The 45,207-nt window shown below is 59.6% G+C and carries 49 protein-coding genes, 1 tRNA gene and 1 riboswitch; of the genes, 15 read left to right on the plus strand and 35 right to left on the minus strand.

From position 1 onward, the window contains the following. Positions 1 to 530 precede the first annotated feature (530 nt). The 9 genes from cobS to B3H86_RS04465 all read right to left on the minus strand — a co-directional run bounded on the left by cobS (position 531) and on the right by B3H86_RS04465 (position 10,311). Positions 531 to 1,295 (minus strand): adenosylcobinamide-GDP ribazoletransferase, encoded by a 765-nt coding sequence (gene cobS / locus B3H86_RS04425; protein ID WP_292051409.1) that lies wholly within the window; start codon positions 1,293 to 1,295, stop codon positions 531 to 533. Further along, complete coding sequence (cobT, locus tag B3H86_RS04430; RefSeq protein ID WP_292051410.1) at positions 1,295 to 2,332, minus strand: nicotinate-nucleotide--dimethylbenzimidazole phosphoribosyltransferase; 1,038 nt, start codon at positions 2,330 to 2,332, stop codon at positions 1,295 to 1,297. Before cobT ends, cobS begins: the two co-directional genes overlap by 1 nt. Continuing rightward, a complete protein-coding gene (locus B3H86_RS04435) occupies positions 2,329 to 3,804 on the minus strand; it encodes a cobyric acid synthase (RefSeq protein WP_292051411.1) in 1,476 nt (491 codons plus the stop codon). Before B3H86_RS04435 ends, cobT begins: the two co-directional genes overlap by 4 nt. Then, complete coding sequence (gene cbiB / locus B3H86_RS04440) at positions 3,792 to 4,751, minus strand: adenosylcobinamide-phosphate synthase CbiB (protein ID WP_292051412.1); 960 nt, start codon at positions 4,749 to 4,751, stop codon at positions 3,792 to 3,794. The genes B3H86_RS04435 and cbiB overlap by 13 nt, the downstream gene beginning before the upstream one ends. Then, the gene (locus B3H86_RS04445; protein WP_292051413.1) at positions 4,744 to 5,517 is read right to left on the minus strand and encodes an ABC transporter ATP-binding protein; all 774 of its coding nucleotides are present in this window, start codon (positions 5,515 to 5,517) and stop codon (positions 4,744 to 4,746) included. The genes cbiB and B3H86_RS04445 overlap by 8 nt, the downstream gene beginning before the upstream one ends. Further along, a complete protein-coding gene (locus tag B3H86_RS04450; protein WP_292051414.1) occupies positions 5,514 to 6,506 on the minus strand; it encodes a FecCD family ABC transporter permease in 993 nt (330 codons plus the stop codon). Before B3H86_RS04450 ends, B3H86_RS04445 begins: the two co-directional genes overlap by 4 nt. Next, positions 6,503 to 7,354: an ABC transporter substrate-binding protein gene (locus tag B3H86_RS04455; RefSeq protein WP_292051416.1), complete on the minus strand. Its 852-nt coding sequence runs from the start codon at positions 7,352 to 7,354 to the stop codon at positions 6,503 to 6,505. Before B3H86_RS04455 ends, B3H86_RS04450 begins: the two co-directional genes overlap by 4 nt. Further along, positions 7,351 to 8,214: an aminotransferase class I/II-fold pyridoxal phosphate-dependent enzyme gene (locus B3H86_RS04460; RefSeq protein ID WP_292051417.1), complete on the minus strand. Its 864-nt coding sequence runs from the start codon at positions 8,212 to 8,214 to the stop codon at positions 7,351 to 7,353. Before B3H86_RS04460 ends, B3H86_RS04455 begins: the two co-directional genes overlap by 4 nt. Before the next feature lie 153 nt (positions 8,215 to 8,367). Then, entirely contained in the window at positions 8,368 to 10,311 is a 1,944-nt protein-coding gene (locus tag B3H86_RS04465; RefSeq protein WP_292051418.1) for a TonB-dependent receptor plug domain-containing protein, read from the minus strand. Positions 10,312 to 10,450: 139 nt separating this feature from the next. Beyond that, a riboswitch (cobalamin riboswitch) is annotated at positions 10,451 to 10,658 on the minus strand. A 9-nt stretch (positions 10,659 to 10,667) separates the two neighbouring features. Here B3H86_RS04465 and cobU point away from each other — a divergent pair. Continuing rightward, positions 10,668 to 11,216, plus strand: a complete 549-nt coding sequence (gene cobU / locus B3H86_RS04470; protein WP_292051419.1) for a bifunctional adenosylcobinamide kinase/adenosylcobinamide-phosphate guanylyltransferase — start codon at positions 10,668 to 10,670, stop codon at positions 11,214 to 11,216. 3 nt (positions 11,217 to 11,219) lie between these two features. Here the strand turns inward: cobU and B3H86_RS04475 are convergent, their stop codons facing one another. Further along, positions 11,220 to 11,633 carry a DUF1636 domain-containing protein gene (locus B3H86_RS04475; protein ID WP_292051420.1) on the minus strand — a complete coding sequence of 138 codons (414 nt, stop codon included), beginning with the start codon at positions 11,631 to 11,633 and terminating at the stop codon, positions 11,220 to 11,222. Positions 11,634 to 11,723: 90 nt separating this feature from the next. Between B3H86_RS04475 and cobO the strand changes: the two genes are divergently transcribed. Beyond that, positions 11,724 to 12,338 (plus strand): cob(I)yrinic acid a,c-diamide adenosyltransferase, encoded by a 615-nt coding sequence (gene cobO / locus B3H86_RS04480; RefSeq protein ID WP_292051421.1) that lies wholly within the window; start codon positions 11,724 to 11,726, stop codon positions 12,336 to 12,338. 38 nt (positions 12,339 to 12,376) lie between these two features. Continuing rightward, positions 12,377 to 12,817, plus strand: coding sequence for a hypothetical protein (locus tag B3H86_RS04485; RefSeq protein WP_292051423.1), 441 nt, complete (start codon positions 12,377 to 12,379; stop codon positions 12,815 to 12,817). Here the strand turns inward: B3H86_RS04485 and B3H86_RS13925 are convergent. After that, positions 12,814 to 13,125, minus strand: a complete 312-nt coding sequence (locus B3H86_RS13925; protein WP_409450242.1) for a HigA family addiction module antitoxin — start codon at positions 13,123 to 13,125, stop codon at positions 12,814 to 12,816. The two genes, B3H86_RS04485 and B3H86_RS13925, sit on opposite strands and share 4 nt — an antisense overlap. Then, positions 13,122 to 13,802, minus strand: coding sequence for a hypothetical protein (locus B3H86_RS04490; protein ID WP_292051425.1), 681 nt, complete (start codon positions 13,800 to 13,802; stop codon positions 13,122 to 13,124). The genes B3H86_RS13925 and B3H86_RS04490 overlap by 4 nt, the downstream gene beginning before the upstream one ends. An 84-nt stretch (positions 13,803 to 13,886) precedes the next feature. Between B3H86_RS04490 and B3H86_RS04495 the strand changes: the two genes are divergently transcribed. Further along, positions 13,887 to 14,111: a helix-turn-helix domain-containing protein gene (locus B3H86_RS04495; protein ID WP_292051427.1), complete on the plus strand. Its 225-nt coding sequence runs from the start codon at positions 13,887 to 13,889 to the stop codon at positions 14,109 to 14,111. On the opposite strand, the gene B3H86_RS04500 is transcribed toward B3H86_RS04495, so the two are convergent. From B3H86_RS04500 to B3H86_RS04520, 5 genes are all read right to left on the minus strand, one after another. Next, positions 14,108 to 14,563 carry a hypothetical protein gene (locus tag B3H86_RS04500; RefSeq protein WP_292051429.1) on the minus strand — a complete coding sequence of 152 codons (456 nt, stop codon included), beginning with the start codon at positions 14,561 to 14,563 and terminating at the stop codon, positions 14,108 to 14,110. The two genes, B3H86_RS04495 and B3H86_RS04500, sit on opposite strands and share 4 nt — an antisense overlap. Further along, positions 14,556 to 15,767 (minus strand): hypothetical protein, encoded by a 1,212-nt coding sequence (locus B3H86_RS04505; RefSeq protein ID WP_292051431.1) that lies wholly within the window; start codon positions 15,765 to 15,767, stop codon positions 14,556 to 14,558. The genes B3H86_RS04500 and B3H86_RS04505 overlap by 8 nt, the downstream gene beginning before the upstream one ends. Before the next feature lie 423 nt (positions 15,768 to 16,190). After that, a complete protein-coding gene (locus tag B3H86_RS04510) occupies positions 16,191 to 16,883 on the minus strand; it encodes a hypothetical protein (RefSeq protein ID WP_292051433.1) in 693 nt (230 codons plus the stop codon). Continuing rightward, positions 16,864 to 18,369, minus strand: a complete 1,506-nt coding sequence (locus tag B3H86_RS04515; protein WP_292051434.1) for a site-specific integrase — start codon at positions 18,367 to 18,369, stop codon at positions 16,864 to 16,866. Before B3H86_RS04515 ends, B3H86_RS04510 begins: the two co-directional genes overlap by 20 nt. After that, entirely contained in the window at positions 18,369 to 19,487 is a 1,119-nt protein-coding gene (locus B3H86_RS04520; RefSeq protein WP_292051435.1) for a site-specific integrase, read from the minus strand. Before B3H86_RS04520 ends, B3H86_RS04515 begins: the two co-directional genes overlap by 1 nt. Positions 19,488 to 19,788: 301 nt before the next feature. Between B3H86_RS04520 and B3H86_RS04525 the strand changes: the two genes are divergently transcribed. Then, positions 19,789 to 20,205: a hypothetical protein gene (locus B3H86_RS04525; protein WP_292051436.1), complete on the plus strand. Its 417-nt coding sequence runs from the start codon at positions 19,789 to 19,791 to the stop codon at positions 20,203 to 20,205. 45 nt (positions 20,206 to 20,250) lie between these two features. On the opposite strand, the gene B3H86_RS04530 is transcribed toward B3H86_RS04525, so the two are convergent. The 4 genes from B3H86_RS04530 to B3H86_RS04545 form a co-directional block, all read right to left on the minus strand. Further along, positions 20,251 to 20,327 (minus strand) — tRNA-Arg (locus B3H86_RS04530). Positions 20,328 to 20,452: 125 nt separating this feature from the next. Next, complete coding sequence (locus B3H86_RS04535; RefSeq protein WP_292051439.1) at positions 20,453 to 20,758, minus strand: ETC complex I subunit; 306 nt, start codon at positions 20,756 to 20,758, stop codon at positions 20,453 to 20,455. An 86-nt stretch (positions 20,759 to 20,844) separates the two neighbouring features. After that, positions 20,845 to 21,147 (minus strand): sel1 repeat family protein, encoded by a 303-nt coding sequence (locus B3H86_RS04540; protein ID WP_292051440.1) that lies wholly within the window; start codon positions 21,145 to 21,147, stop codon positions 20,845 to 20,847. 77 nt (positions 21,148 to 21,224) lie between these two features. After that, positions 21,225 to 21,944: a glutathione S-transferase N-terminal domain-containing protein gene (locus B3H86_RS04545; RefSeq protein WP_292051442.1), complete on the minus strand. Its 720-nt coding sequence runs from the start codon at positions 21,942 to 21,944 to the stop codon at positions 21,225 to 21,227. Between the two features lie 151 nt (positions 21,945 to 22,095). Here B3H86_RS04545 and B3H86_RS04550 point away from each other — a divergent pair, with 151 nt between their 5' ends. Together B3H86_RS04550 and B3H86_RS04555 are read left to right on the plus strand one after the other, a co-directional pair. After that, a complete protein-coding gene (locus B3H86_RS04550) occupies positions 22,096 to 22,635 on the plus strand; it encodes an RcnB family protein (protein WP_292051445.1) in 540 nt (179 codons plus the stop codon). A gap of 156 nt (positions 22,636 to 22,791) precedes the next feature. Further along, the gene (locus tag B3H86_RS04555) at positions 22,792 to 23,652 is read left to right on the plus strand and encodes an RcnB family protein (RefSeq protein WP_292051447.1); all 861 of its coding nucleotides are present in this window, start codon (positions 22,792 to 22,794) and stop codon (positions 23,650 to 23,652) included. 155 nt (positions 23,653 to 23,807) lie between these two features. On the opposite strand, the gene gatB is transcribed toward B3H86_RS04555, so the two are convergent. From gatB to gatC, 3 genes are read right to left on the minus strand one after another with little or no spacing between them, the layout of a single operon-like run. Beyond that, positions 23,808 to 25,301, minus strand: coding sequence for an Asp-tRNA(Asn)/Glu-tRNA(Gln) amidotransferase subunit GatB (gatB, locus tag B3H86_RS04560; protein ID WP_292051450.1), 1,494 nt, complete (start codon positions 25,299 to 25,301; stop codon positions 23,808 to 23,810). A gap of 2 nt (positions 25,302 to 25,303) precedes the next feature. Continuing rightward, the gene (gene gatA / locus B3H86_RS04565) at positions 25,304 to 26,782 is read right to left on the minus strand and encodes an Asp-tRNA(Asn)/Glu-tRNA(Gln) amidotransferase subunit GatA (RefSeq protein ID WP_292051452.1); all 1,479 of its coding nucleotides are present in this window, start codon (positions 26,780 to 26,782) and stop codon (positions 25,304 to 25,306) included. Positions 26,783 to 26,786: 4 nt separating this feature from the next. After that, positions 26,787 to 27,074, minus strand: coding sequence for an Asp-tRNA(Asn)/Glu-tRNA(Gln) amidotransferase subunit GatC (gatC, locus tag B3H86_RS04570; RefSeq protein ID WP_292051454.1), 288 nt, complete (start codon positions 27,072 to 27,074; stop codon positions 26,787 to 26,789). Positions 27,075 to 27,194: 120 nt separating this feature from the next. Between gatC and ruvX the strand changes: the two genes are divergently transcribed. The 5 genes from ruvX (at position 27,195) to dprA (ending at position 31,798) form a co-directional block, all read left to right on the plus strand. Beyond that, on the plus strand, positions 27,195 to 27,674 hold the full coding sequence (ruvX, locus tag B3H86_RS04575; protein WP_292051455.1) for a Holliday junction resolvase RuvX: 480 nt from the start codon (positions 27,195 to 27,197) through the stop codon (positions 27,672 to 27,674). A gap of 91 nt (positions 27,675 to 27,765) precedes the next feature. Continuing rightward, positions 27,766 to 28,746 carry an aspartate carbamoyltransferase catalytic subunit gene (locus B3H86_RS04580; RefSeq protein WP_292051456.1) on the plus strand — a complete coding sequence of 327 codons (981 nt, stop codon included), beginning with the start codon at positions 27,766 to 27,768 and terminating at the stop codon, positions 28,744 to 28,746. Continuing rightward, complete coding sequence (gene pyrC, locus B3H86_RS04585) at positions 28,746 to 30,050, plus strand: dihydroorotase (RefSeq protein ID WP_292051458.1); 1,305 nt, start codon at positions 28,746 to 28,748, stop codon at positions 30,048 to 30,050. The genes B3H86_RS04580 and pyrC overlap by 1 nt, the downstream gene beginning before the upstream one ends. Positions 30,051 to 30,062: 12 nt before the next feature. Further along, positions 30,063 to 30,713 carry a glycerol-3-phosphate 1-O-acyltransferase PlsY gene (plsY, locus tag B3H86_RS04590; RefSeq protein ID WP_292051460.1) on the plus strand — a complete coding sequence of 217 codons (651 nt, stop codon included), beginning with the start codon at positions 30,063 to 30,065 and terminating at the stop codon, positions 30,711 to 30,713. After that, on the plus strand, positions 30,710 to 31,798 hold the full coding sequence (gene dprA / locus B3H86_RS04595) for a DNA-processing protein DprA (protein ID WP_292051461.1): 1,089 nt from the start codon (positions 30,710 to 30,712) through the stop codon (positions 31,796 to 31,798). The genes plsY and dprA overlap by 4 nt, the downstream gene beginning before the upstream one ends. 3 nt (positions 31,799 to 31,801) lie before the next feature. Here dprA and B3H86_RS04600 read toward each other — a convergent pair whose 3' ends face one another. After that, positions 31,802 to 32,014 carry a hypothetical protein gene (locus B3H86_RS04600; protein WP_292051462.1) on the minus strand — a complete coding sequence of 71 codons (213 nt, stop codon included), beginning with the start codon at positions 32,012 to 32,014 and terminating at the stop codon, positions 31,802 to 31,804. 154 nt (positions 32,015 to 32,168) lie between these two features. Between B3H86_RS04600 and topA the strand changes: the two genes are divergently transcribed. Then, positions 32,169 to 34,808 (plus strand): type I DNA topoisomerase, encoded by a 2,640-nt coding sequence (gene topA, locus B3H86_RS04605; protein WP_292051463.1) that lies wholly within the window; start codon positions 32,169 to 32,171, stop codon positions 34,806 to 34,808. A 21-nt stretch (positions 34,809 to 34,829) separates the two neighbouring features. Here topA and B3H86_RS04610 read toward each other — a convergent pair whose 3' ends face one another. Then, the gene (locus tag B3H86_RS04610; protein WP_292051464.1) at positions 34,830 to 35,366 is read right to left on the minus strand and encodes a hypothetical protein; all 537 of its coding nucleotides are present in this window, start codon (positions 35,364 to 35,366) and stop codon (positions 34,830 to 34,832) included. Between the two features lie 61 nt (positions 35,367 to 35,427). Between B3H86_RS04610 and B3H86_RS04615 the strand changes: the two genes are divergently transcribed. Then, positions 35,428 to 36,978, plus strand: coding sequence for a DEAD/DEAH box helicase (locus B3H86_RS04615; RefSeq protein ID WP_292051466.1), 1,551 nt, complete (start codon positions 35,428 to 35,430; stop codon positions 36,976 to 36,978). Positions 36,979 to 37,058: 80 nt separating this feature from the next. Beyond that, complete coding sequence (locus tag B3H86_RS04620; protein WP_292051468.1) at positions 37,059 to 38,120, plus strand: GGDEF domain-containing protein; 1,062 nt, start codon at positions 37,059 to 37,061, stop codon at positions 38,118 to 38,120. A gap of 38 nt (positions 38,121 to 38,158) precedes the next feature. Here B3H86_RS04620 and B3H86_RS04625 read toward each other — a convergent pair whose 3' ends face one another. The 9 genes from B3H86_RS04625 to B3H86_RS04665 form a co-directional block, all read right to left on the minus strand. Next, positions 38,159 to 38,992, minus strand: a complete 834-nt coding sequence (locus B3H86_RS04625) for a MetQ/NlpA family ABC transporter substrate-binding protein (RefSeq protein ID WP_292051469.1) — start codon at positions 38,990 to 38,992, stop codon at positions 38,159 to 38,161. Between the two features lie 19 nt (positions 38,993 to 39,011). Further along, on the minus strand, positions 39,012 to 39,668 hold the full coding sequence (locus B3H86_RS04630; protein ID WP_292051471.1) for a methionine ABC transporter permease: 657 nt from the start codon (positions 39,666 to 39,668) through the stop codon (positions 39,012 to 39,014). Then, complete coding sequence (locus B3H86_RS04635; RefSeq protein ID WP_292051473.1) at positions 39,668 to 40,666, minus strand: methionine ABC transporter ATP-binding protein; 999 nt, start codon at positions 40,664 to 40,666, stop codon at positions 39,668 to 39,670. Before B3H86_RS04635 ends, B3H86_RS04630 begins: the two co-directional genes overlap by 1 nt. Next, complete coding sequence (locus B3H86_RS04640; protein ID WP_292051476.1) at positions 40,663 to 41,061, minus strand: HesB/IscA family protein; 399 nt, start codon at positions 41,059 to 41,061, stop codon at positions 40,663 to 40,665. The genes B3H86_RS04635 and B3H86_RS04640 overlap by 4 nt, the downstream gene beginning before the upstream one ends. Before the next feature lie 5 nt (positions 41,062 to 41,066). Next, on the minus strand, positions 41,067 to 41,465 hold the full coding sequence (locus B3H86_RS04645) for an SUF system Fe-S cluster assembly protein (protein WP_292051478.1): 399 nt from the start codon (positions 41,463 to 41,465) through the stop codon (positions 41,067 to 41,069). Positions 41,466 to 41,470: 5 nt separating this feature from the next. After that, complete coding sequence (locus B3H86_RS04650) at positions 41,471 to 42,709, minus strand: aminotransferase class V-fold PLP-dependent enzyme (protein WP_292051479.1); 1,239 nt, start codon at positions 42,707 to 42,709, stop codon at positions 41,471 to 41,473. Then, on the minus strand, positions 42,688 to 43,707 hold the full coding sequence (gene sufD / locus B3H86_RS04655; protein WP_292051480.1) for a Fe-S cluster assembly protein SufD: 1,020 nt from the start codon (positions 43,705 to 43,707) through the stop codon (positions 42,688 to 42,690). The genes B3H86_RS04650 and sufD overlap by 22 nt, the downstream gene beginning before the upstream one ends. After that, on the minus strand, positions 43,704 to 44,453 hold the full coding sequence (gene sufC / locus B3H86_RS04660; RefSeq protein ID WP_292051481.1) for a Fe-S cluster assembly ATPase SufC: 750 nt from the start codon (positions 44,451 to 44,453) through the stop codon (positions 43,704 to 43,706). The genes sufD and sufC overlap by 4 nt, the downstream gene beginning before the upstream one ends. A gap of 13 nt (positions 44,454 to 44,466) precedes the next feature. Next, positions 44,467 to 45,207: SufD family Fe-S cluster assembly protein (locus tag B3H86_RS04665; protein ID WP_292051483.1), on the minus strand; the 741-nt coding region annotated here is incomplete at its 5' end.

Here is a 45,207-nt window from a genome sequence, read left to right on the forward strand (position 1 = left end):
TTCAATGGGTCCTGAGCCTAGGCAGACATTACTCTAGCTTACTGATATCGAAGGCGGAGCCCCAGTAGGTTTCTTTCCCCCTTCCAATCTCTGTTATCGCTCTGGAGAGGTCGCCATGCGCGCCTAGTGCCTCGTCCGCGAGGGCGATCATTCTTGGGTTTGGCGTGCAATAGGGCGCTACGATCGCAGGCGTGCGGCCAGTTGTGCCGGCGAAGGTCTGGCTCGATCAAAGGCGATGATAAAGGCGGCGGCTGGGGAGCGGCTGACGCCTGCCCAACAGTGGATGAGCAGGGGGCCTTGTGCCCGAGAACTTCGGCCAAACTCTATGATGGATTTGATGTTGTCTGGTGAGGGTTCAATCAGACCCTGGCGGGGTTCGGCTATGTCGTTGAAGCGCAGTTCCAGATGATACGGGGCTAGGCGCTGAAACCCCGTGGACTCGGCCGACGGAGAGATCAGGCTGAGAATATGGCTAGGGCGGCGGGCGCGAGCGATCGCCTCTACGTCATGTAGGGGGCAGACGATTATGCTCATGACAGAATGGCAGCCATCGCCAATAGGAACCCGATCTCGAAGGCTTGCTCGATGGCACCCAGGACGTCACCGGTACGGCCGCCTAACAGACGCCAAGCGACACAAGCTGGAATAGCGGCCACGGCGATGCCCACGGCCACGCCTATTGCCGCCTGAAAAGGCGAGAAGGGGAGCAAAGCGAACGCTCCAATAGATATAGCGATGGCCACATTCCATGCCGTCGTCCTGTCAGGCTTGCCCTCCTTGGCCATGCCCGGATCGCCGCCGTAAGGCATAGCGGCCATGGCCAAAACTGCGATCGAGCGCCCCATGGCGTTAGCCGCCAACAGGCAGAACAATCCGAGCAGCGGGCTGATCGTAGCGAGCATCCCAACGCAAAGGATACGCAATGCGAGGTTCATGAAGAGAACGGACGCGCCATAGGTGCCGAGGCGACTGTCCTTCATGATTTCGAGGCGGCGGCTTCGTGTCTGTCCACCGCCGATACCGTCGGCGGTATCGGCCAATCCATCCTCATGGAAACAGCCTGTCAACGCCATGCCCGCAGCCACAGCCAGCACGGCAGCAATCCACTGGCTCCAAAGCAGGCTGGCCAGCCACAACACCCCACCTGAAAAGCCGCCGACCAGAAGCCCCACAGCAGGATAATAGCGAGCACTCTGCTGTAACCACTCGGGTTGAAAATCGTCCAGCTGGGAAGTCGGTACGCGGGTCAAAAACTGGACCGCGCAGATGAACAGCTTGATCTCTTTAGCGACCATCAGACGGCACCCAACACTTCGGCAAGGGTGGCGACGTCGGTTGTGATGGCGCACGCGCTCTTGATGATCGGTACAGCGAGCAGGGCACCTGTGCCTTCACCAAGGCGCATATCTAGATCCAGTAATGGCCGTACGCTGAGCGCGTCAGTGATAGCCTTGTAGCCAGGCTCCGCAGAGGTGTGGGTGAAGATGCAGAAGTCCTGCGCTTGAGGTGCCAATCGGATCGCTAGAAGAGCCGCTGACGAACAGATGAAGCCATCAATAAGTACCGGCACTCGGCGCTTGGCGCATTCAAGAATAGCGCCCGCCATCTGGCCAATCTCGAAACCGCCGTATTCGACTAGAACGTCTATTGGGGCCGATGCATTACTGCGATCGGCTGCCTTTGCGAGTACGGCTCGCTTGGTGGCTAAGCCTTCGGATGTATGACCAGCGCCCGGGCCGATGCATCGGTCTAGCTCTTCGCACGTCAGGCGATGAACGAGCAGCGCTGCCGAGGAACTGTTGCCGATGCCCATCTCGCCCAAGGCGATGATGTCGGCTCCTTTTTCAATGTACTCGCCAGCGACTTGAGCGCCATAATTCAGTGCCAGCTGCGCCTGTTGGAGCGACATGGCGGGATCCAATGATGCGTCATGGGTGCCTAAACCCACCTTGCGATGTATCAGGCCTTCACGGTCTGTCAGGTCAGCTGCGACACCTGCATCGACCACATGGACGCTAGCGCCCACCACCTTGGCAATGGCGTTGGCGGAAGCTCGTCCTGCCAGAAGGCCGTCCACCATTGAGACCGTCACACTGGCGGGAAATGCGGCCACTCCCGAACGGGTGAGGCCGTGGTCGCCTGCGAAGACGATGAGTGCTGGATCGTTGATTTTGGGTCGGCTGCATTGCTGCATCAGCCCGATGCGCACCGCTAGCTCTTCCAGCCGTCCTAGAGACTTCGGTGGCTTGGCCTTTCCATCAAGGCAGGCATCGATCTCTGGCCTGATTGACTGAGAGAGGGCAGGGAAGTCGAGTAGGTGTGAGATCGTCATTTACGGCAAGCCAGTTGGTACAGATGATCGAGGTCGAGGTGTTGTTCGAGCGTGGCGGCTATGGCGTCGAGTGCGGCATCAACCACGGCGGTATGGTCAGGAGCGGGGGGTATTGTCCGAGTTAGGCCCAGTATGCCTGCGCGGGCTTTGGAGCTATCGAACACGCCGTGAATGTAGAGCCCGTGGACAAGGCCGTTAAGCGATGTTGCACCGTGAGGTTTGCCATCAATCAGGGCGACGGGCCTCTCTGTGTCGGCACCGAACGTCTGGCCTACGTGGATTTCATAGCCCGTGAAGTCTGAGCCACAGGCGGTGATCTGGCCTTTGACCTGTTTCAGCGTTTTCGAGGGATGCAGTGTGGTCTCGACGTCGAGCAAGCCCAAGCCGCGACACGAGCCAATTTCGCCTTCTAAGCCGTGCCGATCATGGATGTGACGGCCCAGCAACTGATAGCCCCCGCAGATGCCAAGCACTCGCTTGTTGCGGCGGACGTGGGAAAGGATGTCGATGTCCCAACCCTGCTGCTTGAGGAACGCCGTGTCCGCAATGGTCGCCTTAGTGCCTGGCAGAATGATCCAGTCGCTATCTGCAGGAATGGTTTGCCCCGGCGGTATAAACTGCAGGTCAAAATGCGGATCGGCTACCACGGGATCGAAGTCATCGAAGTTAGCGATGCGCGACAACATAGGGACAGCGATGCGGACCTGTCCCTCAGGTTGAGTTGCCGAGGGTGTTTGTAGAACAACCGCGTCTTCGGCGGGCAGTCGGCAAGCCTCAGTGAGCCATGGCACCATGCCCAGATCGTGCCATCCGGTCAGTTCCGCGATTTGCTCGCGACCACGATCAAATAAGCACGGATCGCCGCGGAACTTATTGATGATGAAGCCTTGGATCATGGCCGCGTCGTTAGGATCAAGGACCAACTTTGCGCCGGCGAGAGCGGCGATGACATGGCCACGGTCAATGTCGCCTACGAGGACAACAGGGACGTTGGCCGCACGGGCAAACCCCATATTGGCGATGTCACCTTCGCGCAGATTGATCTCGGCGGGGCTGCCCGCGCCTTCTACGATGACGAGGTCGGATTCTGAGCGCAGGCACTCGAAACTTTCCAATACGACATCCAGCAAGGCAGCTTTTCGCTGCTGGTATCCGTGAGCCTTCCAGTGCCCCTCGACCTGACCTCTGACCACCAGTTGAGCGCCGGTGTCGCTTTGGGGTTTGAGAAGGACAGGGTTCATATGAACTGTCGGAGGGGTCCGGCACGCGATGGCCTGAAGAGCCTGCGCCCGCCCGATTTCGCCTGTCAGTCCGTTTTCATCCGGATGGGTAACAGCGGCATTGTTCGACATATTTTGCGGCTTAAACGGGCGCACCGTAAGGCCGCGATTGGTGAAGGCGCGGCATAGCCCCGCCACCAGCACGGACTTGCCGACATCCGATCCGCAGCCCTGGATCATCAGAGCCGCCATAGAGCACCTGCGAGGACCAAGATGATGGTGAGCAAGCCGAGGGCGAGAAGGTAGATGACCGCGCCGTTTTTCACGTCCATTGCCGTAGGAGCCGGTCCATCACCAAAGCTCGGGCGCTCGCAAAGGACGCCGTCGTAATGGACTGCTCCACCCAGTCGAACTCCCAAGGCTCCGGCCATGGCGGCCTCTGGCCAGCCCGCATTTGGAGATGCGTGTTTGGCGGCGTCTTTCAGCATGACACGCAGGGCCTGTGACGCAGTTCCTCGGGCGGCACACGCCATTACGATCAACAGGCCAGCGATACGGGCCGGTATCCAGTTGGCGATGTCATCGGTTTTCGCCGCGGCCCAGCCGAAGGCGCGCCATCTAGGCTCCATGTGGCCGATCATGCTGTCCGCTGTGTTGATGGCCTTATAGGCAAACAGTCCGGGCAGACCCCCGATGGCGAACCAGAACACGGGGGCAACGACGCCATCGTTGAAGCTTTCAGCCAGACTTTCCAAAGCTGCAGCCGAGATGTCTGAGGCGTTCATGGTCGCGGTATCGCGGCCAACAATCATGGACACGGCGTGCTTGGCAGCTTCCAAATCGTTTTCCGAGAGCGGGTGCTGAATGGCGACGAAGTGCTGATGCAGACTGCCCGCAGCCAGACCAAATATTCCAAGAAGGGCGCATAGGTAGGGCGCGATGTCGGGCAGCCATGCCGTTAGCCCGCACTTGACAACAAGCCCGACCACAGCAGCTGAAACTGCCACAACCAGCAAGGCCAATACCCCGCGCCATCGCTTGGTGCGTTCAGGCACTGGATTTAGGTTCCAGCGCCGATCCAGCGCCCCGATCAAAGCGCCCAGTGCAACAACCGGATGCGGTATTCGGCCGGGCCAGCGGATGAAGAACTCCAGCCAGAGCGCACCTGCTACCAACCAAAGCCAAGGGAGGTCATGCACGAGCCAGGGTCTCCAGCACGTAGCCATTGTTGCTCTTCAATAAAGCAGTGCTGATCCCGTAAGCCTGTTCAAGGAACTCGGAAGCCAAGACCTTGCTAGGCACGTCGTCGGCCAGCACCTTTGCATCACTCAGCAGAATGACCCGATCCGCGGCCTTTAGAGCTAGAGTGAGATCGTGCAGCGTCAGGATGACGCCACGCCCGTCCTTATGAGCAAGCTCTCGGAACAGGGCTACGACGTCGAGGCAGTGACCCGGATCAAGCCCCGCCAAAGGCTCGTCGGCAAGCAACCATTGGGGATCTGTCGCCAAGGCTCTTGCCAACAGAAGCCGCGCCCGCTCGCCGCCTGACAGGGTGGAAACGGGGCGGTTGGCAAACTCTGATGTAGAGGTGCGTACCAACGCGTCACGGACAGCAGCGGCATCCTTAACCGTCCGTCCCCACGGTCCGCAGTGAGGCGTGCGGCCCAAGCCCACGAGGGTTTCGCCATCAATCTCCCAAGCCAGTTCCGAATATTGGGGAAGGTAGGCGATGCGTTTGGCACGCTCTTGTGGCTTCAGGTCCAGTAGGGGCGTGGCATCGAGGTGGACCTTGCCCAGATCGGGGCGACGTAGTCCGGCCAAACAATCGAGCAGGGTGGATTTACCCGCACCATTCGGACCAATGATGGCGGTGACCTGTCCGCGCTGAAGCGAGAGACTGATTTGTTCAAGCACCAGCCGCGAACCGAAAGTGACAGAGAGGTCTAACGTCTGGATCTGGCTCATACGATTTTCCGGCGCATGGAGATGAGGAGAGCGAGGAAGAAGGGGCCACCCAATGCCGCCATTGCCACGCCCAGCTTCACTTCGTTAGGAGCAGGCGTCAGTCTGACGAGAATATCGGCGGCCAGAGTGAGCGCCGCACCGCCGATCGCAGACGGGATAAGCAGCGCGCCGGGTTTGGACTTCACAAAAGGACGCAGCAGGTGCGGGGTAATCAGTCCAACAAAGCCGATGACGCCTGTGACGGCCACGGCTGATCCAATGGCGAGTGCAGCCCCAACGACGAGGGCAAGCCGCGTAGCGCCGAGGTTGACCCCCAGCCCCTTGGCACCGGCCTCGCCGAGCGTCAGAGCATCAAGAGCGCGTCCCTGTGGCGAGAGCAGGATCAGCCCGAGGATCATGCCGGGTGCCGCAATCTTCAGATCATCAAGGCTGCGATCCGCCAAGGAGCCCATGAGCCAATTGATGATCTCGTTCACGGCCCACGGATTGGGTGCGAGGTTGAGTGCGAGAGCTACGCCAGCGCCCGCCACGGTCTGTATTACCACACCGGCCAGAATGAAGGTCACGATGCTGCTCGTTGAGCCAGCGAGCGCCAGCAGTACAGCCACGCCAAGGGCAGCCCCCGCCATGGCCATCATCGGCAGCACCCACGGCTGACCACCAAAGCTGCCCATATAGAAAGTCGTGACCGCCCCCAGCGCAGCCATGCTTGAGACACCCAGCATACCGGGGTCGGCAAGCGGATTTCGCGTATAGCCCTGCATGGCGGCACCGCCCAAGCCCAGCACGGCACCAACCATGATGGCCAGGATGGTGCGAGGGAGCCGCAGCTCCACCAAGATGGCCCATGACGGGTCGCCGGGACTGGCGAACCATTCATGCAGAGGAACCCACACCTTGCCGGCGCAAAGGCTGCCCAAACAGAGCAGGGCCACCAAGGCAAAGAGCCCACCGCAGAGCACGGCAGGATGGATAGACGCTGACTTCATTGAAGGGCCTCCAGCGCCTGCTGTCGGGCGCGGACAAGTGCGGCTGCGGTGTCGATCAGTACGGGCCCGCCGCAGTAGAGCAGTTTTTCGGGGAATTCCGTCTGCACCATCCTGTGCGAGATCGATCGCAGGGCGGGGTGGAGCATGATCCGTTCCGCCCACGACCTCGCGCCCTGTGATCCGACTCCGCTCAAAAGGACTTCGGGCGGATTGGAGATGATCTGTTCCAGAGCCAGATTTCCCCATTTCCCGACACCATAGCGACCGGCGACATTGTCAAAGCCTGCGATCTCCATCATCTCGGACATCAGGGTGCCTTGGCCTGCAGCGAAGCCGTTGGGTTGGAACACGACGGCTTTCAGCCGCCGCGCATTGGGACCAACCCGACTAAGCTCGATGTGGCGGTTGATTTCGCTTCTCAGAGCAGAGGCGCGCTCTGCATGACCCGATAGTGCGCCAATGCGATCGACCTGCTCGAGACTTTCCTCAATGGTCTGAGGGACGCCAAACAACTCGACAGGTATCCCCAGACGCGCCAAGGCGTTTCGCGTGGCGCGTGAGCTGTGCTGACTGCTCAGCACCAGATCGGGGCGAAGTGACACGATCTCTTCTGCCGTTTCGTGTGTGATCGGCAGGGTCTGGGCGAGCGGATAGATGTTCGATTGCTGCCGAATGCGCGAATAATGGCTGATGGCAGCAATCTGATGCCTAGGGGCCAGCCGAACCAGAATGGCGTCCAAGCAGGGGTTAAGTGACACAATGCGGCGCGGCGCCGTGACCGTAGCCGACGCAGGCCAGGCTATGCTGGCCATGCCAGCAACGAGCATACCGCGTCGGCTAACAGTCATAGCCCTGCCTCCAAAGCACGCTGGACACGCAGGAAATCTTCGGGGTGGGGCAGACCAAAGCGCAACACGTTCGGTGTATGATCGAATGGTCGCGTCAGGATACCGCGCCGGCATAAATGCCAGAACCAGTCATGGGCTCTGTCGTGTCGGGCCAACCTGAACAGACAGGTGCCACCTTTGACCTCGAAGCCAGCACTGGTCAGGACTTCATCCAGCCGTGCCGCTTGCCCTTGCAGCAATGCGAGGGTCGTTTCGCTCCAAGCTATATCGGCATAGGCCTGCCTGCCCATGGCGATGGCATCCGCACAGACGGGCCAATCGCCCGTAAGAGCCCTAAACGAAGCTTTGAAGCTCGGTGAGGCAATCGCAAAACCCAGCCTGACACCTGCCAGACCGAAGAATTTGCCGAACGATCGAAGGACAATGAGCCGGTCCGATACCACATCCGTCATGGTGTTTTCCGGCGCGCATTCGCCGAATGACTCGTCGATAACCAGCCAGCGGCCTTTGGCTTCTCGCTTACGTAGAATGCGCGTCAGCTCAGCCTTTGTGTAAGTGTATCCATCGGGGTTGTTAGGGTTGACGATCACCAGAACATCCGCCCCCGAGCCTTCCGCTTGGTGCTGGCCTATCGTCATGGGAGCGAGAAAGGCGGCTTGCCATGCCTCGGCATGGGCCCCGTAGGTCGGGCCGACAATATCGACTGTGACCCTACCCAAAAGTACGGGTAGAAGCCGAATAACCGTCTCGGCTCCGGCAGCGGCTGCGACCCTTTCGGGCTTTGCGTGAAAATACCGTGCAGCGGTGTCCTCTAACGCGGCAAGTTCCAATGGGTCCGGCAATCGGCCACGTTCAGCCATACTGGCGGGTCGAGCCGGATAGGGCACCGGATTGATGCCCGTAGACAGATCAAGCCAAGGTTCGGTCACCTCGGGATGGGCGTAAGAGGCGGCCCGAAGGCCGCCTCCATGCCGTATCGCCTCTTTATGCGGGCGCACGGAAAGCATGACGCATCAGAACCGGATGCGGACGCCGCCGAACACGCCGCGGTCAGCCGTGCCGTAGTTCTGGACGATCTGGTATTGCTCGTCGAACAGGTTCTCGATACGGCCATAGACTTCCAGATGGTCGTCGATCGGATACGAAACGCGCAGGTCTACGAGGGTGTATTCATCCAGCGTGCCGGTGTTGGCGTCGTTGGTGAAGGTCTCGCCCGAATAGCGAACCGCAAGACCCGTCTTCAGACCGCTAGCGAACGCATAGTCCGCCGAGAGGTTTGCCATGTGCTCTGGGCGGCGCGTCAGTTGCTTGCCCTTGTTGGCACCCGATGCGCTGGTAGCATCGGTCCAGGTGTAGTTGGCAGTGACCTTGAAGGCAGGCGTAACGTCATAGACGCCGCTGGCTTCGATGCCTTGAGCCTCAGTCTTCTGGACGTTGGCGTAATAGCCCCAGCGCATAGCGCCATTGACGACGCACAGAGGATCAGCGGTGCTGGAGCAACCATTGTAGCGGATCTCGTTATCCGCCTCGCGGTTGAAGTAGGTGACCGCTACAGTCGCCTTATCCAGCAGCTTTTGCTGGATGCTCACTTCCCAGGCGTCGAACTCTTCCGGCTGAAGCGTCAGGTTGCCGTATTCGCTGTACAGCTCATAAAGGCCAGGAGCGCGGAAGCCTTGGCCCCAGCTAGCGCGCAGGACAGTGTTGCCTTCATTTAGGTTCCAAGCGGCTGCGACTTGGCCAAGGGCATTGTCGCCGTACTGGGCGTGGTCGTCATAGCGCACGCCAGCCGTCAGGTTCAGCGAGGGCAGGGCGGCCCACTGGAACTGGACATAGACGCTGTCAAGATCGGCGCGGCCAGTGCCGAACGCAGGCTTGGTCGTGCTGTTCGACGGCGAACGGGTCCGCATTTCGGCGCGCTCTGACTCAACACCAAAGGTCGCACTGAGGTCCGAGGTGAAGGCGAAGCTGCCTTGATAATCCCAGCGTGTGTTCTCGCCCTTGGCCTCGAAAGTCGAGGTTTCGATGGTGCGGGCTGGGTTGGTGTTGTTGCGCTGGGTGTCGGTGTAGGCATAGCCGATGCGGTTACGCAGGCGACCATCCAGCAGATCGAAGTTCAGACCCGCATAGGTAACCAGCTCTTCGGTATTACCGAACTCGCGGCTGTCGCCATTGTAGGCATCAAAGTCATTGGTGCCGTCGGAATAGACCGCACGAAGGTCCAACGAGGCATTGTCGGTCAGCTTGAGGTTCAGGCGGCTCGAGACGCTGTTGTTCTCATAGCCGTCGTCCTCGGTGCCCGTGGCATAGGCCGAGAAGCCATCCGTCTGGTAACGGTTGGCCGCCAGACGCCAGCTGAGGCGCTCATTGGCACCGCCGATGCCGCCACGGAAATACTGGGTGCCGCGCGATCCCGCTTCGGCACTCAGGCCACCTTCGAAGGCCTGCGTTGGCTCGGCGGTGATGATGTTCACCACGCCGCCGATGGCTTGGCTGCCCCACAGGGTCGACTGGGCACCGCGCAGGATTTCGATACGGCCCGCGTCGCCTACCAGCAGGTTGCTGAAGTTGGCACCGCCTTGGGTGGAGGAGGGGTCGTTCATCTTCACGCCGTCGATCAGGACGACAGTGTGGTGACCCTCAGCGCCGCGGATGTTGACGGTCGTCGAGGTACCGACGCCGCCGTTGCGGGTGAAGCTGACGCCCGGGGTACGGGCCAACATATCCGGAACAGCCGTCGCTTGTGCGGACTCCAGCGCAGCCTTGGTCAGTACCGTGATTGAAGCCCCTACCTTGTCGATCGACTGGGCCGAACGGTTGGCCGTGACGATGACGTCGTCAACGGTCGTCGCGACGGTAGCCGCAGTCGGCGCTGCAGCCTGTTGGTCGAGTTCGGCGGCCAGCGCCGGCGAAGAAAGAAGAACGGCAAGGCCCGCAGCCGGGAAAAGAAGCCTGTTCAATGTGACATCCCCACATGGATGCGCACAGCGAGACAGACCACGCCTGTGTTTCAAGACACGCGCAATCGCCCGCTGAACGCGGTTGAAAACGATGTCGTCACACGAGTTACCTCGACCACTTGGCTCTTCCCGGCCGCGTGGAGAACGACGGCGGCAGGTAGGTCTCCTGGCTTGCGGATCAACGCCGATGCACGTCGCCTTCCCAGAAACATCTGGCCGTAGCCAAGTCAGTCTCCAGTGGCATATGACGTGCGGGCTAGCCGCTTACAGTTGCGGGAACAGCCGGAGTTTTGAACTCCGTTCCCTTTTAATCCCCGTTAAGGGGAACCTGACGCAATTCGGCAGTAGGACTGTCCATGGCTCAGGTCAACCGGAGATTTTTGATGTCGTACACTCTGGTGCTTGGCGGCGCTCGCTCAGGAAAGAGCCGATATGCCCAGCGTGCCGCCGAGGCTGCAGCGACAGCAGCATGCACCAAACCCATCGCCATTGTGACGGCACAGATCTACGACGACGAGATGGCGGAACGGGTCGCCAAACATCGCGAAGAGCGCGGCGATGAGTGGGAAACAATCGAGGCACCGCTTGATCTACCTCAGGCTATCGAAACCTTGGAGGAGGGCGATGTGGCGGTCATCGACTGCGTGACGCTCTGGCTGACCAACGTGATGCTGGCCGAGAAGGACATTGCTCAACAGACTCGCGAACTCCTCGCCGCCCTGACGATCACGCGCGCAGAAATCTGGGTGGTCAGCAATGAGGTCGGTTGGGGGATTGTGCCGGACAATGCGCTGGCCAGACGGTTCCGCGACGAAGCTGGTCGCTTGAACCAAGCCTTGGCAGAGAGCGGCAAGCATTCGGTTCTGATCGTGGCGGGTATGAAGCTGGACCTCATGCGCCCCTAAGACTCAATCGACGGTGATCATGCCTTCTGGCGGAATACGCACGAGGAAATGGCCTTTCACGCCTTCCGGCCAGTTTTTATAAGGCACAACGCCCTCAAGGCTTTGATCATAGTGTTGCGCAAACTCCGCCAAGGCTTGCGCCGATTCAGGTGTGGGTTCGAAGTTGGCGAGGACATAGCCGACCTTGCCGGGCGCTCTCAAATGGATCGTGCAGTGCTGGGAGCAAGCGAACAGACAGGCCATGGGTTCGACGCTGATCGAAGCCGTCTCAAGCGCGTCCATCGCATCCTTCACATGACGAAAAAGAGCGGCACCACCACGCTCGCCAGAGGCATTCAACGGCTCATCAGCTTTGAACTTACACGTCGAACAAACAACGATTGAAGTGCCGCCATTTGAGGCGCGCAATATCGACATCACATACAATCCTGAGGCATGGGGCGCAGCACAACAGCACCCCAAATCCGCGTTTCCGATTCTCTTTCGGGTCGTGATCAGGATAGGCACATGACTACAGAGATCGACAACAGCCAGCTTCGACATAAAAATAAAATGGCGAAAATTCAGGAAGTTAAGGCCAGAATTTTAAGCACCAAGACAGTCGAAAAAGGCTTGGTAATTGTCCATACCGGTGCAGGGAAGGGTAAGAGCACTGCTGCAATGGGCATGGCACTGCGCATGATGGGTCACAGCATGAAGGTGTCGATCATCCAGTTCATTAAAGGCGCAATGGACACCGGTGAGCAGGCAATTTTCGATGCATTCCCGGACCTCGTGGAAATGCGCCCAATGGGTGAAGGCTTCACCTGGGACACTCAGGATCGTCAACGTGACATTGAGAAGGTTCGTGAAGCTTGGGAGGCCTGCAAGGCTCGCATCATGGATCCCGATTGGAAGATGGTGATATGCGACGAACTCAACATCGCTATCCGATATGATTACCTTCCCGTAGACGAGGTTCTGGAGGCCTTGGCCCAAAAGCCTGACGACACTCACGTGATCATCACTGGCCGAAACGCCCATGAACGTCTGATCGAAGCCGCTGATCTGGTCACCGAGATGGGTCTGGTCAAACACCCGTTCAGAGCCGGGGTAAAAGCCCAGGCCGGGATCGAGTTCTAATGCCGTCTCAACAGATCGAGACAATCGAGGCCGACGAGATGTCCGCCCTCATCAGGCTCAAGAACGTCGGACTTGGATACGAACTGGATATTTCGGCTGCCATAGAGCGCAGTCTGCTGCTGCGGATGCGCATAGCCGAGGTGGCTGCCTTGTGTAAGCGAATGTCACGTAGGGCTACACAAACCCAATCCGACGACGCCTATCGCGTAACCGTCACAGCAGAAAACGTCGTTAGCGCGGACTATAAGCTAGCGAAGGCACTTACCAAAATTAACAACCGTAGCCTTACTTCCGCTGAGGTATGCGAGGTGTTGGGCATCTCCAATCTCGAACGCATACGATGGACGAAATCTGGCCGGCTGGTATCAGCCGGTAAAGAAGAGATCGGCCGCTCAGGATCCGTAAAATCTGACCTATACCGTCCTCGAGATATCGTCGCGATTAGCTCGGATCAGGTTGAAGATTGGCGGGCTGTTTAAGGCCTATGCTTCAGGGCTACTACCGACTGATCGTGGCTAGCCTGTAGGTTCAGCCAGTACTCCGTCGAAGTGCCAAACACTACACCAAGCTTTGAAGCCAGATCGAGCGAAACGGATAACTGCTCGTTCAAAAGCATTTGGACCAAAGAATCGTCTGAAAGACCCAATGCGCGGGACAGGGCTTGGGCATCCAGCTTAAACTCGGGAAGGTAATCCAAGCGGAGATGCTCGCCTGGGTGAGCAAGAGGTCTTGAAAAGCGTGAATAGTCGCCATCCCACGGTATCGGGTCGGCTCGATGCTGTTTCATGATGTGGACACCGCCTTTGTTCCTCCAACTTTCTTTGTTCGAGATGGCCTTTTCGCTGTCGAAATTGCCGCCTTGTTCACCGGACGGTTGGCATAAGGAGCTGCCATAAGTCCGTTGAATTTAATCAAGCGCTCTGCGAACTGCATGGTCGTGACTGGGGGATGGACGCCCCTTATCTCACCATTCAATATGAGCTTTTCTGCGAGTGCCACGATGGCTTCATCCAACACGTCGCGACCCGTAAGGCTTGTGTCTCCAATCGTACGCAAGAAGCTGTACTGGTAACCAGGAACCTCCATGTAAAATCCGTAGATCCGGCCACGTTTGTGCTCGTTCCTGAGGTAACCCGTCTTGTTGGCTGGCGTTGGGTCGAAAGGTCCGCCTTCCACCAAGTTTTGCAACAGAACACTCACATTCTGCCCAAGCGCTACGGAGAACGAGTCCAGATAATCGGCGTCTTGGCGCTCCAGACAAATCGGTATTGATTTTCCGATAGATGGCACAGCCTTCCAGATCGCTCCGTTTGGTAGCGCAAGAAGATCGATAAGGCGGTCCTTTACAACCAACCTGCACGCATCAGCGGGATCTCTCCTCCACGCTTCAGCCTTACGGCTTTGAACGTAAGCAATCGCTTCCGCCGATAGGACTATGTGGTGGCTTTCCGAAGCACCGGTCATTTGCAACTCGCCTGATGAGACATAACGGCAAGATGCTACTTATCGTCTGTCGACGTAAAGTCATCAAATTTCGACCATGCCCTTATGGGTCAGGTCTTCAAAAATGAACTACGGAAAGTGTTTGCAGCACACGTCCGCAGCCACCGCCTCGAACGTGGGTGGAGCCAAGAAGATCTTGCCAGTGAGGCCGGATTACACCGCACCTACATCGGCTCTATCGAGCGATCTGAACGCAACGTATCTATCGACAATATCGACCGGATCGCACTTGCGTTGAAGGTGGAGCCGGCCGACTTGCTCCGACGCTAGATGCTCGGTTTACGAGGGGCGAGCGATTGCACTTCGGCCTGTGGTAACGCTTCCATTTCGGCGAGCCTGTTGACGGCTTCGCTATAGGCCGGAAAGTGTTCACGCCAAGCTTTCATGCCGCCGATCCTACCTATAGCCAAAATTGCAGCACGGTGACTGGATGTGAGCAGTTGCACCTGATCCCTAAGACTCGCCACCTCCGCTTCTAAAGCGGCTATACGGGCAGCAGAACGGGCAGGGGAGCTTTTAGAGAACTTGAGAGCAACCGCTCGCACAGCCTTTTGTCGTTCAACAGCCTTCTCAACTCGTTCACGCAAGTGCTCACGTCTTGTCAGAGATGTGGCGTGAGGGAACCGTCCATCAGATCGCTCAGACACCTGTCGGAATGTGATGGTGGTATCCGACTGGATCATCTGTTCGACGATCTCGTCAACGAGTTGAATGTCATCCATTGCGGACATCTCCGATACTAACATGAAGATCGCTCCCCTGAGGGAACACCTTGGCTCCAGGCACTTCGGCTAGCGCAGCCCGAATTCCGGCCAACCTTTCCTCGGCATGAGCTAGTTGAGCACCGAAATTTGGCGCAGGGCTCGGGCGCGCCTTTAGGCGACCAATGTGCAACTCATATCGGTCCTTGAGTGTCTCAAGGTTCCTTTGCTCTTCAGGAGAGTCGGTGCGAGCCAAATGATTACAAGAATTAAAGCACTCGAGATGTTTAACGCATGGGCTTGCTGCAAAGCTGTTCAGACAAAAGCCGTATGGCGTAAAATGCAAAGCTCCAGCTTCGGCGTTGAGGTAATCAAATGCTGCCTCATCACCAGATTCTTGCTGGATGCGTATAAAAGCTTTGACAACAGGACCCTGAATTTTCTGACCTCTAATGAGGTCAAACGCTCTGCGTGCGTGCTCTCCTAGTTTGGCTGCAGCTTTCAACGTCTGCGGCTCCATTTCGTCCAAATGCTCCGCAAGGGTGCGATGGTCGTAGACGTAGCTTTGCGCGGTAGATCTGCGATTAAAACGTTTAGTAATTATCGTATCGGCCACACCCTGCCGGAAAAGCTCTGTATTTTGGAGGTGACGCAGGGAGTGAGGGTTAATCGAAATCTGCTTGAATCGATCAGTCTCTCCGTACCGACGGAATAAACGACCACCTTCACCATCACCCGATAGCTGCATCTCAAGGTCTTGTGTCGACATAGATTGGACACTGAAGTAGCGTTCTAAGTCGATGATCGCGTCGTGGGCAGCCTCGGCTCTTGCTCTACCAGGGAACAGAAATAACCGGTCCTTCAAACCAAATGTGCCTGAAGTTGACTTACCTAATCGGAGGTCTGGTAGCTTCGTGGGCATAGTCGTGCGTACGAATTTCTCCATATCCCCAGCAAGTACAAATAAGTTCCGCTTCGACACGCGCTCGCTAGGCTGCAGCTCTATAGGCCTTCCATCTGCCTCGCGAAGATAAAGCGACTGTTTCGTATTTGACTGAGCGCGACGAAAATAGTCATTCACTCGCGAGCTTGCACCTGAGGCCTTTAAGGCGTGACTTTGATGTGCTCTAATTTCATTGAGAACGCGGTTGTCGTAGTTCTGTCGATATTTTCGTTTGAGGGCATCGGGTACGTCTTCAACCGAAATTCGGATCATGCCCGTCATACGCGTGTAGGCGTCGGTCCACGTGAGAAGATCATCAGCTTGGAAATCGGGGAATAGGCGTCCCGATTGCCTTTGCCGTTTTACGGTTACTCTGAGTGGATCTGTTATGGATCGCGCTCGAGCAATGCTCCCAGTGATGGAAGATGAGAGAAGCGCAGGGACGTGTTGAACTTTCTCTATAAATTCGAAGCGACGGGCATCTTGCCCTTGCTTTTCAGCAAAATGATGTAGAAGAAAATCGGGTCTATTAGGACCATATTTTCCAATCAAGGGGCGCTCAAAATCGCCCTGTGTCAGACAGGCGGCGGGCAGGGAGACTATTTCCCCAACTCTCAGGCCAGTACAAATAAGAATTTTAGCAGCTTATAAACGAACAACGTCAGAAACGGTTTCCGGATTGGCTGTATATGCTATCCTAAGAAGCTAAAATAGATCTTCATCATTCGGCAATTTATCTTCAAAATGCTTCTGAGTTAAATCGGTTCTTAGGGATCTCGGACGTTTACTGTCTACTTGCCTCTTTGCTGCAAAATTGACCTGTTTAACGCGTTGCGCGATTTCATTTTGCTCAACGCGGGCGACACAAGCTTGTTTTAAGGGGCGCGAATTCGCGATCCCGGTGCTGTCGAACCAGGTTGAAATGGTGGCTTGCAGAGTACTGCCTCGCTTACCAGATGCGGACATTAGCAATGCAGCGTTATAAGCGTTCCTCACTATATCGTGCGTAATATCCTCTGGCTTTACCGCATTGGCGCAGCCTGCGAGTACTCTAAAGCTTTCTCCAACATTGACCGCAAAGTTTCCTGGCGTGCGGCCCTTAATGAGAATGTCGTGAATGGCTATCGCTTTAAATAGCTCAATCCAGTGAGGCGACATAATAAACGGGGCTTCATTCCCAGTGACAGCCAATATTGCATCTCTAGCGGATGCGTTCACACCGAAGCTCGAAATTATTTTGCGTGGCCGCTCTATTTTTCCGGCTATGGCTGATAGGTCCCACCACTCATCCTTGCAAATTTTTCCGCTAGTGGGATCGTATTGAGGATTCCAATTAATATTGTTTTGTTCTGCTCGAATTTTAGCAGTGGAGACAAAGCTAGAATACGGGCTGCTCATCGCTTCCTCCCACTTCCGCAGCCTCGATGATTGCTGACACACTCTCTAGGGTGGTGCGTAACTGCATCATTGCCGGCGAGACACGGTCGACGCGTTGCGGCTGATCGAAAGACTTAACCACGGCCTCTAAGCTCTCGCGGACGCCCCGGTGAATTGCAGCGTCATTAACTGGCAAAAACTTGTGGCAGGTGTAGCAGGCAAGAACAGGGTTGCGTGTGCACGTCGATTGACCCGCATGGCAAGCGCCAATACCACTTATGGGTATGCCATGAGGCATACCAACGACCTGCTGATCAGGTGCCAATCTAAGCAGATTGGCGGCTGAAATCATATCGCCACGCTGGGCCGATGAAACTGCTTGATACACAGCTGAATTGCCCAGCGCAGCGTTCACTAGATCGTTCTGTGTGGGCGAAGCTTCGAAGTAAACGTTCGCTGCCGTGGTGTCTGTGTGGCCTAGGAAATCAGAGACCACTTCACGAGAAGCTCCATGATCTACCAACCTTTGGGCGCTAGTGTGCCTAAAATGATTAGGCGAGTAAGCGACTCCGGTAATCGATCTGGTGAGCGCCGAAAGCTTCCTTGAGCACGCCTGCGGATTCAACCCAAGGAACTTATCTGAGGTATAATTGCGCACGCTTTGATACTTAAGAAAGATTGGACACCAACTCGCCTGAATTTTTCGTCGAACAATGCGACCAGTTTTCTCGTGCCGCTGCTTTATAAGCGTGACGGATATATGAACTGTGTTTTTATCAAAAATGCGTACATCATTTAACGTCAGCATGGCCATTTGCAGAGGCCGAAGGCCGAACTGAAACGCAATAGCGAGCAAACATAGATCTCTTAGGAAGTTCGGATCGAATATTTCAGTATCATTGGTCATTAATGCCGTATATTTATTTATGTATCTGACAATTTTAGACCTATCCGCTAAAGAGATGAACGCGAAACCATCCGAAACAGATTTATATTTACTAGACGAAAACCCCGGTAGTCTTCTAATTAAGTCTCTGTCTGATGGTCGCCAATGAGCAATACTCCACTTAGCCATCCAGTGAAGAATTTGCCGAAGCGATTGAATATGGCGCTGAGGAAATTTATCTAGAATTTCTAATGACCATCGCCCCATAAATTCAGAGGGGGACAAATCTTCACACAAGCGCTTAAAGTGAACGAAATCGCCAAAGTCGATGTTATTAAAAGAACTATAATACTTTAATCCCGTAGCGATCTGATCACTTTGAATATATTCAAGCACCACCCTCATAACAACGGGGTCTGAGATAGTTCCTGCCTTTCGGAAATCAAGATTTACGATTGAGCCCGAATGGTGAACCGCCCAAACACAGGATGAAATATCTCGTATCACACGATCCTTCTGTGCAAATTGATCATAATATCGAACCAGCGAGGGGAGGGGCGGAGGACTAAGTATTGAAGTTGTGGGGCGGTTTTCATCCCAAAGATCAAGCTGATTACCCATTACGACTTGATCCTCCTCAGCGTGGCCAAGCTGTCATTGAATGTTTCCTCCCAGACAGCGGCGTGCATTGGATCAAAGTATGCGCGTGCATAATGGTAGGGCATCTCCGACGATCTGGACCATCCGAAGAAGGGCCGCAGCCTGTGAACGGCTTCTTCCAGTTCCATCCCACCATCGACAAAGCGCTGCAGCCGAAGCACAGCGGCAGTATGGCGTAATGAGTGAGGCGTGATTTTATCTATCCGCCGGCTCGCCTGAATATCCCTCGACGGAGCGCTAAGGGTTCTATTTAGAATCTCGAACACATAATCCAGGGAGCTCGCAGAGAGCGGACTTCCTTCCGCAGACGTGAGCATAAACTCATGGGGAGGGTCGCCCCGGAAGCTCGTCAGATAGGTCTCCAAACCTCCGACGAGAGAAGCTGTCAGAGGAACTTGCCTAGTCGCCAAACTATTTTTCAGGCGAGCGGCCTTAGCGCGGGGGTCAACCGTCGAATGACTAGCGGCAATATCAAGCCAAAAGCGATTTTCTCCCACTTCGACGTCAAATTGCGATCGAAATGAGCCGACATTGAGTATCAGGAGTTCACTTTTTCTCAGACCAAGTTGCAGAAACAACATGAAAATCATGTAGTTCCGCCAACGGATTTCGTTAGTTCGAAATGGATTCTTGGAACTTTCCGGATGGACCAGTGAAAAGAGGTCTTCCAGCACCTCGTACGGAACGCAGCGAATATGGGGCGGTTTTATTCGGCGACGTGGCCGCAGCTGGCTATAACGGGCGGCCATAAATTGGAGCTTACGCTGCAATGAAAGTGCTTCAGAACCGGTGATCTCTCTTAGAAACCCAAAGACGAAATCGGATACTAGCGGCCAGGTGCGATCATTTTCCGCATGCTGACGCGACAGTAGGAACGAGGACAACAGCGTGTCCATTGCGACCAGATCGGGTTCTGTGAGTGCAGAGTCTACATCGATTTGCGGCCGCATCGTTGAGGCATGTTGATATAAGGCATTCACGGCGTTGGCATATTTTTCACGAGTTGAGACCGCCAAGTTCGCCTTAAAGAAATCAACCCAAATCGTGCCGCAGTACGCTGGCAAGCCAAGCTGGTTCAAAACTACAGGACCGGTAAGTGGCAGCTGATTGTCGGGAATGGTTATGCTCGCTTCGCATAATATTCCTTAGGCGATAAACGGCCCAAGGCTTACACAGATGGTTTTGAGCCATACCCTCGCTTGTAGCTGAAGCCCAGAAAACGGTGACGCGAACGCCTGCCCAGCCCCCCCCAAATGCCGTCGCGGGACGTGGATTCGCGAATGATTTGTCGATAATGAAGCTTGACCGTTCTGTTGGAGATTCAGAGCGGTTTTACGCCTGCCGAGGGCCTGCTCGGTCGATTTGGAGTATTGTATTTCAGTGTTTAGATTCATCTTGCCGCTGCTTCTCGCAGCTGGCCTGACTGGGTGTCAGTTTATTCCCGGTACGGATAGCAACACCGTCGCCAAGGCTAAAGCAGCCGTGGCTGCCAAGCTGAAGGATCCGACCAGCGCTCTGTTTTCTGACATCAAGGTCGTTGAAGGTGGTGTCTGCGGTCAGGTGAACGGCAAGAACAGCTACGGTGCCTATGAAGGCAACACAGGCTTCGTTTGGTTTCTAGGTAGTGCGCACATTGAAGACGTGAATGCCGCACAAGATATCAATTCCCAACTGGAGCAATGCCTGTACCGCGCGCTTGCCAGCGCATGTACCGAGGGAAAATCTCTATACGGTAACAATGAATACGAAGCCTGTAACGAGGCAGCCCTCGAAGCAATAAGGCGCACTTACAGCTAGATTCGGAGGTGGCCTGAACGCCCTGCCCCAATCCGGCTAAAACCCTGGCGCGCCCTGCAGGACTCGAACCTGCAACCGTCCGCTTAGAAGGCGGGTGCTCTATCCGGTTGAGCTAAGGGCGCGTTGGGTGGTGAGCGGGCGAACTGGTAAGGGGGTTCGCGCTTTTCGACAAGATGTCAGAGGTCTGTAGATACACAAAAGGCCGCCCCCAATAGGAACGGCCCTGTGTTTCGCTATCTATGGTCGCTTAATGCGTCCACGAGACCTTACGGTCGGTCGCGAAATTATCGGCATAAGCCTTGATGATGGTCGGCGCTTCGTTCGGCTCGTGCAGGCGGAACGGAATGCCGTAACGCTCGGCATAGGCCACAGCGTCTTCCTTGGTTTCAAAGGTCAGGCGCACTTGGCCGTTCATGTCGGTCGTGCCGCTCCAGCCCATCAGCGGGTCATTGAAACGGGCCGACGCCGGCTCAAACTCAAGACGCCAGTCGCGCGACTTGGCCTTGCCGGACTGCATAGCGGTCTTGGCCGGGCGATAGATGCGGGCGAGCATGGGCGGAATCCTCAACAAACAGTCGTGAGGGTCCATAGCGCCCCCTGCCCGTCGGGTCCAGCCATAGCTGAAGCTTTACCGTGCAATCAGGCCGCTACGTGTGCCGTTCCGCCATCAATCCAGCGACGTGCCGCACGCTGGGCCTCTGCCAGCTCCTCGCTGCACATTTCCGCACTCATTTCCTTGCGGTACTCGCGTGCTTCAAGCGAGCCTTTCATGGCGGCCAGATTGAAGATCATGTGGGCGGATACGCGGTCCAACGGACATCCATCCTGACCGGATGAATAGGCCAGACCCAGTCTGAACAATGCCTCGCCGTCCATATCGGGGGTCGGCAGCGGCAGGTGGTCGCCATTGTGATCAGCGGCCGCGCCTTGAACACCAATCATCACAACATCCTCCATTTGGGGGCATTCTGCCCCTTCCCTGATGGATGCATTGAAATAACAGCGATCTGAAAGTTTGGTTAATGGCCACGCTGGCCGAACAAAACCTTGCGGGCCGCCTCTGCGTCCTTGCTGGCAAGGGTGATGTCACGGCGCAACTCGGCACCGACGATCTTTCCTTTTTCTACCGCAGGACGGGCCTTGATGCGGGCATGCCAGGCCTTCAGCTTGGGGAAGCTGTCGAGATCCTGTCCCTGCAATGTCGGGATGATCCACGGCCACGCCGCCATGTCGGCAATCGAATAGTCCCCCGCCAGATAGTCCCGATCCTGCAGGCGACGCTCGATCACGCTGTAGAGGCGGCGTGTCTCATTGGTGTATCGGCTGACTCCATAGGCCAGATGCCTTTGGTCATTGGTAATGGCCGGCGCATAATGGCGGAAATGGTGGGTTTGCCCGGCCATCGGCCCCAGACCGGCCATTTGCCAGAACAGCCACTGATCCACCTCGATGCGCGACCGCTCGTCAGCGCCGTAGAACTTGCCGGTTTTGCGGGCCAGATACTGTAGAATGGCACCGGATTCGAACAGGCTGATCGGTTTGCCGTCGGGGCCATCGTGATCGATGATCGCAGGCATGCGGCCATTCGGGCTCAAGGCCTGGAACTCGAGCGTGAACTGTTCACCCGTACCGATATTGATAGGCCGGATTTTATAGGCCAGCCCCATTTCCTCTAGAGCAATGCTGATCTTGATGCCGTTCGGTGTCGGCCAGAACCACAGTTCTATCGGCTGGGGCATCACCCTCTCCTTTTATACGTGCACTTCAAGCTCGGCCTTAATGGGTAGGACGATGAACAAGTCCTGCCAATAGCTGACCATACAGTTCAGTTTCGGTTCAGACAGGATTTTCCAATCTGCCCATCAGACAGGGATTTCTTCGGAGGCGATTATGAAGTTCGCAACTAAAGCCGCAATCGCCGCACTGGCGTTGGCTACGACTGCCGCGCCCGTGCTGGCACAGGCTCAGGATCGCCATCACGACCGTCGCGGAGACCATAGAGAGTACCGCGGTAATCGCCACGATGATCGTGGTCGCGGTCGCGACTGGCGCCCCGATCACCGCCCCCCGCCCCATCATGCCCGTCCGCAGGGACGTCCGCACCACGCCGGTCCGGCGCGTTGGGAGCGCGGAAACCGTGATTGGTGGCGTGGCCGTGCGGAGTTCCGCGACTATCGCGGTGCGCGTAACGGTTATTGGTACGCACCGGGCTATGGCTATTACCGCGTAGAGCCGCGTTACTATAACTATCGCTGGCGCACGGGAGCCTATCTGCCGTCGAGCTATCGCTCCTATGTGGTGCGTGACCCGGGCTTCTATGGCCTGCGCCCTGCCCCGCGTGGCTATCGCTATGTGTACGCCGGAAACGACATTGTCATGATCGCCATTGCCACCGGCCTGATCACCAGCGTCCTGAACGGCATCTATTAAACTGGTTTAGTTCCCGTCATCACAAACCAGTACCTTGGCCCCGCAGCATGTCCTGCGGGGCCTTTTTTATGCGCTTTCCTAAACAGCCCATTCAGTGTCAGTTCATCCACCAAGGTTCATTTTGAGTGCATAGTTCAACGGGCCGAGGTCCCTGATATGAAACGTACACTGCTTACCTTCACGGCGATCACCAGCCTGTTGCTGCCGCTCGCCACCCCGGTTGTGGCAGCTGCACAGGACAGCGCTGTCCAACGCCGTGTGGAACAGGCCCAGCGTCAGTTGGATCGTGCGACGGCCAATGAACAGCGTTCCGAGCCTCGGCGCGAGCAACGCCCTCAAGCGCAACCACCACGCGACGACAACCGTCGCCAGGAGCGCCGTCGCCCCCCTGTGCCCGGTACAGATCAAGCTCTGCGCGAGGGTGAGCGGCCCATCCGCGCGGAAAGCCGCGTGCAGCGTCGCGTCGAAGAGGCACAGCGCCAGCTGGACCTCGACCTGAGACAGCGCGACAACCGCATCGAAGATCGGGATCGCGATCGCAACAATCGCTGGAACGATCGAAATCGTGAGCGCGACCGCGATCGGGCCAACCAGAACCGTGATCGCAACAACAACCGTTGGGATAGCCGGGGCCATAACCGCCGCGACAACTATCGTGACTGGCAACGTCGTTGGGATGCCCAGCAATGGCGTCGCGACTTCGAACGCAACCGCCGTGCGGACTGGTGGCGTCACGACAACCGCTTCCGCAGCTGGAGCGGCGTGCGCATCGGCTACTATTTCGCGCCGGGCTACGGCTACTACAGCGTCCCGCGCTCGTACTGGAATCGCCACTGGCAGGTCGGCCAGTTCCTGCCGGACGTCTTCTGGCGCTATCAGGTGAACGACTATCGCACCTACGGCCTCGGCTATCCGCCTCCGGGCACCCGCTGGGTCTATGTCGATAACTCGATCTACCTGATCGACGAATACGACGGCTACATCGTCGAAGTCATCCGCGACGCCTGGCGCTGGTAGACTTCACGTAGAACATAAAGAAAGCCCCTGAAGCACTGGCTTCAGGGGCTTTTTGTTATCCACCCTATGTAGCTCAAGCAGCGAGCCACCGCGTGGCGAGCGATAGCGACCAGCCGGGGGTTTGGGGGCCGCAGCCCCCAAGTCCAAACCTCAAATCAAAGCCCAAGCTTTGATTTGAGGATCTCGTTCACCGCAGCCGGATTGGCCTTGCCGCCGGTGGCCTTCATGACCTGACCGACGAACCAGCCGATAGCTTGCGGCTTCTCGGCGACGGCCGCAGCCTTGTCCGGGTTGGCAGCGATGATTTCATCGACGGCCTTTTCGATGGCACCGGTGTCCGTGACCTGCTTCAGGCCGTGCTTCTCGACGACTTTCGACGGCGAGCCTTCGCCGTTCCAGACGTGGTCGAACACTTCCTTGGCGATCTTCGACGAGATGACGTTCGTTTCGATCAGCTCGACCAGCTCGGCCACGTGCGCGGCCGGCAGCGGGTTGTCGCTGAAGTCGCGGTGGTCGGCGGCCAGACGGGCCGAAACCTCGTTCGTCACCCAGTTGGCGACCAGCTTGGCGTCACGGCCCTTGGCGGCGGCTTCGAAATAGTCAGCCTTGGCCTGTTCCGAGATCAGGACGATGGCGTCGTATTGCGACAAACCGTACTGGTCCATCAGGCGACGGCGCTTGTCATCCGGCAGTTCCGGCAGGTTGGCCTTGATCTCGTCGACCCAAGCCTGTTCCAGAACCAGCGGCAGCAGGTCCGGATCGGGGAAGTAGCGGTAATCCTGCGCTTCTTCCTTCGAGCGCATAGAGCGGGTCTCGCCCTTGGTCGGGTCGTACAGGCGGGTTTCCTGATCGACCTTGCCACCATCCTCGATAATCTCGATCTGACGGCGGGCCTCATAGTTGATGGCCTGCGAGATGAAGCGGAACGAGTTGACGTTCTTGATCTCGCAACGGGTGCCGAGGAAGCCGAAGTCGCCGGTTTCCTTGAACTTGTCGTAGTTGCCGACCGGGCAGACCGACACGTTCACGTCCGCGCGCAGGTTGCCCTTCTCCATGTCTCCGTCGCAGGTGCCGAGGTACATCAGGATGGTGCGGATCTTCTTCACATAGGCAACGGCCTGTTCCGGCGAGCGGATGTCCGGACGCGACACGATTTCCATGAGGGCAGTGCCCGCACGGTTGAGGTCGACGTAGGAATCCGTCGGCGACAGGTCGTGGATCAGCTTGCCGGCGTCCTGTTCAAGGTGCAGGCGCTCGATGCCGACGTTGAAGAAGGTGCCGTCCTCGGCCTCAACCTCGACCACGCCCTCACCCACGATCGGGTGATACAGCTGGCTGATCTGATAGCCGGTCGGAAGGTCCGGATAGAAGTAGTTCTTGCGGTCGAACTGGGACTTCAGGTTGATCTGGGCGCGCAGACCCAGACCCGACTTCACAGCCTGCTCGACGCAGAACTTGTTCAGGGTCGGCAGCATGCCCGGGAAACCGGCGTCCACCAGCGAGACCTGCTCGTTCGGACCCGCGCCAAAGCCCACAGCCGCGCCCGAGAAGAGCTTGGCCTTCGAAGCGACCTGAGCGTGGATTTCCAGACCCATGACGATTTCCCAATCGCCGGTGCGGCCTTTGATTACAGTTGCGTTCGCGCTCATGCTCACCACCACTTAGCCGGCTTGGAAACGAAGCCAGCGCTGTCTTCGATCGCGCCTGCGACCTTGAAGACGGTATCTTCATCCAGTGCCTTGCCGATGATCTGCAGACCCAGCGGCAGGCCATTCGAGTCCAGACCCGCCGGAACAGAGATGCCCGGCAGACCGGCCAGGTTGGTCGTGACGGTGAAGACGTCGTTCAGATACATGGTCAGCGGGTCGATCTGCTTGTCGCCCAGCTTGAAGGCGGCCGACGGGGTCGACGGCGTCAGGATGGCGTCCACCTTGCCCCAGACGTTGTCGAAGTCCTCGGCGATACGGCGGCGCACCTTCAGGGCGCGGACGTAATAGGCGTCATAGAAGCCTGCCGACAGAACATAGGCACCGATGGTCAGGCGGCGTTGCACTTCCTTGCCGAAGCCCTCGGCGCGCGAGGCGGCGTACAGGTCGTCCAGCGAGGAGAACTCTTCGGCGCGGTGGCCGAAGCGCATGCCGTCGTAGCGTGCGAGGTTCGACGAGGCTTCTGCCGGAGCCACGATGTAATAGGTCGGCAGGGCGTATTTGGTGTGCGGCAGGCTGATCTCGACGATCTCGCAGCCCGCGGCCTTCAGCCATTCAACGCCTTGGGCCCAAAGGGCCTTGATCTCTTCCGGCATGCCGTCAACGACGTATTCCGCCGGAACACCAATACGCAGGCCCTTGACCGATTGGCCGACCGAAGCGGCCCAATCCGGCGTCGGGACGTCGAGGCTGGTCGAGTCCTTGGTGTCGAACGAGCACATGGACTTCAGCAGGATGGCCGAGTCCTTGACCGTCTTGGTGATCGGGCCAGCCTGGTCGAGCGACGAAGCGAATGCGACCATGCCGAAACGGCTGGCGCGACCATAGGTCGGCTTGATGCCCACGGTGCCGGTGAAGGCCGCCGGTTGGCGGATCGAGCCGCCGGTGTCCGATGCGGTCGCGGCAAGGCACAGGTCAGCGGCCACAGCAGCGGCCGAACCGCCCGACGAACCGCCGGGGGTCAGCTGGGCGTCATCGCCCTTGGCCTTCCACGGGTTCACGACAGGACCGAAGGCCGAGGTCTCGTTGGCCGAGCCCATGGCGAACTCGTCCATGTTCAGCTTGCCCAGCATGACCGCGCCGTCGCGCCACAGATTGGCGGTGACGGTCGATTCATACGGCGGGATAAAGCCGCGCAGCATGTTGGAGCCAGCGGAGGTCTGCACGCCCTCGGTGCAGAACAGGTCCTTGATGCCCAGCGGCGCGCCTTCGAGGTCGCCGCCCTCGCCCTTGGCGATGCGGGCGTCCGAGGCACGGGCCTGTTCCAGAGCCTTCTCGCCCGTCACTTCGACATAGGCGTTCAGGGTCGGGTTGGCGGCTTCGATCTCACCGAGGAAGGCCTTGGTGATTTCTTCAGACGAGAATTGCTTGGACTTGAGGCCGTCAACAGCGTCGGCCAGCGTCAGTTTGGTCAGGTCGCTCATACTCTTACTCCACGACCTTCGGGACGACGAAGAAGCCGTCAGCCGACTTCGGCGCGTTCGACAGGACGTCGGCGACCTTGTCACCGTCGGTCACTTCATCCTCGCGCAGACGCAGGGTCTGGGCCACGTTCGAGGTCATCGGCTCAACACCGTCAACGTCCACCTCGTTCAGCTGCTCGATCCAGTTCAGGATGCCGTTCAGCTCCTGGGCCAGCGGCTCCAGTCGTTCCTCGGGGGTCTTGATACGGGCGAGGTGGGCAACCCGCCTCACCGTCGCGGCGTCGATAGCCATGAAAGTCTCCGAAAATTCCGGCGGCGCAGCGATAGGGAGTCGGAGCGCCTACATTGAATATGTGGGTTACCGCCCTGCCGCCGCTTCGACAAGCGTTTCGCAATGCATTAAGGGACGCGGGTGCCTGTATATGACCTCAAAGACCTGCCCGCCGCCTGCCCTCCGAACACACCGTGGATCGGATTGGACCTTGGCGAGAAGACTATCGGCGTCGCCGTTTCAGACGGCACCCGAATGATCGCCAGCCCGCTCAAGCTGATCCGCAAAAGCAAATTCACGCTGGAAGCCGAAGAGCTGTTCAAGCTGATGGCGGGTCGCGATGTGTCGGCTCTGGTCATCGGCCTGCCGCTCAATATGGATGGTACCGAAGGCCCCCGCGCCCAGTCGTGCCGCGCCTTTGCCCGCAATCTTGAACGCCTGCGTCCGGTCAATGTGGCCTTTCAGGACGAACGTCTCTCGACGGCCGGCGTCGAACGCTTCCTGATCGAGGAACTGGACCTGAACCGCAAACGCCGCGCCGAGGTCGTGGACCGTACCGCTGCCTCTTGGATCTTGCAGGGCGCGCTGGACCAACTGCGTATCAGCAGCGGTCAAATCTGAGACATTCGGAAACCTGATGTGACGCCATCCACCATTCGGATGGCGTCCGCCTATTCCCTCGGGCGCGAGTCACGCCTATAGCGGCTACTCGATGACCCAAGCCGCCACCGTCACCGATATCATTCAGGAGCGGCTGACGCCGTTCCCCAAAGACCACTTCCTCGCCGCAGCGGATCTCAATCCGCCCGCCGCCATGGCCTTGCTCGACCTTGCCGACGCCTTCGTCGACTTCAACCGTCAGAGCGCCAAGGGCGTCGATGTGATGCGCGGCCAGACGGTCGTGAACCTGTTCTTCGAGAACTCGACCCGTACATCCTCCTCGTTCGAGATCGCTGCCAAGCGCTTGGGCGCAGACGTTGTGACCATGCCGGTCGCCTCGTCGTCGGTGAAGAAGGGTGAGACCCTGATCGACACAGCCGTCACGCTAAATGCGATGAAGCCGGAAATCCTTGTGGTGCGCCACTCGGCCTCGGGCGCGGTGGACCTGCTGTCGCAAAAGGTTGGCTGTGCCGTTGTGAATGCCGGTGATGGCCGTCACGAGCACCCGACCCAAGCCCTGCTGGACCTGCTGACCCTGCGCCGCACCTTCGGGGATGTCGGCGGCCTGACCGTCGCCATCTGTGGCGACGTGACCCACAGCCGCGTGGCCCGCTCCAACATCGCCCTGTTGCAGATGATGGGCGCGCGCGTGCGCCTCGTCGGCCCGCCGACCCTGATCCCCAGCGTGGCCCAGCGCTGGAATGTCGAGATCAGCCACGACATGAAGGAAGGGCTGCAAGGCGTTGATGTTGTTATGATGCTGCGCCTGCAACTGGAACGCATGGCCGGTGCGCTGATCCCCTCGACCCGTGAGTATTTCCGCTTCTGGGGTCTGGACCGCGAAAAGCTGGCCTATGCCAATCCAAACGCCAAGGTCATGCACCCCGGCCCGATGAACCGTGGCGTGGAAATCGACTCCGACGTGGCCGACGACCTGTCCGTCTCACTCATTCAGGATCAGGTCGAAATGGGCGTCGCCGCCCGCATGGCCGTGTTGGCCGCCCTCGCCCATCGCCGCGCGGGAGGCAACTGATGACGGCGGCAATGAACAAGACCGCCATTCTGAACGCCCGCCTGATCGATCCGGCCACCGACTATGACGGCCCGGGGTCTGTCGTGATCGAGAACGGCAAGATAACGCAAGTCGTTCATGGCCACGGCGCTGTAGACACGGATTGCGCAGACGTGATTGACGCCATGGGCCGTGTGCTGGCCCCCGGTCTGATCGATATTCGCGTGAAAACGGGCGAACCGGGCAATGAACCGAAAGAGACGCTGAAATCGGCGGCCCTGTCCGCCGCGGCGGGCGGTGTGACCACCATCGTCATCCAGCCCGACACCGATCCGACCATCGACGATCCGGCCATGATCGACCACATCCAGCGTCGTGGCGCGGCTCTGGAGCTGGTCCACGTCCGCGCCGCCGGTGCTGCCACCCAAGGCCGCAAGGGCGAACGCATGGCCGAAATCGGCCTGATGGACGAAGCGGGTGCCCTCTATTTCACGGACGGCGACCACGTCATCCAGAACAGCCGTACTCTGCAGCGGGTCATGAGCTATGCTGCTTCCTTCAACGCACTGATCTCGTGCCGTCCGATCGAGCCGTGGCTGTCTGAAGGCACGGTGGCGACGGCGGGCGAACTGGCGACCCGCCTTGGCCTGCCTGCTCAGCCCGCCATCGCCGAACGCATCCAGCTGGAACGCGATCTGGCACTGGTGGAGCAGACGGGTGCCCGTTTCCTCGTGGACCAGATTTCGACCCAAGGCGCGCTCGACGTCCTGACCCGCGCCCGCACGCGCGGTCTTGAAGTCGCGGCATCGGTGTCGATCAACCACCTGTGCTTCAACGAAATCGACATCGGCGACTATCGCACCTTCTACCGCCTCGACCCGCCGCTTCGCACCGAAGAGGACCGTCAGGCGATGATCGAGGGCGTACGAGATGGCCTGATCGACGTCATCACCTCGGCTCACTGCCCCGAACCCGCCGAGAACAAGCGCCGTCCGTTCGCGGAAGCCGAACCGGGCGCGGTCGGTCTGGAAACCCTGCTGGCCGCCGCCATCAGCAACCTGCACCATGAGAACGGCATCGACCTGATCGACGTGCTGCGCCCGCTGACCCACGGTCCGGCCAGCCTGCTGGGCCTCGACAGCGGTGTGATCGCCGAGGGTGCTCCGGCTGACCTCGTCCTGTTCGACGCGGGCGCGCCCATCGTCGTGGACGCCGCCCGGCTGAAGTCCAAATCCAAGAACTCGCCGTTCGACGGCCGCCGCCTGCAAGGCAAGGTCTTGCTCACCATCGTCGACGGCCGCATCGTCCACGATCAACGCCAATAGGAGCGAATCAAAGTGCAGGATCTCGCGGCCCCCGCCGCAGCGACACTCGGACTGGTCACCGTGGCCGGATATCTCTTGGGCTCCATCCCATTCGGGGTGGTCCTGACGCGCGCCTTTGGTGCCGGTGATGTCCGCCAGATCGGATCGGGCAATATCGGCGCGACAAACGTACTTCGCACCGGTCGTAAGGATCTCGCCATCGCCACCCTGTTGCTGGACGCAGGCAAGGGCGCGGCTGCGCTTCTGCTCGCCCGCTGGCTGACGGGCAGCGATCTGGCGGCTGCGCTGGCGGGCGGTGCCGCCTTCCTTGGCCACCTCTATCCGGTTTGGCTCAAGTTCAAGGGCGGCAAGGGCGTCGCGACCTTCTATGGCCTGATGCTCGCCGCCACGTGGCAGCTGGGGCTGGCTGCGGCGGCCATCTGGCTGCTGTGCGCCTTCCTGTTCCGCATCTCGTCCCTGGCAGCACTGATTTCGGCGGCTGTCACCCCGCTACTGGCGCTGTCACTCCTCAAGGTCGGGATTGATGTGCCCAAGCCGATCTTCCTGCTCTCCATCTTCTCGGCGGTCCTGATCTGGTTCCGTCACCACGAGAACATCGCCCGCCTGGCCAAGGGTCAGGAGCCCCGCATCGGCTCCAAGAAATCCGGAGCCGACAAGGCATGACGGCCCTGCCGGAGGCCGAGCGCATCGCCCGCCTCCGGCTGGCGCGGACCGACAGGATCGGTCCCGTCACCTTTTCCCAACTGCTCCAGCGCTTTGGCTCCGCACAGGAGGCCATAGGGCGTCTGCCGGATCTGGTAAGACGCACGGGCCGCTCGACCTATAATGTGCCGTCTCCCTACGATGTCGGTCGTGAATGGGAACGGGCCGACAGGTTTGGCGCCCAGCTTCTGGTTATCGGTGATCCTGACTATCCCGCGCGCTTGGCGGCGATAGATCCGCCCCCACCCGTGCTTTGGACCAAGGGCCGGCGCGAACTTTTGACATCCGAAACGGTGGCCATTGTCGGCGCGCGTATCGCCTCGGCTGGCGGTATCCGCTTTGCGCGCTCGCTGGCTCAGGACCTGGGGCAGCATGGCTATGCGGTCGTCTCGGGTCTGGCGCGCGGTATCGATACAGCCGCCCATATCGGCTCTATCGAGACAGGAACCGTTGCTGTGCTGGGCGGCGGTATCGACGACATCTATCCGCCGGAAAATGCCGAACTCCATAGCCGCATCGGCCATGAGGGTTGCCTCGTTTCGGAAAGCCCGATGGGTGCGAGGGCGCAAGCCCGCGACTTTCCAAGAAGAAACCGCATCATTTCCGGTCTGTCGCGTGGTGTCGTTGTGGTTGAGGCGGAGCTGAAGTCAGGCTCGCTGATCACGGCGCGTGTCGCGGCTGAGCAGGGCCGCGATGTGTTTGCTGTACCGGGATCGCCGCTGGATCCCCGTACAAGAGGTACAAACGACTTGCTTCGTCAGGGGGCAATACTGTGTGAGGGCATCGAAGATATCGAACGCGCCTTCACCACCCTGCGCACCCTGTTCGAGCCGCCTTCCGTCACCGGTTTGGAGCCCGCAAACGAGGACGTACCGGCCAACCTGCTGGACCAGATCGCCGCCCTGCTCTCGCCCGTACCGACCCCGACAGACGAGTTGGTACGCGCCCTCGGCATACCCGCATCACAGGTGGCCGCCGCCCTGTTGGAACTGAGCCTGACAGACCGCGCAACCCTTCTACCGGGCGGCATGGCCGCGAGTGCCTGATCCTCAGGCGACCTCGATAGCCCTGCGTCGCGCCACGTCCGCAGCCACTTCCAGCAGACACGCCAGCTTTTCGTCACCATCGGCCCGCGCCATCTTGGCAAGTTCTATGGACATGCCGCCAACGTATTCGCGGATTTCCGATGTGCCATATGGCAGGGCTTCCGGGGGCTTGTTCTGTCCTTTGGCGCTTTGCGAGATCTTGCGCAAATTCGGCATCGACCAACTCCACAACCCCAGCTTCACCTTACGTATAATCTTAGGTTGTAAAAAATTGCAATACACCCGTGTTAGTAGTCATCTCGATCAATGCGGATTGACTTATGGCGCGGTCGCCACCACGTTCGCGCCCCCATTTCCCTGAATGAGCGTCATGAATCTCGTTATCGTCGAGAGCCCCGCGAAGGCCAAAACCATCAACAAGTACCTCGGCTCGGACTATAAAGTCCTGGCGTCGTACGGCCATATCCGCGACCTGCCGTCCAAGGACGGCTCTGTCCTGCCTGACGATGACTTCGCCATGCATTGGGAAGTGGATTCCAAGGCCACCAAACGCCTGTCGGAAATCGCAGAGGCCGCCAAGAAGGCTGACCGCGTTATTCTCGCCACCGACCCCGACCGCGAGGGAGAGGCGATCAGCTGGCACGTTCTGGAAGTCCTGAACAAGAAGAAGGCGCTGAAGGACACCGAGGTCGAGCGCGTGACGTTCAACGCGATCACCAAATCGGCAGTCCTCGAAGCTATGGCCAATCCGCGCCAAGTGGATATGGAGCTGGTCAACGCCTATCTGGCGCGCCGCGCGCTGGACTATCTGGTGGGCTTCAACCTGTCGCCGGTCCTGTGGCGCAAGCTGCCGGGCGCACGCTCGGCAGGCCGTGTGCAGTCGGTCGCCCTTCGCATCGTCGTCGATCGCGAAATGGAGATCGAGAAGTTCAAGCCGCAGGAATACTGGTCGGTCGAAGCCGACCTGATCGCCGACAGCCCGCCCTTCACCACCCGTCTGGTCAAGCACGAGGGCAAGCGCGTCCAGCGTCTGGACATCGTGTCCGAGGCCATGGCCACCGCAGCCCGAAACGCGATCAGCAGCGGCGACTTCACGATCAAATCGGTCGAGAAGAAGCCTGCCAAGCGCTCGCCTGCCCCGCCGTTCACCACCTCGACTCTGCAACAGGAAGCCGCCCGCAAGCTCGGCTTCACGGCCCAGCGCACCATGCAGGCGGCACAAAAGCTGTATGAAGGCGTGGACGATACCGGCGGTCTGATCACATATATGCGTACCGACGGCGTTTACGTGACGCCGGAAGGCATCGCGCAGGCCCGCGAAGCCATCGCCGATCGCTTTGGCCCCGCCTACGTCCCGTCCGAGCCGCGCTATTACAAGACCAAGGCCAAGAACGCCCAAGAGGCGCACGAAGCCATCCGTCCGACCAACATCCTGCGCCACCCCGACTCCCTGCGTCTGGAGAGCGACCTCCAGCGTCTGTACGAGCTGATCTGGAAGCGAATGATCGCGTCGCAGATGGAAAGCGCCCGTCTGGACCGCACCACGGTCGAGATCGAAACGCCCGACGGCCAGACCGGCCTGCGCGCGACCGGTCAGGTCGTGGTGTTCGACGGCTTCATCGCCGCCTATGAAGAAGGCCGCGACGACAAGCAGAAGGGTGCCGAGGACGACGAGGACGAAGGTGGCCGCCTGCCCGCGCTGAAGGAAGGCGCAAAGGCACAGGTTCAGGCCATCCGTACCGACCAGCACTTCACCGAGCCGCCCCCGCGCTTCTCGGAAGCCACGCTGGTCAAGAAGCTGGAAGAGCTGGGTATCGGCCGTCCGTCGACCTATGCCTCGATCCTGTCCACCCTGCGCGACCGCGAATACGTCCGCATGGACAAGGGCCGCTTCTATCCGGAGGACAAGGGCCGTCTGGTCACCGCCTTCCTCGAGCAGTTCTTCACCAAATGGGTCGAATACGACTTCACCGCCGCGCTGGAGACCCAGCTCGACGAAGTGTCGGCGGGTGACCTCGACTGGAAGGCCCTGCTGCGCTCGTTCTGGGAAGACTTCCACGCCGCGACGCAAGCCGCGGGCGAGCTTCGTACCACGGCCATCCTCGATCACCTGAACGAGGCATTGGGCGCGCACATCTTCCCGGACAAGGGCGATGGCCGCGATCCGCGGCTGTGCCCCGTCTGTAACGAGGGCCAGCTCAGCCTCAAGACTAGCCGTTTCGGCGCCTTCATCGGCTGCTCGCGCTATCCGGACTGCAAATACACCCGTCCGGTCGCCTCGCCAGACGCCGCCGAGGGCGGTGCCGAAAGCGGGGACCGCGAACTGGGCGTCGATCCGGCGACGGGCAAGGCTGTCCAGCTCAAGATTGGCCGTTTCGGTCCGTACGTCGAAACCGAGGCTGCGGAGGAAGGTGCAAAGCCGCGCCGCTCCAGCCTGCCCAAGGGTTGGTCACCGGCTTCGATCGACCTCGATCGCGCCCTGAAGCTGCTCAGCCTGCCGCGTGTCGTGGGTGAACCCCCCGAGGACGGCAAGCCGATCACCGCCGGTCTTGGCCGCTTCGGTCCGTTCGTGGCCCACGATGGCACCTATGCCAATGTCTCGGACATCGAAGAGGTGTTCGAGGTGGGTCTGAACCGCGCCGTGGCCCTGCTGGCCGAGAAGCGCGCGGGCCGCGCCGCCCGTGGCGGTGCCGCCGCTCCGCTCAAGGAACTGGGCAACCACCCCGAGGATGGTGCCGCCGTTCAGGTCATGTCGGGCCGCTATGGTCCCTATGTGAAGTGGAACAAGGTCAACGCCACCCTGCCCAAGGGTACCGAGCCTGACGACATGACGCTGGAAACGGCCCTGCCGCTGCTGGCCGCCAAAGCAGGCGCGGCTCCGAAGAAGAAGGCTCCGGCCAAGAAGGCTGCTGCTGCCAAGAAACCCGCCGCCGAGAAAAAACCGGCTGCGAAAAAGGCTCCGGCCAAGAAAGCGACGGCCAAAAAGACCGCCGCCAAGACCGAGGAGTGATCAGATAGACATGGTGGTGACTTAACCGGGGTTGTTCGCCAACCCCGGACGTCCCCTGATCAGGGTGTTCTGGACGCGACGCCCAATGGGGTCGCGGCCACTCCATCGGTCACCGACCTTGGCCTCGAAATAGTCGGTGCAGAAGCGGCTCAGCAATATGCGTGGGCGTATGTTGCTGAGGCACAGCTTTTTTCCTTCAATCGTCCAACGGGCGGTCACCTGCCGGCCGTCGCTGAAGAACGATCTGTACTGGCCGTCGGCATCGAACCAGTGATGAACCTGCCCGCCGTCTCTGTATGTCGTGACGATCGTATTTCCGAACGTTGCCGAGATGCCCTGATCGCGCGCCGCTGAAGGCGTCGCCAATGCCAAAGCCAATCCGGCCAGAATCCAGACTTTATGCATTTCGATTTCCGTCTGCGTGCGCGAATTGTGCCAGATGTCTACGTTCGCGAAACGTCTATGGATCTCGAAAAAAGTTGACTGTGGCGTAGGGCTTTCCATATACCCCCGCATGCTCGGAGCAGGATTGGCGATGCGCGCCGCCCGCTCGCCCAAGAGGGGCGGCTCCGTCAGCAAAAGGCGTCGTTGACGCTATCCTCTGTCCAATCAGGACTATATGACCGAGTTTACCAAACTGGGCCTTTCGCCCACGACCCTGCAGGCTGTTACCGAGACTGGCTATACCAATGCCACTCCGATCCAGGCCCAGGCTATTCCCGTCGCCCTTACCGGCCGCGACGTTCTGGGCATCGCCCAGACCGGTACCGGCAAAACGGCGGCCTTCACGCTACCGCTGATCGAACGCCTTTCAACCGGTCGCGCCCGCGCTCGCATGCCCCGCGCCGTTGTTCTGTGCCCGACCCGCGAGCTGGCCGATCAGGTCGCAGAGAACTTTGCCAAATACGCCAAGGGCACCCGCCTGAACTGGGTGCTGCTGATCGGTGGCGTTTCGATGGGCGATCAGGTCGCCTTGCTGAACAAGGGCGTCGATGTCCTGATCGCAACGCCGGGCCGTCTGCTTGACCTGTTCGAGCGGGGCAAGATCCTGCTGACGGGCGTCGAGACGATGGTCGTCGACGAAGCCGACCGCATGCTCGACATGGGCTTCATTCCCGACATCGAGCGCATCTTCAAACTGACGCCGCCGCGCCGCCAGACCCTGTTCTTCTCGGCCACCATGCCGCCGGAAATCACCCGTCTGACGCAACAGTTCCTGAAGGACCCGACCCGCATCGAGGTCTCGCGTCCGGCCCAGACCGCCGACACCATCACCCAATATCTGACCCGCCTTCCCGTCTCGGATCCCAAGGCCAAGCGCACGGCCCTGCGCATGCTGATCCAGCGTTCGGAAGTGCAGAACGGTATCGTCTTCTGCAACCGCAAGTCGGACGTAGACATCGTCGCCAAATCCCTGACGGTTCACGGCTTTGATGCCGCTCCGATCCACGGCGACCTCGACCAGTCCCTGCGCATGCAGACCCTGCAGAAGTTCCGCAACGGCGAACTGAAGCTGCTGGTCGCATCTGACGTGGCCGCCCGTGGCCTGGACATTCCCGAGGTCAGCCACGTCTTCAACTACGACGTGCCGCACCACGCCGACGACTATGTGCACCGCATTGGCCGTACAGGCCGCGCAGGCCGTACCGGCGAAGCCTTCATGATCACCACCCCCGCCGACGAAAAGTCGCTGGATAAGGTGCTGAAGCTGATCAAGAAGGATCCGGTCGAGCTGGAACTCGAAGGCGTTGACTTCGCCGCCATCAAGGACCGCGCACCGCGCGGCAAGGACGAAGGCCGCAGCAGCCGCGGTCGCCGTGAGCGCACCCGCGAGCCCAAGCCGTCGGAAGCCGAAGCCACCATCGACGCCGTCACCGCCGAGGAAGAGCCGAAGGAAGCGACCCGTTCGCGCCGCAGCCGTTCGCGCCGCAAGCCAGAGGGTGAAGAGCAGAAAGCGGTCATCGAAACCGCCATTGAAGCTGTCGATACGCCTGAGGCCGTCGCCGGCGAAACCGAAACCAAGGCTGAAAAGCCGGGCCGCAACCGGGGTCGCAACAACCGCAAGTTGGACAAGGCAGAAGTCTCGACCTCTGCACTGGCGACCCACAGCGCCGCCTTTGGTGACGACATTCCGGCCTTCCTGCGTCGTCCGGTGATAATTCCCGCCTGACTGATTTTTCCGGTGTAGCTTAACCTGCGGGTTACGGGTTTCCCCTAGGTTGCACTGGAACTATCAGTGGGGGGAAGCCAATGAATGAGTTCGTCGACACGGCCGTTCGCGGTCCGCAAGCTTTTGCATTGGCGCGCCAGACCATCGATGCGATGGAAGCCGCCAATGTATGGCCGACGCCGCTCAACTATGAGCTGTGGCTTCACTACATCCAGAACCCGGACAGCCCGCTAGCGCAGGAAATGCGCCGGTTGCTGGAGATCGACACCCCGTTCACGGACACGGTGGCCGAAATGCTGGCCACCGAATTCCTGCCGCGCAGCCGCCTGTCAGAGGAAATCCGTGACGCCGGCGCGGTGCTGAACCGCGAACTGGCCGCCGTTGCGACCGCCATCGACAAGGCCCGCGAGGTTCAGGTCCAGTATGCCGAGACGCTTGCCGACGCCAAGGACCGCTTTGACGAGACGGATCCGTTGAGCCCGCTGTCGGAACTGATTACCAATCTTTCCAAGGCCACCCGCCGCATCCAGCGTCACACCATCGTGCTGGAACGCCGTCTTGAATCCTCGCACACAGAGGTCTCGAAACTGCGTAGCCATCTGGAGCAGGTGCGTCGTGATGCCATGACCGACGCCCTGACCAATCTGGCCAACCGCAAGGCATTTGACGAAAAGCTGGAGGCGCTGTGCGCCGAACATGACGAACATGACGGCCACCTGTCCTTGGCCATCATCGACATCGATATGTTCAAGCGGTTCAACGATACCTGGGGCCACCAAACGGGCGATCAGGTTCTGCGCTATGTGGCCAGTGCGATTTCACGCATTTCCCAGCATCCGCGTATTGCAGCACGTTATGGCGGCGAGGAGTTCGCTGTGGCCTTCCCCGGCGAGGAAGCCGATACCGTCGAAACCGCATTGAACGCCATGCGTGTGGATATTGCGTCTCGCGCCCTGCGTCGCCGCTCCACCAATGACGATCTGGGTATTGTGACCATTTCGGCGGGTGTCGCACACCGCCACAAACACGAAAGCCCGCTCCAACTGATGGAACGGGCCGATGCGGCGCTTTATGTGTCCAAGCGGGCGGGCCGCAATCGCATCACCAGCGCACAGAACATTCTGGCGGAAACGGCTGCCTGACCGGCAGCCGTTCCTGTACCGGATTTACTGTACCGGATTTACTGGGCCGGAATGACAGCGCCCTGATATTTCTGTGCGATGAAGGTACGGGCCGCCTCGCTACGCAGGGCATTGGCCAGCGCCGCGATACGCGGATCGTCTTTATTCTCCGGTCGGGCGACCAGATAGTTCACATAGGGGCTGTCAGAACCTTCCAGGGCCAGTGAGTCACCGCGCGGAGACAAACCGGCATCCAGAGCATAGTTGGTGTTGATCACAGCCGCATCGACCTGTGCCAGGATGCGTGGAATGGTAGCCGCTTCGACTTCGCGGAACTTCAGGCCCTTACGGTTGTCCTGGATGTCAGCCACCGTCTGCAGCGCATTCTCGCCCTTGCGCAGGGTGATCAGGCCCGCAGATTGCAGCAGCAGCAGCGAGCGGCCCGTGTTCGACGCATCGTTTGGCAGGATGATTTCAGCGCCATTCGGCAGATCGGCCAGTTTGGCGTGTTTCTTGGAATACAGGCCCAGCGGCTCGACGTGGATACCCGCAACCGTCACCAGATTGGCATTCCGTGCGGTGTTGAACTCGTCCAGATAGGGCTTGGTCTGGAAATAGTTCGCGTCCAGACGCTTTTCAGCCAGTTGAACGTTCGGCTGAACATAGTCGTTGAAGACCTTGATATCCAAGGTCACACCTTCGGCCGCCAACAGCGGGCGCACCATCTCCAGCAACTCCGCATGCGGAACGGCCGTTGCGCCGACTTTCAACGGCTTGGAGATTTCCTTGGCGGCAGTCTCGCCATCACTCGCTGTATTGTTTCCGCAGGCAGCCAAAAGGCCCACAGCGGCCATAGCAGCAGCGTTCAAAAGGAGCGTACGGCGAACAAACATAAAAAGCCTCGGAGATTCGTCAGCGATGGGAGACTTTAGTGACCAGCCAGTCACCAATCATCTGTAGAATTTGCACCATAACCAGCAGCAGTACGACCGTCACGACCATCACGTCGGTCTGGAAGCGCTGATAGCCAAATCGGACAGCGAGATCGCCAAGGCCACCGGCCCCGACAACACCTGCCATAGCGGTATAACCAACCAAGGCAATGGCCGCCACCGTCGCACCGGCGATTATCCCCGGCAATGCCTCGGGCAACAGCGCGCGGGTGACGATCTGCCACGTGCTGCCACCCATTGCCTGAGTGGCCTCGACGACCCCGTGATCGACCTCACGCAGCGCATTTTCGACAAGGCGCGCATAAAACGGAGCCGTTCCGACAACCAGAGGCGGGATCGCACCGGCAACACCCAGAGATGTCCCGACCAGCAGCACCGTAACGGGCAGCATCACAATCAGCAGAATGATGAACGGCAAAGAGCGCAGCACATTCACGACAAATGAAAGCACAGCGTTCAGCACCGGATTGGCCGCCAGACGCCCCTTCCCTGACAGGAACAGCAGAACACCGAGCGGAATGCCGATGGCGACCGTCAAAACCAGCGAGCCCGCCAGCATAAGCAGGGTATCGACCGTTGCCCGGCCGATGTCGCCCCAATCCACATTTGCGAACATCAGCGGCCTCCTATGGTTTCAACGCCCACACCGCGTTCGGCCAGTTGTTTGAGTGCGGCGTCGGCATCACCGTCTGTAAAGGCGACAACCAGTTGCCCGCACGGAACGCCGCGAATGCGGGCGATGCGTCCGGACAGGATGGAATAGTCGACACCCACGGTACGGGCCACGCGGCTCAGTTCCGGCTCATAGGTCGACGTGCCCTGGAAGATCAAACGGGCTAGGCGCGCATTTGCGGGCACCGAGGCACCATCAAAACCATCGTCGCTTTCGGCCAGCATGGCTTGGGTGACGGGATGTTGCGGGCGCAGGAACACATCGACCGTATCGCCCTGCTCCACGATCCTGCCGTCCTTCAGAACGGCCACGCAGTCGCACACACGGCGCACCACCTCCATCTGGTGGGTGATCATGACGATGGTCAGGCCCAGTTCGCGGTTCAACTGCTCCAGCAGGCCGAGGATGTCCTCGGTCGTCTCGGGATCCAGCGCACTGGTCGCCTCGTCGCACAGAAGAACATCGGGACCACAGGCCAGCGCGCGGGCGATGCCGACACGCTGTTTCTGGCCACCCGAAAGTTGGTGCGGGTATTTCTTGGCATGCTCGGCCAAGCCCAGACGCGCCAGAAGTTCGGCCGTGCGGGCCTTCACCTCGGCGGCGGGGCGTCCCTCAAGCCGAAGCGGGAACGCCACATTGTCCTCGATAGTCTTGGAGGCCAACAGGTTGAAGTGTTGGAAGATCATCCCGATCTTGCGACGCGCCGTCCGCAAATGTGCGGGGTTGAGCGCGGTGATCTCCTGATCGCCGACAAAGACCTTGCCGCCGTCGGGCGTTTCCAGCCGGTTGATGGTGCGGATCAGGGTGGACTTGCCCGCGCCCGAGCGCCCCACAACGCCGAAAATCTGACCGCGCTCTACATGCAGATCAACAGAATCCAGAGCCACGCGCTCGCCTGCACGGCTCTGGTAACGGCGTGTGACGCCCTCCAGACGGATCATAAAGCCTCGGTACTGGTAGCCGGAATGATGGTCACGCTCTCACCACAACCACAGGCGTCTGTCTCGTTAGGGTTTCTAAAGACGAATTTAGAAGACATGCGGGTCGTTTCGAAGTCGATCTCCGACCCCACAAGGAACAGGACGGCCTTGGGCTCGATCAGCACGACCGCGCCCTTGTCCTCGACCACCTCATCCAGAGGCTCGATGCTTTCGGCGTAGGCAAAGGTGTATTCCTGCCCCGCGCAGCCGCCGTTCTTCACGCCGACGCGCAGCCCCACGCACGGACGCTCGGCATTGGCCATAAGTTCGCGCACACGCGCCGCCGCCGCCTCGGTCAGGGTGACGACCTTGGGACGCGGACGGCGCGGACGGGTGGAGGTCTGAAGTTCGGTCATGACAATCAGAACATGTTCAGGGCCAGTTTGGCCTCGTCGGACATACGCGATTGATCCCACGGCGGATCAAAAACCAGATTGACGTGGGCGGACTTGATGCCTTCCACCTTCATGACGGCACCTTCGACCCAGCCGGGCATTTCGCCCGCCACCGGACAGCCCGGCGCGGTCAGGGTCATGTCGATCACCACGTCCTTGTCGTCCGACACATCGACCTTGTAGATGAGGCCCAGCTCATAGATATCGACCGGAATTTCCGGATCGTACACGGTCTTGAGCGCCGCGATCAGATCATCGGTCAGCTTGTCCAGCTCGGCCTGCGACAAGGCGCTCTGCTGCGGCTCGTTCCAGCTCTCGGCGAAGGCCGGGCTGTCGGTGATCGCGTTTTCGGTCTTGGCGTCCATGGTCGTCACACAAAGAAGTTCCGCGCCTTGATCAGCGCATCGGCGAAGGCATCAACCTCCTCCACCGTATTATATAGGGCGAACGAGGCGCGGGTGCTCGACGTCACGCCCATTCTTTTGGCCAATGGCTCGGCACAGTGCAGACCCGCCCGTACGGCCACGCCGTAACGGTCCATGATCTGAGCGATGTCGTGGGCGTGTGCGCCTTCGACCGTAAAGGTCAGCAGGGCACCCTTCCCTTCGGCCGTGCCGATGATACGCAGCCAGTTCAGGCCGCCCAGACGCTCGATCGCGCGATCATAAAGCGCCTGCTCGTGGGCGATGACCGCCTGCGGGTCAAAGCCCATCAGCCAGTCCAGAGCCACGCCCAGACCCACGGCCTCGATGATCGGCGGGGTGCCAGCCTCGAAACGATGCGGCGGCTTGGCATAGGTGATGCGTTCCTGCTCGACCGTCTCGATCATCTCGCCACCGCCCTGATACGGCGGCAGGGCCTCAAGGGCCTCGGTCGTGCCGTACAGCGCGCCGATACCCGTCGGGCCATAAAGCTTGTGGCCGGTGATGACGTAGAAGTCGCAGCCGATGGCCTGAACATCGGGAGCAGCGTGAACAGCACCCTGACAGCCGTCGATGACGACCTTGGCACCGACCCGATGCGCCAGACGCGAAATCTCGGCCACAGGGTTGATGGTGCCCAGCACGTTCGACATGTGCGTAACCGCGACCACCTTGGTGCGCGGGTTCAGCATGGCCTCGAAGGCCGCCATGTCGAGCGAGCCATCATCCTTAATCGGCGCAAAGCGCAGAACCGCGTCCTTGCGCTCGCGCAGCAGGTGCCACGGCACGATGTTGGAATGGTGCTCCATCTCGGTGACAATGATCTCGTCACCTTCCTCGATGGAAAGGCCCAGACCGTTGGCGACCAGATTGATCGCTTCGGTACCGCCCTTGGTCCAGACGATGTTCTCGGGCGAAGGCGCGTTCAGGAATTTCGCCACCACGCCACGCGCCGCCTCAAAGGCTTCGGTCGCCTCGTTCGACAGGGTGTGCAGCCCACGGTGCACATTGGCATAGCCGCTCGACATCATCTCGACGAAGCGGTCGATGACCACCTGCGGCTTCTGGGCCGAGGCGGCATTGTCCAGATAGACCAGCGGACGGCCGTTCACCTGACGCGACAGGATCGGGAACTGTTCCCGCACGGCATAGGGATCGAAGGTCTTCACAGTCGTTCCGTCAGCCATTGGCCCACCCGTTCACGGATATCCTCACGCTCGATGCGGTCGATCACTTCGATCAGGAAGGCTTGCGTCAGCAGGGCGCGAGCTTCCTCAACGGTGATGCCGCGCGCCTGCATGTAGAACAAGGCGGCTTCATCCAGCGTGCCGACGGTGTTTCCATGCGCGCACTGCACGTCATCGGCATAGATGATCAGTTCCGGCTTGGCGTCGATCTCGGCGCGCTCGCCGGCGATCAGGGCGTTGTGGGCCATGCGGGCGTCGGTGCCATCGGCACCACGCTCGACGATGATCTTGCCCTGAAACACACCGCGCGAGGTTTCGCGGGCCACGCCCTTGGTCAGCTGGCTGGTGGTGCCATTGGCGGCCAGATGGTCCACCACACTGGTCAGGTCCGTATGACGCGAACCGTCCAGCACATAGACGCCGTCCAGACGGGCATCGGCACCGGCGGCGTGGTGCGCCAGACGGGTTTCGATGCGCTGCAGCTTCGCGCCGGTCGCGATCACGGTCTGGGCCAGCTTGGCCTCGGGCGCGAGATCGATTTCGGCGTCGATGATCGACACCGCGTCGGCCACGTCGTCGGCGATGACGATACGGGTCAGGCTGGCACCGCTCTCGATCTTGTAGGTCAGGCGGATCTGCGAGGCATAGGCCGCGCCCGCACCTTCATAGGTCTCGACGACCGTCAACGCGGCACCCGACGGCACCGTCACAGCGAACGATCCCATGTGGGCCGTGGCCGTGGCATCCGACACCATGCGCAGGGCAAGCATTTGCGATCCGGCAGCCACGAAGGCGGTGTCGTCGCAGCGACCGTTGGCGATCACCACAACCTTGTCCGCCAGATCGTCGAAGAAACCGGCAGATGTGATCGATACAGCAGGCGATACTTCAGGCGCATCACGAAGAATACGCGCCAAATCACTGTATTTCCATGCCTCAACGCGGCGCGACGGATAGGTCGCGGCGTCGAACAGGTTCAACTTGGCCGATGCGCTCACGCGGCACTCGGAAGGTATTTGTCATAGCCTTCCGCCTCGAGCTGCAGGGCCAGCTCCGGTCCGCCCGAAGCCACGATACGGCCACCGGCCAGAACGTGGACGCGGTCCGGTTTGATGTAGTCCAGCAGTCGCTGGTAGTGGGTGATGACCAGCATGGAGCGGTCCTCGCGACGCAGGGCGTTCACACCTTCCGACACGATACGCAGGGCGTCGATATCAAGGCCCGAGTCCGTTTCATCGAGGATCAGCAGCGACGGTTCCAGTACCGCCATCTGCAGGATTTCCATGCGCTTCTTCTCGCCCCCCGAGAAGCCGACGTTCAGCGGACGCTTCAGCATATCGAAGTCCATCTTCAGGGCCTTCGAAGCTTCCTTCACCAGTTTCATGAACTGCGGTGCGGTCACCTCTTCTTCCCCACGCTGGCGGCGTTGGGCGTTCAGGGCCGTGCGCACGAAGGTCAGTGCCGGAACACCCGGGATTTCGACCGGATACTGGAACGACAGGAACACACCTGCCGCTGCACGTTCTGCCGGATCCATATCCAGAACGTCAGCGCCATTCCACGTCACCGAGCCTTCGGAAACCTCATAGTCGGGACGCCCGGCAATCACATTGCCCAGCGTCGACTTGCCCGCACCGTTGGGGCCCATGATGGCGTGAACCTCACCCGCCGGCACTTCCAGCGACAGGCCTTTCAGGATGGCCTTTTCTTCGACCGATGCGTGAAGGTTATCAATCTTAAGCATTGTTTTTGTTACCTTAGCCCACCGAGCCTTCAAGGCTGATGGCTACGAGTTTCTGCGCCTCTACGGCGAATTCCATCGGCAGTTCCTGCAGCACGTCGCGCACGAACCCGTTCACCAGCAGGGCCACGGCCTCTTCTTCCGACAGGCCACGCTGCTGGGCATAGAACAGCTGGTCCTCGGACAGACGGGTGGTCGTCGCCTCGTGCTCCATCTGGGCCGAGCCGTTCTTGGCCTCGATGTACGGAATGGTGTGCGAACCGCACTCCTTGCCGATCAGCAGGCTGTCGCACTGGGTAAAGTTGCGGACGTTCTCGGCCTTGGGGTGAACCGAGACCAGACCGCGATAGGTCGAGTCCGACTTACCCGCCGACACCGCCTTGGCGATGATGCGCGACTTCGAGTTCTTGCCGAGGTGGATCATCTTGGTGCCGGTATCGGCCTGCTGATGACCATTGGTGATGGCGATAGAATAGAACTCGCCCGAGCTTTCCTCGCCTTTGAGGATGCAGGACGGATATTTCCACGTGACGGCCGAGCCGGTTTCCACCTGCGTCCACGACACCTTGGAACGGTCGCCGCGGCAGTCCGCGCGCTTGGTCACGAAGTTGTAGATGCCGCCCTTCCCCTCGGCATCGCCGGGGTACCAGTTCTGGACGGTCGAGTACTTCACCTCGGCGTCGTCCAGAGCGACGATTTCCACCACTGCGGCGTGCAGCTGGTTCTCATCGCGCATCGGCGCGGTGCAGCCTTCCAG

The sequence above is a fragment of the Brevundimonas sp. UBA5866 genome (genome assembly GCF_002432125.1).
Classification (GTDB): Bacteria; Pseudomonadota; Alphaproteobacteria; order Caulobacterales; family Caulobacteraceae; genus Brevundimonas.

Coding starts and splice junctions, on each gene's coding strand:
- cobS (WP_292051409.1), bottom strand. CDS start 1,295: ATGGTCGCTAAAGAGATCAAGCTGTTCATCTGCGCGGTCCAGTTTTTG.
- cobT (WP_292051410.1), bottom strand. CDS start 2,332: ATGACGATCTCACACCTACTCGACTTCCCTGCCCTCTCTCAGTCAATC.
- B3H86_RS04435 (WP_292051411.1), bottom strand. CDS start 3,804: ATGGCGGCTCTGATGATCCAGGGCTGCGGATCGGATGTCGGCAAGTCC.
- B3H86_RS04445 (WP_292051413.1), bottom strand. CDS start 5,517: ATGAGCCAGATCCAGACGTTAGACCTCTCTGTCACTTTCGGTTCGCGG.
- B3H86_RS04450 (WP_292051414.1), bottom strand. CDS start 6,506: ATGAAGTCAGCGTCTATCCATCCTGCCGTGCTCTGCGGTGGGCTCTTT.
- B3H86_RS04455 (WP_292051416.1), bottom strand. CDS start 7,354: ATGACTGTTAGCCGACGCGGTATGCTCGTTGCTGGCATGGCCAGCATA.
- B3H86_RS04460 (WP_292051417.1), bottom strand. CDS start 8,214: ATGGCTGAACGTGGCCGATTGCCGGACCCATTGGAACTTGCCGCGTTA.
- cobU (WP_292051419.1), top strand. CDS start 10,668: ATGGCTCAGGTCAACCGGAGATTTTTGATGTCGTACACTCTGGTGCTT.
- B3H86_RS04475 (WP_292051420.1), bottom strand. CDS start 11,633: ATGTCGATATTGCGCGCCTCAAATGGCGGCACTTCAATCGTTGTTTGT.
- cobO (WP_292051421.1), top strand. CDS start 11,724: ATGACTACAGAGATCGACAACAGCCAGCTTCGACATAAAAATAAAATG.
- B3H86_RS04485 (WP_292051423.1), top strand. CDS start 12,377: ATGTCCGCCCTCATCAGGCTCAAGAACGTCGGACTTGGATACGAACTG.
- B3H86_RS13925 (WP_409450242.1), bottom strand. CDS start 13,125: ATGAAACAGCATCGAGCCGACCCGATACCGTGGGATGGCGACTATTCA.
- B3H86_RS04490 (WP_292051425.1), bottom strand. CDS start 13,802: ATGACCGGTGCTTCGGAAAGCCACCACATAGTCCTATCGGCGGAAGCG.
- B3H86_RS04495 (WP_292051427.1), top strand. CDS start 13,887: ATGGGTCAGGTCTTCAAAAATGAACTACGGAAAGTGTTTGCAGCACAC.
- B3H86_RS04500 (WP_292051429.1), bottom strand. CDS start 14,563: ATGGATGACATTCAACTCGTTGACGAGATCGTCGAACAGATGATCCAG.
- B3H86_RS04505 (WP_292051431.1), bottom strand. CDS start 15,767: ATGACGGGCATGATCCGAATTTCGGTTGAAGACGTACCCGATGCCCTC.
- B3H86_RS04510 (WP_292051433.1), bottom strand. CDS start 16,883: ATGAGCAGCCCGTATTCTAGCTTTGTCTCCACTGCTAAAATTCGAGCA.
- B3H86_RS04515 (WP_292051434.1), bottom strand. CDS start 18,369: ATGGGTAATCAGCTTGATCTTTGGGATGAAAACCGCCCCACAACTTCA.
- B3H86_RS04535 (WP_292051439.1), bottom strand. CDS start 20,758: ATGCTCGCCCGCATCTATCGCCCGGCCAAGACCGCTATGCAGTCCGGC.
- B3H86_RS04540 (WP_292051440.1), bottom strand. CDS start 21,147: ATGATTGGTGTTCAAGGCGCGGCCGCTGATCACAATGGCGACCACCTG.
- B3H86_RS04545 (WP_292051442.1), bottom strand. CDS start 21,944: ATGCCCCAGCCGATAGAACTGTGGTTCTGGCCGACACCGAACGGCATC.
- B3H86_RS04550 (WP_292051445.1), top strand. CDS start 22,096: ATGAAGTTCGCAACTAAAGCCGCAATCGCCGCACTGGCGTTGGCTACG.
- B3H86_RS04555 (WP_292051447.1), top strand. CDS start 22,792: ATGAAACGTACACTGCTTACCTTCACGGCGATCACCAGCCTGTTGCTG.
- gatB (WP_292051450.1), bottom strand. CDS start 25,301: ATGAGCGCGAACGCAACTGTAATCAAAGGCCGCACCGGCGATTGGGAA.
- gatA (WP_292051452.1), bottom strand. CDS start 26,782: ATGAGCGACCTGACCAAACTGACGCTGGCCGACGCTGTTGACGGCCTC.
- gatC (WP_292051454.1), bottom strand. CDS start 27,074: ATGGCTATCGACGCCGCGACGGTGAGGCGGGTTGCCCACCTCGCCCGT.
- B3H86_RS04580 (WP_292051456.1), top strand. CDS start 27,766: ATGACCCAAGCCGCCACCGTCACCGATATCATTCAGGAGCGGCTGACG.
- pyrC (WP_292051458.1), top strand. CDS start 28,746: ATGACGGCGGCAATGAACAAGACCGCCATTCTGAACGCCCGCCTGATC.
- dprA (WP_292051461.1), top strand. CDS start 30,710: ATGACGGCCCTGCCGGAGGCCGAGCGCATCGCCCGCCTCCGGCTGGCG.
- B3H86_RS04600 (WP_292051462.1), bottom strand. CDS start 32,014: ATGCCGAATTTGCGCAAGATCTCGCAAAGCGCCAAAGGACAGAACAAG.
- topA (WP_292051463.1), top strand. CDS start 32,169: ATGAATCTCGTTATCGTCGAGAGCCCCGCGAAGGCCAAAACCATCAAC.
- B3H86_RS04615 (WP_292051466.1), top strand. CDS start 35,428: ATGACCGAGTTTACCAAACTGGGCCTTTCGCCCACGACCCTGCAGGCT.
- B3H86_RS04620 (WP_292051468.1), top strand. CDS start 37,059: ATGAATGAGTTCGTCGACACGGCCGTTCGCGGTCCGCAAGCTTTTGCA.
- B3H86_RS04625 (WP_292051469.1), bottom strand. CDS start 38,992: ATGTTTGTTCGCCGTACGCTCCTTTTGAACGCTGCTGCTATGGCCGCT.
- B3H86_RS04630 (WP_292051471.1), bottom strand. CDS start 39,668: ATGTTCGCAAATGTGGATTGGGGCGACATCGGCCGGGCAACGGTCGAT.
- B3H86_RS04635 (WP_292051473.1), bottom strand. CDS start 40,666: ATGATCCGTCTGGAGGGCGTCACACGCCGTTACCAGAGCCGTGCAGGC.
- B3H86_RS04640 (WP_292051476.1), bottom strand. CDS start 41,061: ATGACCGAACTTCAGACCTCCACCCGTCCGCGCCGTCCGCGTCCCAAG.
- B3H86_RS04645 (WP_292051478.1), bottom strand. CDS start 41,465: ATGGACGCCAAGACCGAAAACGCGATCACCGACAGCCCGGCCTTCGCC.
- B3H86_RS04650 (WP_292051479.1), bottom strand. CDS start 42,709: ATGGCTGACGGAACGACTGTGAAGACCTTCGATCCCTATGCCGTGCGG.
- sufC (WP_292051481.1), bottom strand. CDS start 44,453: ATGCTTAAGATTGATAACCTTCACGCATCGGTCGAAGAAAAGGCCATC.